This window comes from Mesorhizobium sp. WSM4828 (assembly GCF_055811175.1).
The window spans coordinates 1-57,284 of record NZ_JBVVQK010000027.1 but is presented as its reverse complement, the minus strand read 5'-3'; the positions used below and the strand labels follow the sequence as shown (position 1 = coordinate 57,284).

The following is a 57,284-nucleotide window of genomic DNA, read 5'->3' as shown; positions in this document are numbered from 1 at the left end:
TGGCAAGGCATGCGCCCTCGCCATCGCGCGCGAGGGCGGCAGAGTGGTGGTGGCCGACATTGATGACTCGGCGGCCATCGCCTGCACCGCGCAGATCGCGGCCGAAGCGGGCCACGCGCTGGCCATGGCCATGGACATCGCCGATGCCCAGGCGGTAGCAGCGCTGTTCGAGACGGCGGAGCGGCACTTCGGTGGGGTCGACCTGCTGGTGAACAACGCGAGCGCCATGCATCTGACCCCGCGCGACCGCGCGATCCTCGACCTGGACCTGGCGGTATGGGATCAGACCATGGCGACCAATCTGCGCGGCACGCTGCTCTGCTGCCGGCAGGCCATTCCACGGATGATCGCCCGCGGCGGTGGCGCGATCGTCAACATGTCGTCGTGCCAGGGGCTCAGCGGTGACACCGCGCAGACGTCCTACGCCGCGTCGAAGGCGGCGATGAACATGCTGTCGGCCTCGCTCGCCACCCAGTACGGTCATGCGCAGATCCGCTGCAACGCGGTTGCGCCGGGTCTCATCATGACCGAGCGTCTCCTCGTCAAGCTGGACGAGCGCATGCAACGGCATCTGCGCCGGCACCAGCTCCTGCCGCGCGTCGGCCGCCCCGAGGACGTGGCCGGGCTGGTGGCGTTCCTGCTCTCCGACGATGCTGCGTTCATCACCGGCCAGGTCGTGTGCATCGACGGCGGCATGCTCGCGCATGTGCCGACGTACGCCGACGGTCGCAACAGCCGCGCCGCGCGGCCTGCCGGCGACACCGCCGAAGCGGCCGCGGCGCCGCGCTGCTGATGGACATGTTGCTCAACCCGCTGAACCGTCGGCACCGGCTGCGGTACGACATCCCGGTCCTGCCCGGCGCTTTCCCCCTGGTCGGGCATCTTCCCGCCATCGTCTGCGACCTGCCGCGCCTGCTGCGGCGCGCGGAACGGACCCTGGGCAGCCACTTCTGGCTGGATTTCGGCCCTGCCGGACACCTGATGACTTGCGTGGATCCGGATGCGTTCGCACTGCTCCGGCACAGGGACGTGTCCTCGGCGCTGATCGAAGAGATCGCACCCGAATTGCTTGGCGGAACGTTGGTTGCCCAGGACGGCGGCGCGCACCGGCAGGCGCGCGATGCGATCAAGGCAGCGTTCCTGCCCAAGGGGCTGACCCAGGCCGGCATCGGCGAGCTGTTCGCGCCCGTCATCCTGGCGCGGGTGCAGGCGTGGCGCGACTGCGGCGACGTAATCATCCTGCGCGAAACCGGCGACCTGATGCTCAAGCTCATCTTCAGCCTCATGGGGATCCCCGCGCAGGACCTGCCGGGATGGCGTCGCAAGTACCGGCAACTGCTGCAGTTGATCGTCGCGCCCCCGATCGACCTGCCCGGACTGCCCTTGCGGCGCGGCCGCGCCGCCCGCGACTGGATCGACGCGCAGTTGCGCCAGTTCATCCGCGACGCGCGCGCGCATGCCGCGCGCACCGGGTTGATCAACGACATGGTGAGTGCCTTCGATCGCAGCGACGATGCGCTCTCCGATGACGTCCTGGTCGCCAATATCCGCTTGCTGCTGCTTGGCGGTCACGACACCACCGCCTCGACGATGGCCTGGATGGTGATCGAGCTGGCGCGGCAGCCTATGCTGTGGGGCGCCCTGGTCGAGGAGGCGCAACGCGTGGGCGCGGTGCCGACCCGGCACGCGGACCTGGCGCAGTGTCCGGTCGCCGAGGCGCTGTTCCGCGAGACGCTGCGCGTGCATCCGGCGACCACGCTCCTGCCGCGTCGCGCGCTGCAGGAATTGCAACTCGGCAAACGGCGCATTCCCGCGGGCACCCATCTGTGCATCCCACTGCTGCATTTCTCGACCTCGGCGCTGCTATACGAGGCGCCCGATCAGTTCCGTCTGGCGAGGTGGCTGCAACGCACGGAGCCGATCCGGCCGGTGGACATGCTGCAGTTCGGTACCGGCCCACACGTCTGCATCGGCTACCACCTGGTATGGCTGGAAATGGTGCAATTCTGCATCGCCTTGGCGCTGACCATGCACAAGGCCGGGGTGCGGCCGCGGTTGTTGAGCGGCGTCGAAAAAGGCCGACGCTATTACCCGACCGCACATCCGTCCATGAAAATCCGCATCGGATTCTCATGAGCGGGTATCGCATGCCCCGTGTGGCGAGGCGGCGGCGCGGGCGACGCGCGGCATTGCTGCACTCGGTGCGCGCGCTCGGTGCGACGCCGGCAACACCGCGGCGGCTCGCCGCTCGCCGTGGCCGTCTCCTGTCAGGTACAAGGACATGAACATCATGCAGACCGGTTCCACGCTACACGACGACGGAACTGGCGTTTCCGCGCTCGGCGGGTTGGGCGCGCAGGCGCGCGGCGCATCCGACAGGCTGCTGCCGGAGATCTGGATGCAGGACGGCGCAAAGCGGGTCGAACAGGCGCTGGCGCGTCTTCTCTGCGCCGAAGGCGACGGTGAGACCGAGTTGATGGCGGGGATGCGCTACGCCACCTTGCATGGCGGGAAGCGCACGCGCGCCTTGCTCTGTCTGGCTGCCGGCGCACTGGCCGACACGCCGGCGCACATGCTCGACGACGTCGGCGCCGCCATCGAGATGATGCATGCCTGTACCCTGGTCCACGACGACCTGCCCGCGATGGACGACGACGTGCTTCGCCGCGGCATTCCGACGGTGCACGTCAAGTTCGGCGAAGCCACTGCGATCCTGGTCGGCGATGCGCTGCAGGCGCACGCCTTCCTGACCCTGGCGCGCCTGGATCCGCCGGGCAACAACCGTATCGCGCTCGTGCGCGAACTGGCGCAGGCGGTGTCCGCCGAGGGTGCCGCAGGCGGGCAGGCCATGGATCTGTCGCTGGTCGGGAAGCACGTCGAGCTAGACAGGATCGTAGCGATGCACCGGATGAAGAGCGGAGCGCTAGTGCGCGCGTCCGTTCGTATGGGCGCGCTATGCGCCATCGCGGAGGATGCCGCGCACGCTGCGCTGTACTGTGCGCTCGATCGATACAGCGCCTGTTTCGGCTTGGCGCTGCAGGTGGTCGACGACATTCTCGACGCGACAGCGGATACCGCGACGCTGGGCAAGACCGCCGGCAAGGACGCGGCGGCGCAGAAGCCGACCTGCGCGTCGATCATGGGGCTGCGGGCAGCGCGCCAGTTCGCGCTGGATCTGTTGCGCGACGCCGGGGAGGCCATCGCCCCGCTGGGGCCGCGTGCGGAACGGTTAGCGCAGATGCTGCAGCGGGCCAACGCGTATCTGCTCAAACACGCGCCATGCGGATAAGCGCGCCTGTCCGCCTAGAGTCGCCCTGTGCCGCTGCGATCGCCGGCGGCTGCGGTGCATGCTGCACAGTGTCCGAGTCCGCGGCGCCGATCGCAGCGGTTGCCCAGCACGACCGCGGCGCATACGGCGCACTGCGCGCGAGCCTATGCGGCGGACCGGCGCCTGCATCGGGGCGCGTCGCCGCGCCGGAGAAGGGAGGCCGTCCGGCGCTGCCCATGCGCCGGGCCGCGACGGGCCCGCGGCGGACGTGCGGCGTCTGCCCGATCCTGGTTCTTGTCAATCGTCTGCAGAAGGAACATCCCGTGGATGCGCTGTCCGAACAGATCCTTTCCGAATTGCGCCACCTGCTGAGCGAGATGAGTGACGGCGGCAGCGTCGGTCCGTCCGTCTACGACACGGCGCGAGCTCTGCAGTTCCACGGCAACGTCACCGGTCGGCAGGACGCATACGCGTGGCTTATCGCGCAGCAACATCCCGATGGCGGATGGGGAAGCGCGGACTTCCCGCTGTTCCGCCATGCGCCCACATGGGCGGCGTTGCTGGCATTGCACCGTGCCGATCCTCTTCCCGGCGCTGCCGACGCAGTCCAGGCTGCAACCCGGTTCCTCGAGCGCCAGCCCGATCCCTACGCGCATGCGGTGCCGGAAGACGCGCCGATCGGCGCGGAGCTGATCCTGCCGCAGTTGTGCGGCGAGGCTTCATCCCTGCTCGGCGGCGTGGCGTTTCCGCGCCACCCGTCGCTGTTGCCGTTGCGGCAAGCGTGCCTGGTCAAGCTGGGGGCGGTGGCGACGCTGCCGAGCGGCCATCCGTTGCTGCACTCCTGGGAAGCCTGGGGGTCGTCGCCGACCACCGCATGCCCGGATGACGACGGCAGCATCGGCATCAGTCCGGCGGCCACCGCCGCGTGGCGTGCGCACGCCGTGACACAGGGGAGCACGCCGCAGGTCGGGCGCGCCGACGCGTATCTGCGGGCGGCATCGCGGGCGACGCGCAGCGGCATCGAAGGTGTCGTTCCCAACGTCTGGCCGATCAATGTGTTCGAGCCATGCTGGTCGCTGTACACCCTGCATCTGGCCGGGCTGTTCGCGCATCCCGCGCTCGCCGATGCGGTGCGCGTGATCGTCGCGCAGCTCGACGCCCGCCTGGGCGTGCGCGGTCTGGGCCCGGCCTTGAACTTCGCGGCCGATGCGGACGACACCGCCGTTGCGTTGTGCGTCCTGCGCCTTGCAGGCCGCGACCCGGCGGTCGAGGCGCTGCGCCATTTCGAAATCGGCGAGCTCTTCGTCACCTTCCCCGGCGAGCGCAATGCCTCGGTGTCGACCAACATCCATGCCCTGCATGCGTTGCGACTGTTGGGAAAGCCCGCCGCCGGCACCAGCGCCTACGTCGACGCCAATCGCAACCCGCACGGTGTATGGGACAACGAAAAATGGCACGTTTCCTGGCTGTATCCCACCGCGCATGCGGTCGCTGCGCTGGCGCAAGGCAAGCTCCAGTGGCGCGACGAGCGCGCGCTAGCGGCGCTGCTGCAGGCGCAGCGCGACGGCGGTGGCTGGGGCGCCGGTCGCGCGTCCACATTCGAGGAAACCGCCTATGCGCTGTTCGCGTTGCACGTGATGGACGGGAGCGAAGAGCCGGCAGCGCGCCGGCGCATGGCGCAGGCCGTGGCGCGTGCGCTGGAGTGGATGCTCGCCCGCCATGCGGCGCATGCATTGCCGCAGACGCCGCTGTGGATCGGCAAGGAACTGTATTGCCCCACCCGGGTCGTGCGCGTGGCTGAACTCGCCGGGTTGTGGCTGGCGTTTCGTTGGGGGCGGCGCGTCCTGGCCGAGGAAGCAGGAGCGGCGCCATGATCCAGACCGAACGCGCGCTGCAGCAGGTGCTGGAGTGGGGGCGTTCCCTGACCGGGTTCGCCGACGAGCATGCCCTGGAAGCGGTCAGGGGCGGCCAGTACATCCTGCAGCGCATCTACCCGAGCCTGCGCGACACCAGCGCCCGCACCGGCCGCGATCCGCAGGACGAAACGCTGATCGTGGCGTTCTATCGCGAACTGGCGCTGCTGTTCTGGCTCGACGATTGCAACGACCTTGGCCTGATCGCGCCGGAGCAGCTCGCCGCGGTGGAGCAGGCGCTGGCGCAGGGCGTGCCGTGCGCGCTCCCCGGATTCGAGGGCTGCGCTGTGCTGCGCGCTTCGCTGGCCGCGCTCGCCCACGATCGTCGCGACTATGCTCGGCTTCTCGACGATACCCGGTGCTACTGCGCGGCGCTGCGTGCCGGACACGCGCAGGCGGCAGGGGCGGAACGCTGGTCCTACGCCGAGTACCTGCACAACGGCATCGATTCGATCGCCTACGCGAACGTGTTCTGTTGCCTGTCGTTGCTGTGGGGGCTGGACATGGCGACCTTGCGCGCGCGTCCGGCGTTTCGCCAGGTCCTGCGGCTCATCTCCGCGATAGGGCGCCTGCAGAACGATCTGCATGGACGCGACAAGGACAGGTCGGCCGGCGAGGCCGACAACGCGGCGATCCTGCTGCTGCAGCGCTATCCGGCTCTGCCTGTGGTGGAGTTCCTCAACGACGAGCTGGCCGGCCATACGCGCATGCTGCACCGGGTGATGGCGGAAGAACGCTTTCCCGCGCCGTGGGGACCGTTGATCGACGCCATGGCGGCCATCCGCGCGCAGTACTACAAGACCTCGACCAGCCGCTACCGCAGCGACGCTGCGGGGGAAAGCCAGCGTGCGCCGGCCTGAACGCGCGGGAGGCGGCGGCGTGCGCACGCTGCCGGCGGTCCGATCCGACGCAACGCCGTCGCCCGATGCGACGGATGAAGCGAGCATGAGCGACACCGCCCTGAGCCGGCGCAAGGACGACCATCTGGACATCGTGCTGGATCGGCGAACGGCGCCGGCCACGGGCGCCGCCGGCTGGGAGTACATCCGTTTCGAACACTGCGCATTGCCCGAGTTGGACCTGACGCAGATCGACCTGCGCGCCTCGCTGCTGGGCAAGACCATGCGCGCGCCGCTGCTGATCAGCTCCATGACCGGCGGCATGCCACGCGCCGAGGCCATCAACCGGCATCTGAGCGAGGCAGCGCAAGCCTTGGGGATCGCCCTGGGCGTCGGTTCGCAGCGCGTGAGCCTGCAATCCCGCAACTCCCTGGGGCTGACACGCGCGCTGCGCCGCCTGGCCCCAGACATTCCCTTGCTGGCCAATATCGGAGCCGCGCAACTGCGCGAGGCCGACGGCCTGGACCTGGCGCGCCGGGCGGTGGATGCGCTGGAGGCCGATGCAATCATCATTCATTTCAATCCGCTGCAGGAAGCGGTACAGCCGGAGGGCGACCGCGACTGGCGCGGCGTCCTGGCGCAGATCGCTCGCGCCGCGCGCAGCGTGGGCGTGCCGATCGTGGCCAAGGAAGTGGGGGCGGGCCTGTCCGCCTCAGTGGCCTGTGCGCTCGTCGAGGCGGGCGTAGCGGTGATCGATGTCGCCGGCGCCGGCGGCACCAGTTGGGCCGCGGTGGAGGGCGAGCGCGCCCGCGATGCCGCCGACCGTGCAGTGGCGATGGCGTTCGCCGATTGGGGGATTCCGACCCCGGCCAGCGTGCAGGCGGTACGTCGGGCGCTGCCAACGGTGAAGCTGATCGCGTCGGGCGGGATCCGCGACGGCGTCGACGTGGCCAAGGCCATCCGCCTGGGCGCGGACATCGCCGGGCAGGCGGCCGGCGTGCTGCACGCGGCGACGGTGTCCACCGAGGCGGTTGTCGCGCATTTCGAGATTGTCATCCGCCAGTTGGCCGTCGCCTGCTTCTGCACCGGCTCGGGTGATCTGGCGGCGTTGCGTCAGACGCGTTTGTTGCCCTCGGCGCATTTGCCCGCCGGCTGGAGAGGATGACCACGGGAACATCGAGGCGGTCGTCGCGCCATTTGCGGTTTTGCGGGCTTTGAACGCGCGTTCTGGGGCCGCCGATCAGTTGACGATTGTCGCCTCCGTTGCATTGCGCAGTTCGCTTTCGGTTACGCCATTGGCGACCTCCACAAGCCTCAGGCCTCCTTCAACGATATCTAAAACGCCAAGGTTCGTGATGATTCTGTCGACAACCGATTTGCCGGTTAGCGGCAGAGTGCACGCCTTCATCACTTTGGACACCCCCGCCTTATTTGTGTGGTCCATCACCACGACGACGCGCTTGACGCCGGCGACCAGATCCATTGCTCCACCCATGCCCTTCACGAGCTTTCCGGGGATCATCCAATTCGCCAGGTCCCCGTTCTCGGCTACTTCCATGGCGCCGAGGACCGCCATGGCGATCTTGCCGCCGCGGATCATTGCAAAGCTCTGCGCCGAGTCGAAGAAGGCGGAATCTGGCAGTGCGGTCACCGTTTGCTTGCCGGCATTGATAAGATCGGCGTCGATCTCCTCCTCGGTCGGGAATGGACCAATACCGAGGAGGCCGTTCTCCGACTGCAGCGTTACATGGACGCCGTCCGGAATGTAATTGGCGACCAACGTGGGAATTCCGATGCCGAGATTGACGTAAGTGCCGTCTTCAAGTTCTCGCGCAGCCCGCGCCGCCATTTGGTTTCTGTCCCAGGCCATTTCTCTCCCCTTCCCTCAAGCCGCCGCACGCGTCGTGCGTTGTTCGATCCGTTTCTCATGCTCGCCCTGGACCAGGCGATGCACGTAGATCCCCGGCAGGTGGATCTGATCGGGATCGAGGCCGCCAACAGGAACGATCTCCTCGACCTCCGTGACGCAGATGTTGCCGCAGGTCGCCGCCGGCGGATTGAAGTTGCGAGCTGTCTTGCGGAATACGAGATTGCCGGACGTGTCTGCCTTCCAGGCCTTGACTATAGAGAGATCCGCGACGATGCCGGTCTCGAGCACGTATGTTTCGCCATTGAAGGTCTTATGCTCCTTGCCCTCGGCTACAACCGTGCCGACGCCTGTCTTCGTGTAGAACCCTGCGATACCGGCACCACCGGCACGCATTCGTTCGGCGAGCGTTCCCTGCGGGTTGAACTCAAGCTCCAGTTCGCCGCTCAGATACTGGCGCATGAGCTCGGCGTTCTCGCCGACATAAGACGAGATCATCTTCTTGATTTGCCTCGTCTTCAACAGGACACCAAGCCCGAAGTCGTCGACGCCGCAGTTGTTCGAGGCTATCGTGAGGTCCTTGGTACCAGCTTCCAGAACAGCGCTGATCAAAAGCTCAGGAATACCACAGAGGCCAAAACCGCCAGCCGCTATGCACATTCCATCGAACAAAAGCCCTTCAAGTGCCGAAGCAGGGCTGCTAAATATTTTTTGCACGTCATCACTCCGGTCTAGCTTACGAGGCGGGCTCGTGGTCATCGCAACAGCCGTCGCACGCACACGGAAAGCTTTCCGCAATGGCTTGATGCTGCTTCGTAAGAGCCAACTTGCTTTGTTGCCCGACTTACATTGCTGCTCGTTTTCTGATCACCTCGACTTGGGTTCACGCCGTCTGCGGTTCCGCCAGATAGTCGTGAACAACCGTGCCGAGGCCGAGTGTCAGATCCGCGATGAAATGGGCGGCTGAAACGACCTCCAGAACCGGCAGTTCGGCAATGGGCGCGAGTGCATGCGGCCGTAAGTCCAAGCCTGCGGGAGCACCCCATGCGCCCTTCAATGTCACGTCCTCCATCTTAAGACGTACCAACTCGCAGACGCGCAGGCTGGCATCGACATGCGGGATAATCTTCAGAAGGAATGTCGGCTGACACAGCGAGGCCAGCACCTCGCTGTGGTCGAGCTCCCAATGTTTAAAGCCCATGGTGCCTGTTGCGATCCGGACCGGGCCGTAGTCGAGGGTGCCGACCAGTGTGTCCCCATAGACCTCTAACGCAGGATGCGCATATTTCTTCGGGAATCCCCACAACTCACGGCCACCAAAAATTGGCGGTCCGTCGTCCAAATACATGGCATGCGAATAGCCGCCGATCACGTCGTTAAACCTAACGGGAATGACCTGGCCGGACTCAATATAGCTTCCGAAGCCCGCAGAGTCGGGCATGCGAATGAACTCAAACTTTACCAAGGGATCATCGAATTCGAGCGGCTGGGGGACTACCGCGCGTAGCCGGTCGGGGTCCGTCCGGTAGGTGATGATAAGGTATTCGCGGTCCACGAAGCGATATGGTCCCGTCGGGTAGGCGGGGCTCGTCAGCGGCATAGAATAGGCTTGGGCACGCACGTCTTTGGACTTCAAGGCTTTTACTCCCCGGCTGAGTGCTGCATTCCGGATCGGGACGCTCACACTGCTAAGATCTACATGAACCCGGCAAGGAACATGCCAAGGGGTAATTAGTTGATTTTGCTGACTTTTTTAAGATACCTAGCACGGCCGCTCGGCTGTTGGATCTTGATATGTCCTTTTTTGTAAGCATCCCGCCATTGCGCCATCGGCGACAACAGGTAGCCGCCTAGGGCTTGTGTATAGGCGGAAGTTTACTTAGGCTCCGAAATAAGCACCGACCGGTCGGGCACCTCTGGGCACCGTTCCCATCCCCCTGCAGATTTATCCCGTTCCACGGGGCGCATCCATGCCAGTTGAGCGTATTACATACATTCGAGGCAAATTAAGCATTCGCCGGCGGTGCGGAGTTGCCAACTAGGGAAACAGTGTACCCAGCGTTCCGCCTCATCCAAGGTTTAGCGACCAAGCAAATTCGTGTCCGCGCGTAGGTGCAAATGCTCCACGTGCGTTCTCTCGCCTTCACGCAGCTTCGCGCTTTAATTGAAGACGCTCCTCGTCTGAAGGCCGGTAACCGCGCAGATACAGTGCGCAGGTAGTCCTGAGCATCGACGCGAAGTTCGGAATCCCTCCGTTGATCTCGAGTGCCTCGTCATAGAGCTTGGAGATAAATTTCGGCGTTGACAGATCCTGGCTCTCGGCAATTTCGTCGAGAAGCGTCCAAAAAGCGGCCTCGACCTGGACGATCGTCGAATGGCCGGCAACACGGATCGAACGGTTGATCTGGCGGTATCGCCACTGACGAAGGGAATAGCCATGACCCAGCACGCGATACAGAACCTGACCTTGTTCGACCTGCTGGCGCGAAGCTGGCGTCGTCCCTCGGCGATCGCCGATCTGCGCTTCAGCGTCAATGGCTCGGCTCTCGCCTCACTGTCGCGCTTCTAAATTGCTGCGACCTGCCCTGCGAATTGCCCCTTTGCGACATTTCTACTTTGCCAGCAACGCGACATTCGAACTTGGTTGCAACATCGAAGCACAGATCGTGAACATGGGGGAGACGCGCCGGCATGTCTTTGACATCGATCGTCTTGAGGTCAGTTACGCGCCAAAAAGCGGATACTGAGGCCTAGGCCGGCATAAGAGCGGCTTTCACCTCTCCCCGACCAATCAGCTTGGAAAAACGGCGATAATCCGAATGCTGGAACCGCCACCGGCCGGCGGCAATTGCAGGGTGCACGCCAGCTTTCTGCGCTGCCTCCAGCACCTCCTCTGTGGTGCTGTCCCTGTCGATCAGCTTCCATATGGCAGGAGGGATAAGCGCGTTCTGTGCAAACGAGTCCGCCTCCGCTTCGATAGCTTCCGAACTCGCCACATCCAGATCGTCCAAAATGACTTGTCGATCAGGACTCAAGTGGCAAACCACGTGGGCAAACTCATGCAACAGCGTAAACCAGAAATTGTCCAAACGATCGTGGCGAACGGTCAGTGCTATCACCGGAACACCATCGCGACGGCACATCGCGGCACCGTCAAGAAACGTTCCCGGCAGGTGTTCCAATGTGACCAATATTATTCCCATACGACGTAGTGCGTCTACAATACGATTATTCCAGTCAGGAAATATGCTCATCTTGGCAAGTTGTCGCGCAGCTTTTTTCGGATCGCTAATCCTTGTCCTCTTGATAGTGACCTTTTCCGCACGCGCCAACACGGCAGCACACCATGCTTCGAGCGCCGCCAGATCCGTCTTGGCGTTGGTGCGCTCAGTCCTGGTCTTCCGCAACATGGCGAGGGCGGGAGCGGAGGCTTTCGAGCGCGACAAGAAGCCGGCGAGATTCTCTTTCCCCTTCATCATGCCGAGCTTACGGAGCTTCACCTCTGCCGCAATTGAGGTGCTTGAAGCGCGCGCTGCAGGCTCGTGCTTGAACGACCCGATCAAGGAGGTGACTGGAATGCCCAGGTGCTGGTGTAGTGCTCTGATCTGATCGACCGTGGGCTGTCGTTGACCACTCAGTATCTCGGATACTCGCGACTTACTCCCGAGGTATGGGATCAGATCGCGTTGTGATAGGCCGGTCTGCTCCATGCGGAACTTGATCGCCTGCGCAGGTGTGGCTCCTTCGATAGAATGCGAGGATCGCTCCCATCTCTCGATGAGAGCTTGCAGTACCTCAAGCTCGTCACGGTCCTTCTGGCCCTGGTGCCCGAACAGCGCGGCGGCACGCTTGAGTGCCGATCGGTAGTCATCGTCCGTGCGTATTGGTCGAACCGTCATGTCACCTTGCTCCCTGCTTGCCGGTGGCGCGTGACCCACTAGTCGCGCCCGCATATTCGATGAGAACCATTTGCCCCTCGCAATCCGCAAGGAGGTCGACCCGATAGCCGCCGTTGAGCGGAATCCGGATCTTGATGCCGTCGATCAAGGCTGACGGGTAGAACTCAGCGATTTCAGCCATCGAACGCCATGACCCCGCCTCGAGCTCGGCAACCAGCGCCGGTACGGCTCCGTCAAGGCCATCGCTGGCCCGGCGCGCAAGTTCCTCCAACCTCGATATCCCCATCAGCTTCATGGCAAATCGCGGCTCCACAAAAAATAGTTCCCAAATGTGGAACGAGTCTTGCACTCGACCTCGCGCCGTGCCATATCGGAATCAGCGTTCCCAAAAGTGGGATTAACACGCAAAGACGCCGCGGCCAAGGGTTTTGCTCCGCCCTTCCCGCGCACGGATTCCGGGGCGCTGTGGAGAATTACAATGACTACCAGCAACGAAGGTGGCTCTGACGATCGCCACAAGGTCCGCGTGGAGCTCGAGTTCGAGGACCTGCAGGAGCACTCGCACCTCGAAATCGACGCCGATGATGTGGACCCCATCCTGCGTGCAGCTCGTGGCAAACCGGGCTTCGAGAAGGCCCATGTGTTTGAGCGCGACAACGAGGAAACGCTGGTCGGCGTCGGCAATCGCCGCGCCATCTCGGTCCTGGTGCACCGTTGCCATCGTGTCACGGTTCAGGTCAATTACGACGGTGACACCAAGAGCCGGGACTTCTCGCCGGCCGTCACCATTCTGCGCGTCCTGCAGTGGGCGGTCGGCAGGCGCGGCTTCAACCTCGACGACAATACTGCGGCGAAGGCCAACCTGCTGCTGCCGAGTGCCGATCAGCCTCTGCCCAAGGACGCGATGCTCGGCGTTTACGTCAAGCGTCCCGGCTGTTCGCTGACGCTCGACCTTACCCTCAGGGACTTTACCAATGGCTGAGGCCGAGATGACGCCCGCGCAGAAAACCCTCGTCGACCAGCTGAACTCGGTTCGCTTTCTTGCCAGCATCGACGAAGGTCGTTGGGAAGTGCTTGCGTTGGCTTGGCCTTACCTCTTCGTGCGCATCCGGGTCGTGACCGGTCCGGGTGCGGTCTTCACCCACGATTTCCGCCTCGAGTGCACCGGCTTTCCGGAACCAGGCCCCTATGTAGAGCGCTGGGCCTATGCGGAGGACGCACAGCACGGCACTCGCCCGGCGGCGCCGAATGCCGGCGCTCCGGGCTTCATCGAGGCCCTAAAAGAGTGGGGCGGCGGTTCGGGCAGCGCCGAAAGGGGCATCTATCGAGCCTGGAACCGGGGAGCGGCTCAGCACAATGACTGGTGGCGGAAACGCCCAGACGAAGCCTGGCACCGAAACCGCGAAGTCACCTTCATTATGGAGCAGCTCTATGCACTCGTTTCTGAACAGGCTCTTTGGCTGGCTGCTCGGGCGGCCTGAGCCACGCATTATCTGCGACGAGGCCTTGTGGTTGGCGGGAGCCGCGGAGCTGAAGCGGCGGACGCTCGGCGGGCGGCGGGAAAGCGGCGCCTTCCTTGTCGGCGAGGCCCCTGCCAAGGGACCTAAGGTCATCCATGCGTTTGTCTACTACGATGATCTCGATCCACACTCCCTCGATAGCGGAATCGTCCATTTCAACGGCAACAAGCTGCCGCTTCTGTGGGAAATCTGTCGCGAGCGACAATACCACGTTGTTGCCGATGTGCATGTCCATCCCGGTCACTATGGGCAGAGCGCGTCAGACCAGACGGATCCGGTTATGCCACGCGGCGGCCACTTCGCCTTTATCCTTCCCGATTTTGCCGCCGGCTCTGCGATCCCCGGCGGCATTGGTCAGTACGAGTACCTGGGCAACGGCAGGTGGATCGACCACTCCCATGCTGCCGCGCCTCTGCTCGGGCTCAGGAGTTCGAAATGACCCCCCATCTCCGCCGCTCGCGCATCGCCAAAGTGATAACCGATGCGTCCGGCAGCAAGCAGGACTTCGACCAGGCCGCGGCCGCGCTCGATGCGGTGCACGTCGCCGTGGTCACCAGCGGTGAACAGATTGCCACGGCGGCAACACAGGCAGCAGTGCTCACCTCCCTCAACGCCGCCGTGAAGTGCTTCGGAACGGCCACGCTCGTCTGTCCGTGCGATGTTCCCCTCAAGGCAAAATTGCCCCTGGGAAGCAGCCTATTCACATCTGCGGCTGCGTGCGGCACCAAGGTTTCGGCGTCGTTACCGCCGGGTGTAACCCATGTCATCGCGATGGGGAGCACCCCCGGTGTTGAGGCATTTGTGCGCTGCTGGTGGAGCGGCTGGAGCGCCGGCGTGATTCCAGGCTGGGATGACGAGCGCTGCGGCAGTTCCGGCAACCCGCTCGCCGGGGTGTTTGCCGGAGCGCTCGCCGTGCGACAGGTTTTCGCCAACGCTATCGGGCGGCGTCATTCGATCAACCGCCGCGCTGTGATCTCGCTCTGGCAACCTTGGGGGCATGAGGGCGAAGTTGAACCGGCTCCGCAGGTCCTGACGCTACCGCGCTCGCTTTGGCTGATCGGCCTCGGGCATTTGGGTCAGGGCTTCTTGTGGAACCTTGCTTTGCTTCCCGTCGCTGACATGCACGCGATCCTGCAGGACGATCAGACCGTCGGCGAAGAAAACGTTGGCACGGGTCTGGTGACAGACCTATCCGACTATGAGCTGAAGAGTAAGAAGGCTCGGGTGGCGGCGCGGTGGCTCGAAGGCGCCGGCTGGACGACGTCGCTGCTCGAGCGCCGGAACTACGGCGATATGAAGTTGACGGACCAGGATCCGCCTGTAGTGCTCACCAGCCTCGACGAACCGACGGCGCGGCTGGCGATCGCCGAGGCTGGCCACGACTTCTTGATCGATGCTGGTGTCGGTCACGGCGCCTTCGACTTCGAGATCGGCCAGATTCGCGTTGTGCCGAAGGGTGTCGACCCGAACGGGCTTTGGGCGCAAGCCGCCAAGCCGAAGGACGTCGATGCCATGCTCGAAAAGCCTGCGTATCGCGAGCACGCCAAGAAATTCGACAGCTGCGGCACCTTCTCACTGGCTGAAGCCAGTGCTGCGGTTCCGTTCGTGGGGGCAGCGGTCGGCGCCATGACCATTGCGCAGCTGCTGCGTTTGGCGTCGATGCGCTCCACCCCCAGGATCATGCAGGTCGAGCTCAACGCTCCAGAGACGGCCATCGCCGGTACGATGAACCCTGCTGCCTCCCAAGGGTTTGGCGGGATCGAGTTCGGGTTGGGATAGCCCAAGCCTTCAGTCAAGCAGCCGACCACGCTGTGCGCCGGAAGAGGTTTCGCTCAGGTGTGAACGTCTTCGTAGCATCCGCTTCTAACCCTAGGTTGCCGGCGTTCGATTGTGCTATTTCCGTCGCGGGAGATCATCGGAGGGGTAGATGCCGAAGAAGAGGATGAGCATCCGACGCTATATGTCAATTGCCGCGTTGCTTGACACCCTGCGGCGGCAGGAGCTGGCGATCCTGAACCCCGAAAGCTGGGATGACCGAAACGATCGGCTGTTCATGCGGGTGTACAAGAACCACAAAAACGCGGGCGGCCTTTATGGCATGTGCGCTGCACTCTGCGGTGAGACTTATCACCATTGGAAGATTTTCGCAGGCGGGGCATCCGGCGCCTGTCTGGTGTTGAAGCGGCGGCCGCTCGAAACCTTTCTCGGCAGTCACCAGCCGGGGCCCGGCACCCAGATCAGGTACGACGAGGTCACTTACCTGAAACTGGCTGAGGTGAAGAAACTCTCGAGGGCCGACATCGAGGATCTCCCTTTCCTGAAGCGGTACGGCTTCAAAGATGAAGACGAATATCGGATCGTCATCGAGACCGCCGCCGACCAGCAGCCAGCCCTCTTCGTCGATTGCCCGCACGAGTGGATCGACTCTGTGTACATCAATCCCTGGCTTTATGAGAACCAGGCGCAGAGCCTCATCGAGACGATCAGGGAAATACCGGGATGTGAGAGGCTGAAGGTCAAGCCATCGCACCTGACCGACAGCACGACTTGGCGCGAGGCCGCCGACAGGATAGCCGGGAAGCCGCGCCGTCCCGCACTTACACTGGCGGCCGCGGGCAAGCCAAAAAGCCAAGGGGCACGGAAGAAGGCCTCTAGGATCAATCCCAAGGAATCTGCATCGTCCAGACTAAAGCAAACGAGGCCAAGGTGAATCGGCAGCCATGAATGTCGGATGTCGTTCTTGAGCTGCTGGCCAAAACCCTCCGTGCGTTTCCCAGGACCTCAATGGTACATGGCCGGTTACCGAATCCTGCCGCATCGCAGTCCTTCATCGAAACGAAGATACCGACAAGGATCCGTTCTTTTGACAAGACTAGCAGCAAGCGCCGCTATCCCCTGGAAGGTTCTGTGATGATAGGGGTGCGGCTGTCGCCAGTCCGTCCAGAGATAAAGGTGACTGCCGGACGTTCGAGTGTATGATCTACCCTTATGGAAGGCCCATCAGAAATGCGCCGTCCAGAGCCCCCCTCAGGAGAGACGCGAGACGGGTCTGACCGGATGCGCATGGCATTGTCCTCGTCCTTCGTCCGTCCGTTTCCCTTGCCGCTTACCTCCCAGCGACCGAGAAGCGAGGCAAAGACCAGGTCCGGCGACGGCACGCCTGCTCCACCCCAATCGCCACTCGGACACAATATTGCCTCCAGACCGAACAGGTGCTTGCGGAGATGGCACAGCCGCTTGTGGTGCTTCACTGACTTCGGCGTGGCTTTCGCGGCCTTGAGCTTTGCCGTCAGCTCTTTTGCGATATCGGCAGCAAAGGCCAGGTTCACTCCGCTTACCGCCGGGCCGGCACTCGCGAAGTAGCGGTCATCCGCCGCAGATTGATGATTGTAAAACATGTAGAGCGGCACCCAAGGTGCTGGCGCATCCACAAGGGTTTCAAACTGGAACTTGGTCGTGCGAGGGGGCTTGTGCAGCAACTCATGATAGGAGCGATGCGCAATATTCACTGCCTTCCTGGCGTTGCGAGCGGCACTGAGGCGCTTGGCCTGTATCCTCAATTGGAGTTCGTGCCCCGTAGCTACGTGCCAGAACCGCAGATCAAGGTCACCGCCTGTCACGGCCTCGTCTGGATACTGGATGACAAGTTCGGGTCCGGCGAATGCCGCAAGTGCGCCGGTGAAGATGTCGGTCATCGTCTCCTCGCGGAACCGCCCCCGCTTAAGCTTCGTCTCCCGGTCCAGCAGACCGCCGATCAGTAGCGGCAGTGTCTTTCCTAGATCGCACATCGTTGTACTCATCAAATCCCCTCACACTCTCCCCCTGTCACTGCATATGTGCTCGTGCGGGTCCAGCCGCGAAAAGCCTCGCGGCGATCTAGCGATCATAGAAAGCGCCATTTGAACTATCGCCTCGGCTGGGAGGTTTACGGAAATGCCTCAAGCCGGAGTCGGCTGCCTCACCTCTGCCTTACGTTCAGTCCGCGAGCGCAAGTTCTATAGCGCGCAAGGGTCGTCGCTCCAGGTTGAAGCTGTCGACGAATCGCACTGTCGCCCCTCCGCTTAGCCCGCGGCCGAAATCGCCGTCGGTGCGCCACAGCGGATTGGCTATCAGGAAGGTGTTTCCGCCCGAGTGTCGCTCCCGAAGCGCTGGCAGACCGGAGGGCTGGTGGAGCTCAGCGATAAGCGATCCCGGCCGCATACCCGCCACTGCTTGAGCGAGCGCCAGCGCCCGATCGTGCCAGCCCCTTGTCTCAGGGAGATCCTGGTCCTTCGCATCGAGGCCGGCGGTGTAATCCGCCCTCACCAGCGCACGCAGATATGCGAGGCCAAGCCGCCAGTCGAGTAAGCCGTGGTAGAAGCGGTTCCCGTACCGCTGGATGCATCGATAGCACGATGTCTGGCATCGTGCGGCATGTTCACCCTCTTCGTCTTGCCTAAGGAAGTCCACCAGGGGCCATTTCGCACCATCTGAGAGGATTTCGTGTATCAGGTGGACGATGTGAGGGGTGCCGTCGCTTCGGTCTTCGCCGAGACGGCGACACAAGCCGGAGCCGTTGATCAGCGAGTCCGCCATCTGGAGCATCGGCCTGCCGTCGCGCAGGCGCGGTTCGAGCGCCTCGAACTCGTCGGATGCGACATCGAGCTCGAGCGCTGCCTTCTGGACAAGAATTTGCGTGGCACTGATCGCGGCGGACCGGGTGGGCAAATGGCTGTGGCCGCCCTTCCTTGCGACTCGGCTTAGCGTCAGGCGCTCGTCGAAGGCCAACAGTTCAAGATAGAGCGCGTGCGTCTCCTTTTTGGCGATAAGGCCGAAAGTGCGCTCACTCGCTGGATCTGGCACCCAGCGGCCTAGCGGCGTCAGCTGTCCAACTTCAATCGCTTGAGAGGCACCGAGCGTAGTCGGCGCCATCCTGGGAACACCGACAACGAGATCCTCGGCCTCCTGCACCGTGAAGCGCGTCGGTTGACCCATATCATCGTCGGTGCCATCGTTCAGTTGCATGATGGTCACGCCTGCGCCGCGCCGTAAGCGCAGATGTCCCGCGTCTACGGGCTCGCCGTCGTGCAGCACCGTCGCGACGGTTCGCACCGCCATGCGGCCGACCACGTCAAGGTCGGCGCTTGAAGGATGGAAGTCGGTCCTGAACGCCGCGGGCGTAACGTAGTCGTTGAACTGGTCAGGTTCGATGTTGACACTGCAGTCATCGCACGGCTCTGGGCTCTGGGGTCTCTCCTGACTGTATTTTGCCGACCCGCATGCCGAGCACAGCGCTACCCGATGCTCCGACTCCCTCCAATGGGAGAGGCCCGCTAGCGAAATATCCCTGCCGCGTCGTTCCGGCGGTGCGAGCGTTCCAGAAAAGCCGATGACCTTGTGCCGTTGCTTGTCCTTCGTAAGCACCGACCCGGGAGCGAACTCGAAGACTGCGGTATCCAGATCACGGTCCATGGTGGACCAGTCATAGTCGGTATCCCTTTCGTCGGAGTCAGGACGCAGGCCGAGGTAAAGCTGCCGGACGCGCGTTGGCATCCCATACATCGGCAACAGGCCGCGCTCGGCGAGAAACTGCGCCAAGCCTTGGTGGTTCGCCGGTTTGAACCTTCTCTGGCTTTCGATCTCGTCGATTAGATAGTCGGATGTCACCTTGGCGCGAATGCGCTCGCGTTGGGCCATGTCGATGCAGGCTGCCTCGATGAACGTATCACGTACGCCGATAGTCGCGTTGAGCGCATTGCACAGCCTACCCTTCCAATCGGCGTTTTCAGGATCGTCGTAGTAGTCATCTGTCGGAACGTACTCGCCATGTACGTCGGGCGGCACCAACAAGTCGCCCGGGTATGTTCCTCCGGCATCAACATAATCGTCGCGCACCTTCTGGAAGGCCGAACGCATCCAGACCTTTGTCAGAAGGCGCTCGGGAATCGGATCGTGGCCGGTCGCCAAGAACGGAGGCGGCGGCGGGTCGCCAGTGATCGCCGCCGGGTGAGCGTAGTAGTAGGCATCGTGGCTTCGCCCTCGGCAGAATGTGATGACGAACGAGAATGCTTGGCCACGGCGGCCGGCGCGGCCGACTCGCTGCTGGTAGTTGAACCGCTGCGGCGGCATGTTTGCCTGGTAGACGGTCTGCAGCGAGCCGATGTCGATGCCCACCTCCATGGTGGTGGTGACCGACAACATATCGATTTCGCGGGCAAGCCGCGCCACCTCGCCCAGCTTGTCGACGAAAATGCCCTTGAATTTGCGCAATCGATCCGAAAAGTCGTCCGTCTGTCCCGTCAGTTCCTCGCACCTCAAGCGGAAGCGGGCGACTTCGTCTTGCTTGCCGCGCACAATCCGCCGCCCGAGGAAATTCGTCTCCCAAAGCTCCTCGACGGGCCCAGTCCGCTCCGCCGACAGGTCCTTGTAGCATCGCGTGCACTTACCGACGCCGCGGTGCAGGTGGACGCGTTCGCAGGACGCGCAACGCCAGTACGGATCGCCCGGCTGCGCGATTCTCAGGAAGACACGGCCTACCTGAACGATGCCGTTCACGTGTCCGCATTTTCCGAACTCCGTCAGCACGTCGTCGAGTTCGGGTACCGCATTAGGCCCGTGCAGAGCGTTTGCGAAGCGGCGCACTCGGTTCGTCGGGGGCACCTTCGAGCCCCTATTCCATTCGGTGATCCGGGCGTTGTCGAAGTACTTGTTCTCTCTGACGCGCGTCGCGCTGGCGAACACTCGCAGCCAAGCGTCAAGCTTGTCGATTGTAGGACCAGTATCCCGGCTGATGGATGGGTATGCTAGCCCGGTTTCTTCAAGTGCGAAGAAAGTGTTAGCGAATATGACATCGTCGACGAGCTCCATAAGCTCTCGCTCGATCAAGATGCCGAGCTCTCTTTGCTGGGTGTCATCCAGCCAAGGAGCGTAAGTCACGATATCGTCTGACTTCTCGAACGCCTCGTACCAGGGCCGCCGCTGGTACGGCTTGCGCCCGACTTCGTCGAACGGATGTATGCCGAGGTTGACGTATTCCTCAATGAGGGCGCCTACGCCCTGGGACTCACCCTTATAGCTGAATAGGCGTTCAAGCTGGACCTTGTGGTTGTCGGTCGAGACCTGCGGGTCGTGAGCTTGGCTGCCGAGCTGAGCGAAAATCTTCGCGGCACCGGCGTGATCTCCCGCCTGCATCAGCCTCTTTGCCTCCGCGAGGCCCGCATCGGTGTCAAGCATGCCGGCCGCCACTCGGGCCAGATAGTCGCGCGCCACGGTTACGAGGATCTCTCGCCGCAGGTCGCGCAAATGCAGCCGCTCGATTTCGAGAGATTGGTTTGCGGCATCCTGCCGGCTGTCCGAGAAGACAATGCTCTTGGCCTCGGCACCGACCGCGTAGAGCAGTTCGAAGAGCTCGGTGGCAACGAGTTGCGATGCCTTGCTGACGCCAGTGCGGAACGCCCGTATTGGCGAGCGCGAGCGTGATGTCGTTGGACGGTTAGAGTAATCAGTCCCGCACTTTGGGCAGCAGAACGGTTGCGCGGTGCGCCGGCCATTGGGTGCCGCAGCGGCATTCTGATGATATAGCCGTCCCCCGATGCGGCCAACGGGAATAGTCTCCCCAAGCGCGACGACGCCTGATGCCGGATCGAGGTACGCCGCCTCCCAGCCATCCCAACCCCGACCGTCGACCTGTGGCGCTTCTCGGCTGGGCCAGAACACCGCGAACTGGTCAAACGACATCTTGTCGTAATACTCAGCCGCCGCTCTTTCTGGCAGATTTTCGAGCTCCGCCGTCGACGGCAGCAATTCAGTAGCGCTATGCGTTCCAACCTGACGGCCGCGTTGACCTCCGAGCAGGAGATCGCCACAGGCTTCGCAGTACAACATTTCAAACAATCGTCGCCCGCGGACTTGACCATCCTCTGGCTGGGCATGGGACAGCCCTCGCTCGACGCTCAGGTCCAAGAACCCTACCTTGCCGTCCTTGACCTCGGGCGCGCCGAAGAGTCCCTCCACGTTCCTGACAAAGGAGTGGATCCTGAACGACGGGGTGCCCTGCTTGACGCTGCCCCGCCATTGGCCGCTCTCCGGCAACGCACGAGCAAGCATAAGCCCTCGGACAGCGTTCACTCCGCCTTGGCCGTCGAATAGCCGCGCGCTCAGTTGCTCGATGCTGGTCGCGCGCACGCCCTCGCCTTCCCTGCAGGAACTGGTAATAAGCGCAGCAGCCGCCTCGGCAATGCGCGCCACGCGCTGGTCCCCGGTCTCAGTGACCTCGAGAGCCTGGGCCACCTCGTCGAGCGCGGCATCTAGCTCGCCGGTTTCCGACACCTTGGCAACGAAACCCGTTTCATCGGGCCGCGCCGCCTGAAGGAGCCGGACGAAAGGCTGCGGATCGACAGCGCCGCCGTGCCAACCAGGGACTTCCGGCTCGCCCCTTACAACGCATTCCGTCCAGAAGCTCTCGTCTGTGCTTCCGGGATCGCCAGGGCCAGCGCTGGTGCCGAACGGAGCGAAAAGGTCGCGCAAGTACCGCTTGGATTGCGCTCCTGCCTCGCCATCCATCGGGAGCGATGCCGACGACGCGAGTATCCTCAATTTGTGGCGGTGGTCACGATGGTCGAGGCCAAGCCGCTTGATAAGCGACTTCACAAGGAACGATACCTCGGTTCCAGCCGAGCCACGGATCAGGTGCAGTTCGTCGAAGACCAGGTAAAAGTAAGCATCGTCGCTTCCCTGCAGCCAAGCCCTCGTCTTCTCGAAGATTGGCTCCTCCACCTCGCGGGACAGCATAGCTCCGAGCATCGAGGCGTTCGTTACGAGCAGGTCGGGCGGTGTCACCTGCATGTCCCAACGCGAGAGCACCTCGCCGCCATCGAGCGAAGGGAAGATGAATCGCGTCTTATCGGGTACCCGTCGGCCCTCCGCTTCAGCCTTGGCGCGCTCGACATCGTCGTGGATTCGCGCTGCCGCCTGATCGTCAGCCGCCTTCCGCATGGCGGCGCGCAGCTCCCGACCACGGCGCTGTCGACGCTTCCTCTCGGGTTCATGTGACGATAGGCGCGGATGGGCCTCATAACCCGTAACCGGCGTCGACGACGTGTATTGGCCGAAGAAAATGCGATTGCCTTCAAATCGCTCGTCCATGACCTTCCTGGCCTCATCGGAATCGAGCGTGCGGCGCAGTCGCACCATCTGGTCCTCGACAAGCGCGTTCATCGGATAAAGCACCAAGGCACGCATCGCCGCCGGTCGGTTCTCGCCCTGGCGCTGTGGGCTCCACCGAATCCGGTCCCGCTCCCACCAAGGGGAGGCCAAGTAGGCTGTTGCTGGCCTGGACCAGCCGATCGCCTCGCGCGACATGGCAGCAAGGATCGGCAGCATGAAGCTTTCCGTTTTGCCCGAGCCCGTGCCCGAGGTTACAATTCCAGGCTGCCCGGGCTTAATGCCGCGCTCCAGCATCTCTATCTGATGTTTGTACGGATCATACAGCCCCGTCCGCCGCACTTCGCCGGTCCCGTCCTTGCCGTCGAATAGGCCGGAAAGGGCAAGCTCGGCGAACGCCACCTGCACCGGGCGTGGAAGGGCGGCGAGCGGCCCATCAGCCACGCCGACCATCTTGTCGATGGTGAGTGCATGCGTCCGGTATCGCAACACTGGCTCGATAAACGACGCGGTGGCGAAGACGTTGGTCTTCCTGAGCAGCCGCCTTCGCTCTTCGGCGACGGATCGGTCAGCGATGCGGAAGCTGGTTTCAATATACGAGATAAAGAAGTCCCTGATACGGTCGAACCCGCCGATCGGATCAAGCATGATACCCCCCGTTATAGTGTCTTTAGCCCGCTTGCCCAGAGATCGAGCGAGCAAGCTCGATAGTGATCCGACGCGCGTCGTAGTCGTCAAGCAGCGCCTTAGCCTCAGCGAATATCCGGGCAACCCGCATCGCCTGGCCGATGCTAGGCTTGAAGCCAAGCTTGGGGACGATTTGGGCAGCCTCTGAAAAGTCTTCTGGCGCGGCGGCCGGATCAATCGCCGAGAGGTCGAGCATCATCGGGCTGAGAGCCACAGGCGCAGCAAAGGCGGCGCCGGCGACGAACGTGCCTTCGGTATCGATCCACGGGATATCGTCCGGCAGCGCCGCAACCTCTTCATGGTTGCGGTCGGCGACGGTGCAGCAAACAAGGAGCCCCCGCGGCAGCCCGCCGCCGCGTATCGCGTCGCGCAGCGTGGGTAGCCAGAATCGGGCGCCTGAGCGATCAATGCCCCTAATGACAACCAACACGGCGCCGGACTCCGCAGCTGCTGCCGCAGCCGCGACGAGCGTTGGAGCGCCGCTGCCCGCGCGGGACCAGAGGTCGTCGAGCGAAATGAGCGTTGGATCGGCATCGATCACGGTGAAACGGCCGGGACACAGCGTCGCTTCTGCGACTCGCAGGAAATCCGCTACGTCTGAGCCAAAGAGAATAGGGACCTCCCCCGCTAGGGTCAGCACCGCCAACCGACGGAGTTGATCCTTCCCGTTGTCGGTGAGGAGGAGGTTCTGAGCGATGGCACGGCCTTTTTCATGGGCATGCACGGTGGGCCGCTCGGGGAACCGCGGCCCGATGCCATTCGCGGGACCTGTCTTCTGATAGGGCGTTGCGGTCGCAGCAGGCGCGCTCAGCTTTTCCGAAATCGCAAGCAGACGATCGACCTCGGTGGAAGCTTCGCGCAGACGCGAACGCGCCTCCTCGGTGTCCGCATTAAGCAAATCGAGTTCGCGTGTCGCCGCAACCGCCGCCTTTCCGACCGCCGCCAGCTCTTCCTCCTGCCGGGATATCTCGAGTCCCAGTTCGGATTTGCGTTGGCCGAAACGAGCATCAAGCTCCTTCAGTTTGTTTTCGAGATCTTCCCTAGCCACTCGTTCGTCGGCCGCAAGCGTATGGCGACGCTGCTCGGCAAGCGCCGCGATCTCGACCGTCAGCCGCTCGAGCCCTTCCTTCTTGTTCTGTTCTATCTCTTTGCCCAGCTCTTTCGTCAGGCGGGTTCGCTCGTCGGCAATCTCGCGCTCGAGCTCACTCCGAAGTCGATCCGCTTCGGCTCCGTGGCCCTCTCGCGCCCATTGCGCCACGGAATCGCGCACGTCATCGTCGTCGAGCGCAGCATCCAGATATGCCTTCATGAGCTCGCGATCGGCGCGGAGCCGCTGGGCTAACTCGCCCGACCGAAGCGACGCCTGGGCCGCGTCATGATCCATCGCCCCTGCGAAAACGCGGCCAGTCTGCTCCTCGTGGTGCATCTCGAGCCACGAGATTAGGTCGGCGATATGGGGATCATTCGCGTCCGATAGCGAGCGGATGACTTGCGCTACGTGGTCGGCCTCGTTGGACCAGTCGAAGATGCCCGCAGGTCTCTCAGTAGGCGGAAAGTAGATATTCTCTTCGTCGGTCGGCACACGTGAGACACAGAGCTCATCGTAGTCCCACCACCGCACATCGCGCGCCGATTTGCGCGCGATGCGCAGAGCGCCATCCTTCTTTGCCTCGAGCTCCACGACGAGAACCCGTTCGCCGGAAACGCGCAAGGCCCAGAGTCCGGCCCGCTTGTCGCCTCGCCACCCTTCGCCAGTCAATATTGCGCGATAGACCGCATCTTCGGCATCGGGCAAGACCGCATAGCGCGGAATCCGCCTTAGGTGCGCGGCCTTGTATTCAGGGCAGCGCGGCCGCTGGTTCTTGGTCGCAGAGAATTCGACCCAATCGCCGACAGCAAGGCCCGCGTGGACCACCCCGTGCGTTTCGACAAGCCCGTCACGCGGAAAGAGGCGCTTCGGTTCCTCAATGACATCGATGCCAGCATCTCCCACGCGGCCCACAACGGCCACCGTCCCGTAATTGCCTTGGCGGCGCGTGAACCGACCGATATACAGCTTCGATTCCGAGCCCGAAGAGACTGACTGTGTCGGATGGTTGTCGGCTTTCATGCCCCGATGCTCCCTCCAATCCATAGGGGCCGGCGCGCGCCGCGGCCGCGGCGGGAAGTCCGGGCAAGCTCGGCATCGACCGAGTGACATACCCCTTCAATCAAACCCGGCATCAGTCCGGTCAGCCATCTACTATCATCTAGGGAAACTGCGTATTCCCAACCATGGGCGGAGATCCCTGCATTCACCAGACGCCGCAGCCGCAGCGCCGCTGCGACCTCAAGCGGAAGCGCGCCCTCAGCCGGGATACGCCTGATCCTGTCCTCGTGAAGCCGGAAGAGCGGCCGACTCGCCTGGAGGTGTGCATCGAGGATCGCGGCGTGGCGAGAAGTAAAAGTGCGCTGCCTTACGCCGGTCACGCGGTACAAATCGTGGTCCCGTCGATCTGGATGAACGAGCCGGACTAGCGACACCGCTCCAGCCGAGCTAGCACTCGCGCGAAAACGACCGAACGACCAGTCCCAGACACCGGTGGCCCCATAGTTCCTTCCTGCAACCGTAGTTTCAATGAGCCGCGTGCCGGCGCTCCCATCAGGAGACGCGGTTCCCTTCGCGATCGCCCAGCCCAGCGCGTCGGCAAGGGCGGACGCGTTCACGTGAAGCGCACCGACCAGCGCGGGCGCCTGCGATCTCTCCAGCAATCGGCGGAAGGGAGTTCCTCCCTGCAGGATCACAGTTTCCCGGAAGTCCTGTTCAAGGCGGGCCGGCAACGCGCCGGAGACCACCATCGCGGCACCGACATCGGTCTTGATCTCGGTCAGCGTTGGATGGCCGAGCGTGAAAACGCGTCCGCGCCAGCGTTCGCGTAGTCGGGCGTTGAGAAATGAGGCTTCTTGGAGGGTGCGCAACATGTCCCAAGCGCGCGAGCCGACAGCACGGTCGATGATCGCCACGGCTTCGCCTTCGGGAATACCGCTTCTGCCGGACGCGTAGAGCGCTTCGAGCATATCCTGATGCTCATAAGGTTGGTCGGTCCACTCGGCATCCGCTGGTTGCGCGCGATCAGTTGGCCGAGCAGTCGCCAAACGCCATTCCGCTTGGCACGGCTGCGAATAGGCAACTGCGTCTAAACTAGGATGGACCTCAGCCAGAGGCACAAATCTTACCCGGCGAGTCCAGCGGCCCTCGCTGTCGCCTAAAGCAAAGTCGCCGTCGACCGGGCGTTCTGCCCTAAGAGTGCCATCAACGCAGGCAAGAGCTGACGCGTTGTCGCCCGAAAGCGGCATGACTTCGACATCTTCGCTCGCTCCCTCGACAAGGGGAAGGTACCGAGGGCAGCCGAGCCAATCCTTGCCCACGCGCACGCCCTCAGCCAAGTCGATTATGCGCACAGTTTGCTTTGCGTCACGGATTCCAAGCTTGATTAAAACGTCGGCTATTGCGCCCTGCGCAACAGGCGAGGTCGTGACGTGCCACGTGCCGGAGCGCTCGAAGCGCGTCCCGGTGACCGAGGCGGACCGGGCGTGGCGATCGGCGACCGCGAGATGGAACGGTCCGATGCCCATTGGAGGCTCGCCGACCGCGGACCAACTGGCGAGACCGTTGGAGCGAAAGAACAGAATGCCGCGTCTGATTGATGGCCCCAGGTTCTGGCTGCTTCCGAGAATCGGCGATACCACCGCATCTCCGAGATCCGGTGGAAATGATTGGTTCGACGCGGCGTTGGTCTTGGCTCGGTAGCGACGCTCCCCATCTTCGTTGAACTCCATGAACAACGAAGCCTGCGCCGCTTCATTATGACCCGCGAGCTGGGCAGCGACGGTGAGCAGACGCCAGAACCTGTGGTCTATTGAGGCGGTGCCCGCTCGAAGTGCTCGCCTGAAGTCTTCGAACGCGCTCTTGAAACCGTATGACACGGCCCCGCTGCGAACCAACGGATCAAGGGCACCTACGAGCACCCTCGGATGTTCGGCCATATCGGGGTTTCGTTCGACCTGCCTTCGGAGCAAGGTGACATCGCGCTTGGTCGGGAATGACAGGTATCGCGTGTACCCGATATGAGTCCACGTCTTCGGACTGTCGGGGAGTACGAGCCGGCGGAAAGGCGCGCCTGACTCGACCTTGCCGTCGAGCCATGCGGCGAGATCCACCCACATCGCGGCTATGCCGCGCAGGTTCATAAGAGAACGATGGGTGCCGAGCCATTGCGCAAGCTTGGCCCGATACTGGCCCTGACCCTCATATTCGCCGTCCAGCAGACTGTCGACGAGCAGGCTCAGCGCGAGGATAGCCATGCAGTTGGACACCTCCGAGGTGGTTGGCCAATACCTGCCGTACTGGAGGCACCAGTAAAGACGCGGATCCCGGACGAGGGCGCGTTTGAAGGCGCGCTCGGCTTCCTCCGCCTGGTCAGCCGTGTGTCCGCAATGCTTCGCTAGAGCTTCCGGCGTTATCTCAAAAGATCGGATGGGATCGACGTTGCCGCCGTCTACACGCAGCAGCGCTCTCGTGAGGGTATGTTCCCAGTCACACAGGGTTGCTGGAAAGCCGTCCGATGCCTGCGCGGCCGCATTCATGCGGACGCTTTCTGGTCCGCCGACTGGCTGACAAACGCTTTCGCGTGATTAGCCAGCGGCTCGAGCAGAGTGTCGGCCAAGAACCGAACCACCGCAGGGACGACGCCGTCGCCAATTAAACGGAAGCATTCGTTATAAGTCTTGGGTAGTATGAAGTCGCGGCCCAGGCCCATCAGCGAAGCAGCCTCGCGTTCGGACAGCAGCCGCGTTCGCACTCTCTCGCCGTCGGCCACGACGATCCGCGGTCTGGAGGCGCCGCCCTTGGGGGTTCTCAGACACCCGAGTGTCTCGCCGAATGCGATCTCCGCGCGCTGGATGTTCCCTGCCTTACCGTTTGGGCGCATCCTGAGGTAGAGGCTGCCGATGACAGGTTTGCCCATGGCTTTCGCCTCCGCGAGTCGGATCAACTGGGGCTTGGACATCATCCCCAGTAACCGATTTGTTGCATCATCGGAGTTCCACTCGGCATCGTCGCTAAGGTCGATTACGTCGGTGAGCCGCACGTGCGTCGTCGCGGGCGGATCGCTGGGGGTCCACCACACCCAGTTCACCGCATCAGCGGCTCCAAGGCCTGCGCGGGCTCGCAAAAGAATCTTCGTATGCCAAGCGTTTGTAGGAAGCTCGGCATGAATTCCGGTTGGCAACGGAACGTCCCGACGCAACGCGATGATGAATACGCGCGGGCGAGACTGCGGCACGAAATGCGAGGCATCCGCCATCAATGCCCCGAAGCGGTAGCCGATTTCGCTTAGTGCCGTGCAGATGGCCCTGAAATCCGCGCCGCCGTTCGCGTAGAGAAGTCCAGCGACGTTCTCAAGCGCGAGCAAGACGGGATGTCGCCGTTCGTCCGCCAGGCATCGCATGAGTCTAAGGAACGGCCAAACGGCGCCCGAGCGGGTTGCCGCGTCTCCGCAAGCTTCGCCAATGCCGAGCTTTGCGCCGGCCTGCGACAAGTCTTGGCAAGGGAAGGATGCCCATGCCAAATCAACCAGGCCGCTAAGATCATTGGGTTCGACTAGTGCAATGTCGCGCCCGTCCAAATGATCGTCGCCCCAGTTCTCCGCGTAGGATGTCCGCTTCAGTTCGTCGTAGTCATTTGCGAATACGCAGTTCCAGCCATCCCCAAGTCCGGCACGTGCCATACCCGCGCCGGCGAAAAACTCGTAGTACTTGTATGTCGCCCCCAAGAACGCCCCCTCGCCATTGGGAATTACCACTCTCCTCGACACTGGCGGAGCCATTTCGGCTGCTGTTCGCGAACTTGCTCACCTAATGTGATTTGCCGATTCTCCTTTTAGGAGCGACGAACGGCATCTGCAAGCTTGTTTGGGAGCCAAACGATAAGGCCACAGAATATGTGAATTGCCTGGTTCTCTATCTGACAGCAAATTCCCCGACAAATGTTGTGCATTAATTGGGCGAAACCAATTCATTCGACATGGCCGACAATATCTCCTCCGAAAAGCGAAGCGCGGTCATGCGCGCCGTTCGGGCGAAGAACACCACCCCCGAGCGTATTGTGCGTTCGATTCTGCACCGCGCCGGGTATCGCTTCAGATTGCACCGTTCCGATCTTCCGGGAAAACCGGACATCGTCCTACCTTCGCGTCAGGCGGTAATCATGGTGCATGGTTGTTTCTGGCACGCTCATTCAGACCCGGCGTGCAGCCGCGCCCGACAGCCTAAATCGAGGGTCGAGTACTGGAAGCCGAAACTTGCCAGGAACGCGGCGAGGGACCAAATCGCTCTGGATGAGCTTGAGGCACAAGGCTGGAGAACGCTTGTCGTTTGGGAGTGCGAATTGGGCAACCTTGATGTCGTGAAGCGACGGCTCGCTGAATTCCTGAGGGCATCACCCTCCAGGTCGGGAAGGTAGCCCTAACTGGCTCGACCGACGCGCGAAACTCAGTCATGAAGGCGAAGGTCAAGCCAACATCGACACAAGCCTTTGCCGTGACAAACTGCCAAGTTTGGGATGTATAGGCTGCCTGAGCTTCAATAGCCGGTGATTTTGAGCGAGCACAATGCCGGTTGGAACAACACGACCAAAATACGATGACTAGTCGCTCCATTTACGTCGTCGATGGCATGTTGGCGCTTCGCAGCGCCCGCGTCGCTGCGGCGCGGAGCGGAGCGATCGGTCGCGAGATCGTAACTCTGCCTCTGCTTGCAGCGCGGCTGGTTGGTGGTTTTGCCACACCTGCCGGCACCGATGTTCTCTATCCGGCAATCCAGGCCGCGCTGGCTTCCGAAAGCTTTGGCGATATCAGAATGGTGGCGGCGTTGCCGGCGTTGCCGCGCGCAGTTCTGCACGCGCTCGACTGCGCCTGGCGAGCGGATCTCGATCTGTCGTCATTGGCAGGCGAGGCGCCGAGATTTGACGATCTTCATCGCATCGAGGCCTACGTTCGCGATCACATCCCAGCCGCGCATATGCTGCCGCGCGATCTTCGTGATGCAGCCAACAGGCGGATCGATCTCGCCCGTAGCCTGCTGGGTCCGGTTACGCTTTCGGGAGTGGTGGACGTCGATCCGCTTTGGCTGCCTCTTCTCAAAGAGCTCGCTCGCGTCAACGACCTCACTTGGGAACTGCCGGCGCCTGTCGAACACGCATGGTTTAGAGGGTCGATCCAAAGAAGGACTGCGACTACTCCGATCCGTAAATCCGCCGAGGCGAGCGCGGACCCGAAGTCGGAGGTTATCGAGGCGCTGCGCTGGACCGGCAGCTGCTGGCGACCGGACAGGTGCAAGCGCAGGACATCGCGATCGCTGCGACTTCGACACAGGATTGGGACGATCATTTTCTGGCCTATGCGAGAAGCGCCGGGGTTGCCGTTGCATTTCTCCACGGCGTGCCCGCTTGGAGCACGCCGGAGGGCCAAGCTTGTGCAGCGCTGGCCGATATCCTTGGAAACGGTCTCAATCAAGAGCGCATCTGGCGCTTGATCCGGCGCCTGCCGGCGCGCCCATTCGCCGGGTTGCTTCCGCCGGACTGGTTCGCGGCAATTCCGCGAAGCGCAGGCTTGCGCAGCCTCGACAAGTGGCGAGCAGTGCTGGCGGCGGCCCGGCCGCGGCGCGCCGACGACGAGCTGGCGGAGTGGATCTTGCTTCCCATCAGCTTCTCGCGCGCGGAGCAGAGGTGGCGGGAGAGGCCGGCACGCTGTTGCTGAGCGGCGGAAGCCTGGCGATGTGGGAGGAGGCGTTGCGAAGCGCGCCGGCGCAAGCCATCGGCCTGTCGTTGCAAGCTTTGCGTGTGTCCGACCAGCTTGACCCAGCCAACAGCGTCGTCTGGTGCCCCGCATGGCAATTGGCCGCCCGTCCGCGGCCGTTCACCCGCCTGCTTGGCGTAACCAGCCGATCCTGGCCGCGTTCGGAAAACGACGATCCGCTCCTGCCTCACCATTTGCTCGATCGCAGCAAGCTTCATCCTTTGGGTGCCGCCGAGCGCGATCGGCGCCACTTCGAAATTATTCAGGCGCATACCAGGGAGCAACTCGTTCTGTCGCGCTCGCTGCGCAACGCCAAGGGCGGCGTTTTGTCGCCTAGCAGGCTGTTGAAGAAGGATCACGTTTGGCCTTGAGCATGGCCTCGTCGCCGTTGTGATAGTCGAATGTGATCTCGATCGAGCCGTCGTCGAGCAATTCGGCGGAGCCGTTGCCGGTGACTTCGTCCATCTCGTCGAAGCCGGCCCATGTGAAGGATATCGTTGAGGGGCTGTAGCTGAGGTCGAGGCCGGCTTGCAGGGCGCCAAAGGCGATCTCGCCATGGTTGTCGGCTCCGATGGTGATCGTGGCGGGTCCACTGAGGTCAAGATAGCCGCGATCCCACAGATCGGCCTCGACGATCCGCCAGCGGCCAATCAGTTGGCAGCCTGCCGGCGCGGTCATGCCGGCACCGCCAGCAGCTTCGGCAATCGCACCAGATTGTAGGCGGCGGCAGTGAAGGTGAAGGCCCACCCGACGCGGTCGCGGCCGCGGAACTTGGTCTTCTCCTGCCCGGCGACCGTCTTGATCCAGCCGAACGCTTCCTCGATGCGCTTGCGGATGCGCTGACTGACGGCATAGCCGCCGTGCCGGGTCGTGCGCCCGTCGATCGCCGAACGGCGGCCGCTCGTGTTCTGCGCCACGTGCGGCGTCACGTTCATCGAGCGCAGCTCATTGACGAAGTCCTCCGCATCATAGGCCTTGTCGGCGCCGAGGGTGATCGCCTGTGGACAGTCGGCGCGAGGCTCGATCATATGCAGCGCGGCCACCCGCTCGGCATGCCCGTCGGCCAGCGTCAGGCAGGCGTCGACCAGAAGGCCGTGGCGGTTCTCCATCAGCCCATGCCCCATAAAACAGAGCTTGGCTTCCTTGCCTTGCCCCTTGCGATAGAGCCTGGCTTCGGGATCGGTGGTCGAGGCATGCGTCTCGTTCGACCGTTTCTGGCCATGGAAGTCCGCCTCGGCGTTGCGCTCGCCGTTTGCCGGCGGCTCACCCGAGCCGTTCTCCGGGTCTTCGCCCGCGGACGGGCTCTTCGGCTTGACGCTCTTCATCGACGCCCAGGCTTCGATCAGCGTGCCGTCGACCGAGAAGTGATCCGTGGATAGAAGCTTCTTCACCTTGGGCTGTGCCAGCACCGCAGCCAGGAACTTCGCTGCGATGTCGCCCTCCAGCAGCCGGTCGCGGTTCTTCGAGAATATCGAATGATCCCAGGCCGCATCGTCGACACCGATCCCGACGAACCACCGGAACAAAAGGTCGTATTCCAGCCGTTCCATCAGAAGCCGCTCCGAGCGGATCGAATAGAACGCCTGCAACAGCATCGCCCGAAGCAGCTTCTCCGGCGGGATCGATGGCCGCCCGATCAGCGAATACAGCGCCGCAAAATCCCGCTCAAGCGCCGAAAGCGCCTCGTTCACGATCGCCCGGATCGCGCGCAGCGGATGATTGCGCCGCACTCGCGCCTCAAGGTCCACGTAGCTGAACAGTTCGCCAGTTCGATCGTCGCCGCCCCGCATGCATCGGTCTCCGAATCCCTTCGAAGCCAATGAATCACGGTCAAAGCTCCGCGACGAGCGCCTTTTTCAACAGCCTGCTAGCTCCCTCTGGCCTTCCGGCGAGATCGTGCACAAGCGGGATCGGATCCCGGAGAATGCTTTCAGCGAAGCGGACAGGCTGTTGGCAAGACCCCGCGATGCCGGCTAACTGGCCCATGTTCGCCAGAGCCAGCTTTGCTGGCGCAACTGGCAACGGTCTTCGGAGTTGCCGCCGCATGACGGCCTCTCAGGCGCCCACCATCCGGCGATTGAGAAAGCCTTGTCGAGGGTCCAGCCAACGACGTCGCTGCAGCGGTTGCTGCGCGATCCACTCGGATTCGTCTGGCGCTACGCTTTGGGATGGCGCTCGGTTCGATTCCAGTCCGACCCGCTGCAGCTCGATGCAGCCTCATTTGGCGAGCTGGTGCATGTGTTGATCAGTGGCGCGATCGCGGTGCTCGAGCCGACGCCGGGGTTTACGCGTCCCAGCGCCGGCGAAATCGAAGCGGCGATCCGTCACGCATCGTCAGCGATCCTGAACGCCTGGCCATTGCAGCGGTCAGTTCCGCCTCCGATCCTGTGGCGCCATACGGTGAATGAGGCTGCACGTCGCACGGCCAAAGGCCTCGCAGCCGACGATCAGGTCAGATCCGACACGCTTAATTAAGTCGGTTGGATCGGGCGGGCGCACTCAGAAGCCGAGCTTGAGGTCGTCGTTCCAGCGGTGTAACAAACTGTGTAACCATGCGCGCGAAAACCTCAAGAATTTCAGCTGTTTAGGCATTATTTCGAAAGACGCTCAGTGCGTAGGGTTCTTCCCTGCCCTTGTTCCTCCTCCAAACTGCCGAGGCGCGACCATCGTCAGGCCATCCTAAGTGCCTTCAAGGTCAGCGCGCATTGCCGGCGTGATAACCGCCCCGCGCGCCTGCGGCAAGATAGGGTGCGTCCCGTGTTCCTGGCTGTGCACCCGTCGTCGCGTTGTGCATCGGGCCGAGCCAAGCGTCTGGTTACTTTTGATGTGCGACTTGCGACGAATCTGCGAATGATTTAGCGATCCAGTGGAGCCGACCTTATGCAGCCGCAGTATCGCTATCTCGCCAAACAACGACTTGCAAAAGCAACAGACCTTCTGAGTTCAGACGACCATGACAATCTAATATACGCCTGCCTTGAGCTTCGGAAATGTATCGAGGCGCTCTCGTACGAGCTCATTGTTGGCTATTTGAGTGAAGTCCCGCTCAAAGCACTCGAAACGTGGCAGCCGGATAAGGTCATGAAGGAGTTGCTGCGCACCGATCCGAGCGCGGATCAAACGTCCCGGATTCGGATGTGTAAAGAGGGGCCCGATGGAACGCCTGACGGACAGTGGATGGAAGTCGGCGAAGATCGACGCATGAAAGCACCGTGGGCCGCCAAGGCCTATCACCAGCTTGGCAGCTTTCTACACATCCCGACCATCAAGCAGTCGCGCGAACGCGGGTGTGTTGATCCAGAACTCATTCGGCAGCGTGTTGAACCGATACGAGGGCAGTTGGCGCACGTTCTGGAAGCGACCATTTGGAACGCCAATTTCTCAGTCTCCGTCACGATCTCCTGTTCTGAGTGCGGAGCCCCTATCAAGCGTCGGTGTTCCGTTCTTGACAATGCCGAGCCGACTGAATGCGGCAACTGTGGACAGCTTTTCGATGCGGAGCGACAGCCCGACGACAGTTACCTCTTTGTGCCTCATTCCTACAGTTGGAACTGCAAGGCCTGCAACGAGCCGCGCACGATCGCGCAAAGCAAGGCGAAAGCGGGCGCGGATGTCAGTTGCCCCAAGTGCGGAGATCGAGCCATGCTGCGTGTGGAACAGAGATTGGAGCTCGTGCGCGCGACCGAGAACAACCAGAACAGCGGCTAACGTGCGCGGTCACGGAGCCTTGCTTCGGCCCCCCGCGTTCACAGCGTCAAAAGCCTATTTCGGCATGCTCCTAGTACTACTGCGTCATAAATCGCGAGCCTGACGCGGACTGTCCATGGCCCTTGTGCAGCACGGACATCGTTGCAGACGGTGGCCAGGGCCACGGTCAGGCGTCGCCTGATGGTCGGGATCGAGGTCGGGACGTGCCGCTCTGGTCGGATCGGAGGATCCGCGGGGTCGATAACCGCCGGGAAGACCAGGTGTTTGGCGGCCCTGGGCGCCGCTGCCCGATCTCGTCGTGAAGATTGTCGGACGCAGCGAGCCGTGCCGCTGCTTCATGACTATCGCAGCGACGGTCCGGTGACGGTTTTCTCGTTCATGACGGCGATCGACGATCCGCCGAGCTTCCGCCGCTCGCGTGACGTCGCGGCTTACCTCGCGGCCCGGGCAGTCGGGCTCTTCAAACTTCTGGGCCGCATCTCGAAGGTCCGCGATGCGGACGTGTAGCGCGCGCGCCGTACGCGGCGGCCGTCAGGCCAGGAGATCGCCAAGCGCTCCTGGGCGGTCCGACGGTGTGCGAGTTAGGGTCCGACCGCTCAGCCCGCCCGGCGCCTGGCTGCACCATCTGACCTTCGCGGTGTGGGATGTAGGTGGGCTGGTCGGAGCCACCCGTGACCGATGGGACAAACCGCGCGGCTACGCCGGCTTCCTCAGCTCTACCTGAACGCCCAGCCGGAACGCCTGACCGTCTGCAAACGAGCGCGCGTAGCTCTCAGCTGTGAAAGGCACCGTGGTAGTCGTACCATTGACCGTCACGCAAACCGACCACTCTCTGGCCCTCACGATTTCAACGGCATGTTGCTCATGCGCAGCCATGCATTCCTCCCAGAATCTTCGTTGAGGATGGGAGGATAGCGTCGCAAAACTCGTTTGCATGCAAATATTCCGACACCCCAAGGTCGAAATGTCAAAACAGCGCACAGCCGCGGCACCCGCAGCGCTTGGGGAACCGGGCCGTCCCGATCACGTTGTGTCGAGCAACCTGGGCTACTCATGCAACAACTTCTCCAAGAATTCGGCCATCCGACATACGTCCCGTTTCCAGTCATTGCGGCGAGGCTTCTACTGGCGTCGATCTTCGGTGCTGCGATCGGTTTCGAACGCGAATGGCGAAATCGGCCTGCAGGGCTTCGCACGCATATTTTGGTGTGCGTGGCAGCCGCTACGTACTGCTGTCTGGCATCGATCCCCGCACAGGATCGCAGTTTGCGCAAGACCGGTTCGGTAAAGGACACCTTTCGTTCAATCGCGAACGAATATGTTGACAAGCTTAAGAAGGGGGGACGTGCCGACCGGACCATCACCAAGGTCAAATGGTTGCTCGACTTTGCCTATCCAACCTTTAGCGACAAACGCGTTCGGGAGATCGATTCGGCCACAATTCTTGCCGCTCTCCGCGGCGTGGAGGTTCGCGGTCGATACGAGCAGGCCAGGCGACTGCGCTCCACCATCGGCAGCGTGTTTCGATACGCAATCGCGACCGCACGCGCCGAGGCAGACCCGACTATCGCCCTGAGGGGCGCACTCGTCAGCCCGACGGTCACGTCGCGCGCAGCAATTACCGATCCAAAGGCCTTGGGTGGCTTGCTGAGGGCGATCGATGCATTTGACGGACAGCCTACAACCGGAGCCGCCTTGAAGCTGATGCCGCTGCTGTTTCCCCGCCCCGGCGAGCTGTGCGCCGCCGAGTGGGACGAGGTCAATTTCGAAAGCTCGGTGTGGACCATCCCTGAAGCACGCATGAAAATGAGGCGGCCGCGCCGCGTACCCCTTTCGAGGCAGGCCGTCAGCGTCCTGACGTCACTCAGAGAAGTCTCCGGTGGTGGATCGCTGCTGTTTCCTAGTGTTCGATCGGATTCGCGTCCGATTTCCGACAATACGCTCAACGCCGCCCTGCGAAGTATGGGGTACGGCAAGGAAGAAGCTACCGCGCACGGTTTTCGGGCAACGGCATCCACTCTGCTAACGAATGCGGAAAGTGGCATCCGGACGCCAAAGAGCGGCAATTGGCCCACATTGAAAACAACGACGTTCGTCGCGCCTATGCCCGCGCAGAGCACTGGGAAGAACGCTTCAAGATGATGCAATGGTGGGCCGACTATCTGGATGAACTCGAGAGCAAAAACGCGCAGGCAATCTCGATCGGGCGAAGCGGCAAGCCTGCCAACCTTGCCGGAAATCGCATTATATACGCTTTCTGGCAGCTCATGTTGCAAGCGAGAGTTACATCTGTAAGCATTATTTGATACTTATTCGATATATATCCGCTATAGTGCCGTCGCAGTTCATCTGCTGCAAGGAATTCCAACATGTTGATGAGATTGTTTCAAACTTAATTGTAAATTTTGATAGGTTTACCTCAATTTATACGGCATATTGTGCTTTCTTAAAATACTTGAATACGATTCCTTTCAGCATTATTGTATAATGACAGGGAATCATGCGGTTAAAATGACCATATTATCCGATGAGCACATTAGGGAACTTGCGCATCTATATCGCACCCCCCTCTACGTGTTCGAGGAAGCTTCCATTCGATCAAGATGCCGCGAGCTGAGGGCAGCCATCACGTATAAAAACGTCAAGATCAGGTATGCGTGCAAGGCCTTGACCTTACAGGCGATACTCAAGATCATGCTTGATGAAGGCATGTGGATTGATGCGTCGTCCATTAATGAAGTTCATCGCGCGCTTCGCGCCGGGTTCAGCCCGGAGAAAATTTCCTACACGGGCGAGGGTGCGACGGCTGAGATATTCCGGTTTTTGAGTGGCGAGGGGGTGCTGATCAACTGCACGTCACTCGACCAACTGCACCTCCTGGGATCGCTTGAAAAAGGTCATCATTGCTCGATCCGCATCAATCCCGGGCTCGGGCATGGGGAGAGCAACAAAACCAATACCGGTGGCCCAAGCAGCAATGGTCGGTGCAGATCACACCGCTCGCGACGCCATTGGGCTGCTGAAGGGGGCCGGCATTCTGGAGCTCGTGTCGCCGACGGACGTGCTCGGAAGGTACGCTGCCCCACTCACCGAAGCGGTACGCCGCGACATGGCGGATCCCGAGTTTCTCGAGCTGTGCGATGCGCAGACCCACGCCACTGGGAAGGAGCGATGGACCCTCGCGCTCGCCAAGGTGCCCAAGGAACTGCAGACCGACCAGCAGATGCGTCATTTGCTCGGAGACTTCGCTCGCGAGATAGCGGAGAAATCGGGCCAATTCAGAGAGCGGGCGGGCGCAAATCCGACCGAATACTACGAGTATGCGGAGCACGGGAGGGCGTACGACGAGTATCGCGAAGGGTACGGCACCGACGTCGAATACCGCTACGCCGACTTCCCGCTCGCACTCGGTGAATCGATCATGATGAACCACGCCCTGTTCACGGGCCTGCTGCACTCGGGTGCTACGCCGGTTACTGACGACCCGTTTCACAGCCAGGTCCTCGCTCACAAACTGCAGCGCGTCGCGAAGGAACCGGCGATCCGCCAAGCAATATCTGATCGCGCGGAACAGCGGAGCCTCAAGGCCGGAGCCCTTGCTGCAGCGGCGCTCACCGACGCGCAGATAAAGTTGCCGATCCTACATCCCGCGCTGTCGCTGGCCATGGTCCTCGAATACAGACAGAAAAACCCAGACGCTCTAGCGAGGGTTCGCGACACGCTTGGGCAAATGGCAAGGCGCATCGAGGTTGAGCCCTGGAGCGCTGACTTCGCCAATGTGATCGAAACCAAAACTATACCGGATCTCAAAAGTCAGCTTGCCGATGCCGCAAAGGCCCGCGATGCTTGGTTCCGTACAGCGATCGCCAAGAACCTGCTGAAGGGAACTGGTATCGCGGTAGGTGTGGCCTCAGCTGTGCTCGCTGTCGTGGCTGCGCCCGTGACGCCGATCGCGTTAGCCATCGCAGGATTCGGGATCGTCTCCGGCAGCGCGATTCCCGGAGCGGAGTGGCTGCTCGATTGGCGCGACGGCAAGAAAACAATCCAGGAAAACGGGCTACACTATCTGCTGCAAGTCTGAGCGGCCCTGAACCCTACAGGACGGGTCATGACCCATCCAGACAACTTGTTGCCTGACCGACCTGGTGGTCCGCCGGGAGAGACGCCACGCGTCGGCGATCTCCCCAAGCGGCAATCGCTCAGCGGCACATCGATAGACACCGGCTGCTCTTTGCATGGCGTCAGCACGCTCTCGTGCACGCGGGTAGGCTATGTGGTTTGTCAGCGACGGCGGTGAAGGAGTGCGCGCACATACCCAATTCTTATCGCTTGGGAGGCCCAAAGCGCATGACGCCTAACAGGAATGTCGTTAATGGTTGAAACGAGTTGGATCTAAACACGCCACGCCGCCCGCCCTCCTCCGACTTGAACCCCACAGTCGAACGCGTCAATTAAGATTGTCCGATGGGAATTCTGAGAACCCAGCCTCCTTCGCGAGCGCCCGGCCGGAACTACCAGGAGACGATGTCGTCGACTTTCTGTTGCAAGGGAGTCTTCGAAGGGAATAGATTCACTCTAGCCATGCCCGACAAACATACCGGCCTCTCCTCCTACACCGATCGCCACGGCAAACTTCGCTGGCGCTATCGGCACTCAACGCGAGCCCGCGAGGCTTTTGGCGTCGCAGCGACCACGCAAGCGGTCATCGAAGCGGTGCGCTGGCGTCTGATCCATCCCTGAACGCGTCAACTGTCCGATCGGACAGGTGACGCATATTAGCGCGGCTGCGACTATCCATCCAAGAATGGTCCGGGGATCGCGCCATGATAACGGCTCACGTAGTCAATGCACATAACAAGCATCTCTACGAAAACGAATTCGACGAGTTTTTGCGCCGGCGGCACGATTTCTTCGTGCACCAGAAACATTGGCGCCCTCCAAGTCCGGATGGTCGCGAACTGGACCAATTCGATACCGACGCGGCGACTTACCTGCTTGGTATCGAAGACGGTCGCGTAGTGACTTCGGCTCGGTTGATCCCAACGAGTGAGCCGCACATGGTCTCGGAAGTCTTTCCGCATATGTGCGAAAAATCGGGTGTCCCGAGGCGCCCGGACTGGGCCGAATGGACGCGCACATTCGTCGTTCCCGACAAGCGCTCAACCGGGTTGCGCGGCACCCTGACCCAACTGTGCTGCGCGGTAATGGAATATGCCCTCGACGAGGACCTCAGTGCGGTGGGCGGCATCCAGGAAACTTATTTCATGCCCCACCATGGTGCGCTCAAATGGCGGGCCGAACCGATGGGAATGGCGAGGGAAGAAAATGGCGAATGGTACATCGTTGCTTACATCGAGGTGAATGAGGCGGCGCTGGCGAGCGTCCGCAAGATCCTTGGCATTAATCATTCATTGATTGTTCGACACGGCATTCAACGGGCCTTCTGCGAAAGCAGTAAGAACCTGCAGCACGTGTCTGCATAACAACAGTGGAAACTAGGAGGAAAATATGAAAATGGCGGTCATCATCACTGCAACAATCCTCGTTGGGCTTGCAGCTGGTGCTCAGGCCCAGCAGGTCACAGCCTCCGGGTGCGCGGAAGCGGGTGTTGAACCGGGCTGCGTTATGATGAAAGCCGGCGATAAACTCTATAACATTACGCACGCCAGCCCGAAGCCCGCGGTAGGAACTTACGGCACCGTGACTGGAACGGTGTCCGGCGATCAAGATACTTGTCAGCAGGGAGATCTTCTCAAGGCCGCCGAATGGAAGCCTGAAGCTGAAAAAAACTGCGACAGTCAGAAATAGATAGAAAATAGGAAGTCGCTGGGCATCAAATATCAGCTGGCGGAGGGATGTCGACGGGTTTACCTGGACGGTAGCGTCACCGCGACACGTTTTCTACCCTTCCCCAAGTAGGAACGAGTTTAGGAGAATGTCATGTCGGTAAAAGTCGCCGGAGTCTGGAGCTATCGCAGCCTGGTCAACAACCCCGACCTTTCAGTCGCGTTCGACAGTTTGAGGTTCGGAGCGGGCACGCTGCACTTCGAAGTGTCGGAGGCCGGCAAGGTTGGCGGCACTTTGGGCGGACCGGGATGGTCCCTGTCTTTGGATGGTGCCTTTATCGATGACACTCCAGCGACCCTGCAATGGCAAGGGAAAGGCGAGATCGACGGCGAAGAATGGGTCTACAATTATCTTGGGTACGTTGTTCCGATGTGGCCGGATGGCGTGAACCAGATCGAAACAATCGTCGGCACCATCATTCGCTCGGTGCCTCATTCTAACGGCGAGGCCAAAGCGGGCGTGACAGCCACATTCTATGCAGTGCGAGCCCAAGAAGCCCGTCGACCTGAATAACCGGGCTCGCTCGGTTCGGGACATTGCTTTTCCAGAGGGAGCAGAGACATGAGTGGTCTTCGTAAGCGTCAGAACGTTTTCGAACTGGGGGGGGATTGGGCAGACCCGGTTCTCTGGTACGCCCGCGGCGTAAAGGCGATGAAGGCGCGCAAACTCGAAGATCCGACGAGTTGGACTTTCTATGCGGCGATTCATGGCATGTTTCGTGCGCTTTGGAATGTTTACCAAGCAACCGACCCTTCAGATGCAAATCCCAGCGCCGCTGACACCGCGACGTACCTGGATCAGTGTCAGCACCAGAGCTGGTATTTTCTGCCCTGGCATCGAGGATATCTCCTGGCGGTGGAGAACATGATCCGACATGAAATCGAGGCACTAAACGGACCGCACGAGACCTGGGCGTTGCCCTACTGGAACTATTTCGCGAAGGACCAGAACGTCGTGCCGCCGGCATTCCTTACCAAAAGCTGGCCGGACGGTTCAAGCGACAACCCTCTCTACGTGGAGCAGCGGTACGGTGAGATCATCACAAGCGCCCCGTTCGACATTTTGTCCGTAACCAATCTTGATTCAATGTCTAACGCCGACTTCTTTGGTCCTGGGGGCGGCATCAGTGCAGGCTTCGGCGGCCCGGTAACAGGCTTCAACTGGAATAGCGGCACCAATGGCGCAGTTGAATCAGATCCCCACAATCAGATTCACGGTCTGGTGGGTGGTGGACATCCAACACTGACCTTCAGCGACGGCACTCCTTTGCCCGGATTAATGAGCGACCCAAGGGCTGCAGCACTTGATCCAATTTTCTATCTGCATCACTGCAACCTCGATAGGCTCTGGGAGTCCTGGAACAAGTTTCCGGTCGGGAAGCCGTCTCAAAAGCCTACGGACTGGAAGAACCCAACGACCCCACTGTGGCTGCAAGGGCCGCCAAACGTTGGGCAGCGCGAATTCGCGATGCCCAACCCGGACAAGAGCAAATTTGCCTATACCCCTGCAAAGATGCAGGACATAGCCGAACTGGGCTATGAGTATGATGGCCTCGAGCCAGGTGCCGTCGTCCTGCCCGACATATTGGCTAGCCGTATGGAAACGCTTGGGATACCATCTAAGACTGCGGCCCAAGCCGGAGTCCAGAGCATGGCGCAAGGCAACGCGGAGATGATTGGAGCCAGTGAAGTCGGTATATCGCTGGAAGGAAGTGCAGCCATGCGGACTTCCGTCAGGACGGTGCCAGGTCTCCGGGCGAAGGTAGCGGAAAGCCTCAGCGGCGCTGCCCAGTCAGTTCCCGATCGCGTGTTCCTCAACCTCGAAAACGTGACGGGATTAAGTGACGCAGTAATCGTCCGGGTCTATGTGGGGCTACCAGCGGGAACCGATCCGGCTTCCAACAAAGGCTACTTTGCCGGTAGTATCGCCTTGTTTGGCGTGTCGCAGGCTAGTGACCCGAACGGACCGCATGCTGGCAACGGTATCACCTACACCCTCGAGATCAGCACCATCGTCGACAAACTGCACTTGTCCGGCGACTTCGACGTAGATGATCTGTCAGTGGATCTTGTCCCGCTGCGAGACATTCCCGCAGCAGCGAAAATCAAAGTCGGAAGGATCAGCCTCTACCGGCAGTTCCAGTGAATGGGGCTACTGGTAGTCGATGGCGTTTGACCGCCATCGAAGCACTGCGCCAGGTAGGACAAGCCGCTAAGAAAAGCTCAGTGGTTTGCCGGTGATCTCCAACAAGTCGATCAGTTCGGACATCTCGGTGCCACGAGGCGAAGGCGTCGCCACCGTCTGCCTAGTCCCATGCAAGTCGACGCCCAGCTCCTGCTGAAAGACGGCCTCATCTCCTTCGATGTTGATCCCGGCTCTACCGATCCTGAGCACATCGAAGCCACTTTGTCGCAAGAGTGTCGCCGCACGTTCCATGTCAGAGCGATCAGGAAGTGTCTGCTCGTCTGGTTTCCGGACCCGTACGGTAGCCTTGAAGTTCACTGGTGCCTCATTGCGATGCAATTCATCATGATTTATTGGCACCAACAAGGCAATGACGTTCCTATATTCGCCCCAATGCGGCGGTGGCGTCTACCAGCCCATAGCCGACTGCAACGTTGGGCTGACCGATTGCAGGAAATCCCATGGCATTGCGGCCGGTGGTTACTGGAACGCAGCTGGCGGTAAGAATATCCTTGGCGAGCTGAGGCGAAAGCGCTGCCCCTTTGCTCCGGGCCTTGTGCAGCATCAACGCTACCACTCCCGCGACCTGAGGGGTTGCGCTGCTTGTCCCGGAAAGGCCTGCCCAGCCATCGTCCCGCGCCGTATCGTCCCCATTCGGGAAGGCCACTCCGCCAAGGTCGCGGTCCCACTTGCTGCCCGGCTGTGTTGGCATCATGATGTAAACTGCTCTGGGTGCTTGCCCGCAGAGGCCAGAAACATCTGGAACATTTCGATTTGGAAACATGCCGCTCATATAACCGCTGGCGAAGTTGCTGGCCTCGAGTTGTTTCGCCTGGTTCCAATAGACACCACCCACCGACAACACATCCGGCTCACTGCCAGGCCACGCATAATGTCCGTTGCCGGCCGCAAAGAGCACGATTTTACCGTCACGAATGACGCTGAGCAGAGAAGCCTGGAGTATCGGAAATATCTGCTCGCGATCGTAACCCCAAGAGCAAGTGATGATGTCTGCCCCATTGTCGGCTGCATCTTCGATCGCATCTTGCGGCGGGTTGCTCTGCTGGAAGCCAAGGACTTCGACGTCGGGAGCGACGGCAAAGACATTGTAAGCGATAGCCGTGCCGTGGCCGTCGTCGTCGACAGCCGGCTTTGGAGCCGACGCAGTCGGGACGGCAGTCAGTCTCAATCCCAGCTTGGTATAGTAGGGATGGGGATGAAAACCAGTATCGACGACGGCAATGCGGATGCCGGCAGCGGTGGCACCGGCAGGAACATTGAGGATACTGCGGATACTCGCTTCGTCTATCTTGTGAAATGCAGCCATGGGGGCTGTGGGGGACGGTCCGAAATAGAGCGGCGGTGGGATGAAGACCAGGTGGTCGACCTCCTCCATGTTGCCGCGCACCGCGAGGGAAGTTGCGGGGGCAACGAAGAGGTCTTGTTCTGCCGGTGGTTCGAAGTCTGCTGCGAACATATGGGTGGACCGTAGATGCGGTCGCCGAGCCATCGCTTGCATTACCAGGCGCTGACCGATCAGTTGTCCCACGAGCTCAGCCGGACCAGTCATTGAGACCGAGAACCGTCCTTTGCGAACCAGGGTGCAACCTTCGGATTGCAGCTTCTCGATCGCGCGTTCCTGTGCGTCAGGGCGCGGCTGAAAGGAATCGAGGTTTGCGTTGTTGAGCAAACCCAACTGTTCTTGGATAGGCTCGCCTCCAATCGTCTTGGTGGCTACGGTGAAAGCAACGTTTCGGGCGATATCGGCTGCCCGGTCCGCCAGGGCCTTGGATGTCTTCACGATCCGCTCCAGGCCGGCACCGAACGAAAACGCTGATGGCACGGACCAGGTCCTCGTTCGATGAACGACGATCCGGGCCTTTTTTGCTTTGGGCGTTGCGCGTTTGGTTCGATTGGAACGGGGCATGGCCTCACACATCATTTTTAGAGGTTGCGGTGCAGGGCTGGATGGCCCACGAAAACGTGCAACGCGGGGGTGCTTGCAGATCCTCCGCGAAGGGCGGTTCGGGATAGTACTGGATCGTCTTCTGGATCCGGCGGGCGGTGTCGTCACCCTTGAGCACGCGCACCAGGTGCAAGGCCTCGTCGAGCCCTGACGAGATTCCGCCGCCTGTTAAGCGGTTTCGATCAAGTTCGAAGCGTGGAAAGCCGTCGGCGACAGCGATTTTGTCGAACTGCTTCAGGCACGGAACAAACGCCCAATGCGTCGTCGCCTTGTAACCGTCCAGCAAGCCCGCCGCCGCAAGCAACAGGGCACCTTCGCACACCGAACAGACCCAACCGACAGACGGTCCGATCCCTTTCAGGAAGTCGAGATAGTCTCGGGGCTCGGATCCGCTCATGATTTGCGCCAAGGCGGATGGATCGCCGCCCGGCACCCAGAGCACATCCAAGCTCGCTATCTCGGAGAAGCGATGCGTTGGGAGGAAACGAAAGCCGTCGCGGGTCGCGATGGGATCGTTTATGGAGCCCGCGATCAGCCTGACCTCAACGCTGGAATCAATCCACTTGAACACCTCGTGAGGCGCGGCGACGTCGAGCAGATCAACTTGATTGTAGACCGGTATCCCGATGATCATGTCACTACTCCGTTCATCTCGTCACCAGTGCCCGCTCGATGACGCCGCGTAGCGCCCACCGGGCAGGCTGTGGTGTACGCAACCGATCGATCATCGATACAAACATGACTGCGGCCATAACGGGCCAATGGATGAGGCCAACCGCAACGAGAGGCAGCAACATTAGCGCCCAGCACACTCCGACGCACGATAAACCGTGCTTGAGCCCATAGCGTAGGACATCGGTATCAGCACGCAGTCCAAAGGCCGCGAGTGACGGCTGAACGTGGCAGCGTTTCATGCTGTTTTGCTTGAGGGAGGTAGTTTGCCAGAGCAGGGCGAGCATTATAGCCATTGCCAGCGCAGGCACCCCGGCGACCAGACTAATGCTGCCAAGCAGGACTGCGAGGCCAGCCAAGACGACGCCTGCGCCGATCCAGGGAATGGCGTAGCCAAGGACAAACAAGCTGACAGCCCGCAATCGCCGCGGGGTCAGGCTCCGGCGCCAAATGTGCAACAAAGGCACAGCTAGCAGCGGCGGCATCATCGCCAGCAGCATGGTCAACCAGGACAACAGGAGTATGGAGGGCTCGGCGACGGTAAGCGCGGCTTCGAACCGTGCGGCGACGACCAGATCAATTCGGGACACAGAAAGGCACAACGTCGCGAGAGGAGAAACAAAGCTGTATCCGGCAAGAAGAGTCCATCCCGCCGCGCTCGCCGTCAGAAGAGGCATCGGCAGATGTCGAATGGCCGACCGGCCAAGTGCCATCGAGCACATGCGATGCTCTCCTTCCAACTACTCGGCATCCGTTGCCGTATCATGCCTAGGTCTCGCGGCTCTCGAGTTGCAAACGTCGATAAGCGACGCACTGTGCCTTTCGGGCTCCGCCATCGTTTCCGTATTCACCGGCCCGGGACCGCGGTCGCTTCCGGCCCTCGCTTACTTCAGGTTGATGGGAATGTCGCCGGCCGCATCCTGAATGAACCAGGCAAATCCCTTGGTGATCAGCACCACATTGCGCACCGGAGCACCCGACACCCCGCCAACCAAGGTGAACATCTTGGTGTCCATGGAATTGTGTGCGCCGCAGGAGAAGTCGAAGCTGGCTTCGGTCCCGAGCGCGGCAAGGTCGAGATCTTGCCGGACCTTCGCGGTAAATTTCGGTTGATCCTCGGTATCGCAGACAGTCTCGGTGGCCGCGCAGGGAAAATCCTTGTCGAACTCGAGCAGCTTGAGCACCTGCGCAAACTTCACGTTGCCTGGGTTGTCCGGGTTTGCCGGGCTTTCGCCGCCGTCACCGAACATGGCGCGATGGATTCCGGACGGTTGCCAGGACAGGGTGTCGCCCGGATGCAGGACCAGAGGGTCGTCCTGGGCAAGCGCCGCGGCACTGAATAATGTCGCGGCAGGGAATGCCAAGCAGAATAAGGCGGCAGCCGGGGTCGAAAAATAGCGCATCGTCGTTGTCTCCTTTTGCAAGATTGGCTTGCGTTCAATGGTGGCGCGCCGGCGACTTTCTGGGAATCACCCGCACCAGCTGCATCATGCCCCGGTCCTCGTGCTCGAGAATGTGGCAGTGCAGCACGAACGATCCGGTGAAATCGTCGAACCTGTGCCGGATCTTCACGTAGCCCGGCGCTGCGACGCCGTTCTTCTTCCGCGGAATTGCGACGGTATCCTGCCATGGCCGCGGCGTGGGCGGGATGTAGAGCCGCTTGTCGTCCGGTTGTCGTGGATCAAATACCTCGATGACCTGGAATGGATTGACGTGGATATGGAATGGATGCGCTGCCGAGGTCGTTGCGTTGACCAGTTTCCAATCCTCCTGCTCCCCGAGCACCATTGTCTGATCGTATTCACCGTCGGCGAACTCGCTGTCATTGATCTTCGGACCGTCCGACGTTTCCGAAAAGGTGATCGTGCGTGCGATCCGCGGCTCGACGGTAAGATCGGCCAGGAAGCTAGGCCGCGGCGGAAACGCGGCTTGAGTGGGGAGCATCATCGCCATTGGCTCGCCGGTCACCACCAACATCAGCAATGACTTCGGGGACAACAGGCCTTCAATTTCCACCTCCAGCTCGAAGGTTGCGCTCTGTGCACCTACTAGGTCGGGAGCCTGCACCAGCAGATCGACCCGGTTGCCTGGGGCAAAGTTGCGCAGCGGGTTGTCGGGATTTCGGAACGGCTTGGCCTCATAGGTCGCCGGGTCGAATTGCACGCCGTCTTGCGCCGTCTGCTTCCACTCGGGCAGCGCGGCCGCCGGGGTATCGCCATGGGGCCGGAAATCGGCCAGCTTGCAGATGGTATCCACGCTGCCATTGACCAGCCGCCACAGTTGCACCTCGCCCGGGCGCATAGTGATCGTCGGCTGCGCCTGTCCGTTCACCATCAGGGATGGGCGTGCGCCGGAACCCACGATCGTAGGTGGAAACTCGGCAAACTGCTGCACGATCATGACCTGCTCGACCAAGCCCGGCAGTAACTCGCGCAGCTTGTCGTCGTAGCTTTCGCCCTCGACCACGAACACCCCGGCCATACCGTGGTACATGTTGATCGCCGTCGATCCATGCACATGCGTGTGGTACCAGTGCGTTCCGGGTGCCTGTCCGGCCTCAACCGGTGACGGCGTGGCCGCTCCGTGGTGGTGTGTCATGCCCGCGCCCGGTTGGACAAACGGTGTGATCTGGAACGAAAAGGGATGTGCACCAATCTCGAACTGCGGCCACAGCCCGACGGCAACCTGTTCCTTCAGCAGCGGCAGCAGCCGGTTGGCTGTGGGCAGCGCACCCGGCTCACCCATCCAAGTCGCACTGTCGTCATAGGCAGCCAGCATCTCTTCCTGCAGCGCCGTTAGCCCGGGCGGCAGGTCCGGCCAGTTCCGCGGTGGGTCGTCGCGCCGGGTGCGCTCGAAGATCGCATCGAAATAGCCGCTGACCTCTTCCTCCTTGAGCCGCGGATTGGGCCGGAGCTTGAGCAACACGTTGTCGCCCAGCCCGTCAGGGGAGACGTGGAAGCCGTGGAAGTGGATGTTCGTCGTGCTCGATCCGTGGAAGCAGTTCGGGAACGAATCGTTGAAGGCCTCCGGGTAAAGTTTGAAGCCATCGAGCGCCCTGAACACCTCGCAGCCGTTCGTGGCACCGGTCTCGCCATGGTCGATGCCGTCGTCGCCGAACGCGGACACGTCAATCGCGTTGAAGAACTTGATCTCGACGAAATCGCCGACCCGGGCGCGCAACGTAGGGCCGGGATTCATTGCTTCGCGCTCGTCGGCAGGCGGCCACACGGCGCCGGTCAGGACGTCGCGCCCCCAGAAGTGCCGCAGGGTCTTGGTTTCGGACGCGCCGGGAAGGCGCCGCGTGATGTTGCCGCTGCCCAGTACCGCCTGCAGGCGGCCGCCGGCACTGCGGATCTCGCCGATCCTCCTCAAGGGCGGCCCCGACGCGGGCTCCTGCGCGGCCGCAGTTGCACCTCGCCGAAAGCTGAGCGCTACGAACGCCAAGGCACCCGCCGCGGCGCCCATCAGGAAATGGCGGCGGCTCGGCCATGCCACCGACGCCTCGCCTCCGCCGCCGCCCGGCTGTGCGGCCTTTAGATCCGCCCGGGCTGTCATGGCATGTTGATCTCAATTGCGCCAAGCTCTGGCGGATTGCGGTGGGAATGCATCGAGCAGGTGTATTCGACTCTTCTCGAGCCATCATTGCTGGTGATCGCCAGATGGCTGCTGACCTGTGGAACTGCGGGATTGGTGCACCGCGCCATACCTTCCGGGAACCATTGATCCGGCGCCCCCCCCACCGGCATGATCCAGTGCCCGGCCTTCCGGTCGAAGTTGCGAAACACCACCACTTCGGCCTCGTCGTCGGCCAGTGTTAGCGTCAGCACCGGTGGATGAAACGAGATGAGACCTGCCGTACGGCGAATATCTATGGTCTTCAACTGTCAACCTCGAGCATCTTTCAGAAAAACCCGAAACTGTTTTGTGCCTGACATGTTTCAACATCGATGTGAGCTATAACGCCGATCATTGATCACATCGACCACGGATACTACTTCCGTGGGCGCACTCCGACACGCGCTCGCATAATTCGAGCTCGGTGAGACATGAAGGTAGTCAGACTATGACTAAGCTTCCGACAGGTGTTTGGGCTGGCCACCGTTTTTTCTAGAGATCATAGGGGCGCTTATTCAGCGTATTGACGACATAAGTCCCCTATCGTCGCGCAATCCCCAACCGTTCTTCGCGGAGATAGTCGCAGTCGCGCCAATATATGTCACCTGTCCGATCGAACAGTTGACGCAAGCCTACTCTTACTGAGTCAGAAAGTCGCGGCTGCGGGGGATTCGCGCTGGTCACGGATTTGTTAGGGTGCTGCTTCGTGATCAGGGAAGCGCCTCGCCATGCCCGACTGGACAGCCGAGAGTGAAGCAGCATTCGACACCTATGTCGATGCCTTGATCGGGGTGATCGGCCACGCCGACCGAGCTGAGCCGCTGAAGGATTACTGCCTCGGACTTCTGATGCCGCTGGAGCGCAAGAGCGTGGAGCCGTTGGCGGCCGTCACGGCGCCTTCGCGGGTGGCGGCCAAGCATCAGTCTCTGCTGCATTTCGTGGGACAGGCGCCGTGGTCGGACGCGGCCTTGCTAGCGCGGGTTCGCGACTGGGTCCTTCCACGGATCGAGCAGCATGGACCGTCGACGACACGGGCTTTCCCAAGAAGGGCAAGCACTCGGTGGGCGTAGCGCGTCAGTATTGCGGCCAGTTGGGCAAGCAGGACAACTGTCAGATTGCGGTTAGCCTATCGATCGCCAATGACGCAGCCTCGCTTCCGATCGCCTACCCACGCCAGCCTCTGTATCGCCGCCTATGGCTTCCTGATCTCTCTGCGGGAGACGATTCCCCCCTCAACTCCAACTCGCGCCCGGGGCCGCCAAACACCTGGTCTTTCCGGCGGTTATCGACCCCGCGGATCCTCCGATCCGACCAGAGCGGCACGTCCCGACCTCGATCCCGACCATCAGGCGACGCCTGACTGTGGCCCTGGCCAATCGCCTCCAACGATGTCCGTGCTGCACAAGGGCCATGGACAGTCCGCGTCAGGCTCCCAATTTATGACGCAGTAGTACTAGGGGTGGATCAAACGCCTGCGCACCGCTTCAACAACCGCTTGCGTTGTTGTTGCCACGCCAAACGCCTCCCGTGCTTTCGTTGAGTGCCATTTGACGGTGCGTTCAGTCAGGCCAAGGATTTGTGATGTTTCTGACGAAGCCTTGCCGGCTGCAGCCCACAAGAGCACCTCTCTCTCCCGTTCCGTCAGCGGAGTATCGTCTTGGTCAACAGTCGACAATGCCTGGATTGACATCCCGGCATACACCGCCATCGTAACCAACCGCACTTGTTGGCGGGGCGACAGACTGCAGCACTTGGCGGAAGAGGCGAAGGACAAGACAGATTGCCAGTGGTGAACACTTAGCATCGGCACGGCGAAGCCGCTCGAGATGCCAAACTCCGTTGCTTCGCCGGCAACTCGTCTTGAACCTTCGGTATCAGACCATTTAGCTGAGACGTCGGACCAAAGAAATGGCGTCAGAGTCTTAGTGGAATAGATGCAAACGGCGTCAACAGCCGCATGTTCTTTGGAAACTGCGAAGAAGTCAAGTCCACTTTCGATCTGGATGCCGATGGTCGTCCTGAGACGGCCTCTTTCGGAAGGTAACAGGTATGGTGGCTACATCCAATTCGAACGCGACGGACATGTAGCAACTTATTACTCGCGGCTAGGGTGCAGCTTCTCAGAAATAACGGCCTACGATATGGACCATAACGGCGTCGCCGACCTGATCATAGAATTCGCCTGCGGCGAAGATCAGCGATGCCTTGTAATATTGAGTGGCGAGAGGCTCGTCGCGAACGTAGACGGAGACTTCGAAGGCGGAAACGACTCTCACCTAGAGAAGTACCTGGAAAAATCGGAATATCTCGGCATATTGTATGGCTTGTTGCCAGTGACCCTGTTCTACGACCAGAAGCTCAAATATATCAAACAGCTATCGCCTGCAGGCCTCTCTTATACATGTTACGGCGGTTCATGGGACGGTCGCACAGGCCGAAGGTGGCATGCCGGACAAACAGGTATTGATAAACAGAGACGGCTCCCTCGTCCTCGTCAGCAATGGGCATCGCCTGGCGATATCAAAGCTGCAGGACCCCAACCTTAACGTAACTCCGATTAAATGAGCCTGCTCTATTGTCACACGCCATCCAGAGCAAATGGCAGGACTGGTGTAGCGAGCCAACACTCAGGTTTTGGGTTGCGCTAAGCGGATGGCAGCCTTCGGCATCCGACCGCAGCCGTTGTGACCTCAACCTTGTCGCATCGGTGCAACGCAGCAATTTCGGCGTATAAACCTGCAAGCCGATGGTCCATCAGTTGTCAAACCCGATCGCTACGCGCAAGTTGCGGTCTTTTAGGAAAAGCGAATGAGAAAATTGTCTTTAGCCGGTTCGTTCTTGTTGCTTTTAGTGTTCGCCGGGGTGACCACGAGCTCAGCCGAGGAAGCGCAACAACCCAACATGGACTTTCAGAAGTCGCCCTGCGCCGAAAAAGGGAAGCATGGAACAAAAGGCGTAGCTGCTAGGGTGTTTCCCAAATTGGGAGATAACAGTCAATTGCAACTTGTCGATGGGCGTACTTCCTGGGAGCAAAACTTCCCCACTCTCAGCACCGACAAATCGATCGAGTTCCTCATGGCAGGGGTCTACGATGCCTGGGCGATCTATTACACTCTGGAGGACAAAAAGGGCCTGATCCGAGGTTTTACAGTCCAGTACGCCTTCGGCGATCTCGCCTCTAAATTTGCCCCAAGATGTCTTGTTTTCCCCGATGCACCTGCGAGAACAAATGTCGATAATATGGCACCGATTGCTGTGCAGCTTTATCTCTCGGGGTTGAAGAAAAAAGACAGCGGAACCGTGGAAGAAATAAGGGCTCGCCTTAAGAAACTCGTCAAGGAGAGGTAACCTCGTCCGTCACTTTGCTCTGAGCGATTGCCTCTAGGCCCCTGCCAAAATCGGCGAGGTTCAAATCTTCCCTGTTTTTACTAAACCATCCACCATACAGCCTCTGAAATTGGTCGGCCTCGGCAGAAAAATATGTCTGTGCGGAATTCTTGTCGCATGCTCGGCTCTCGATGCAAATATTAAGCTGATTAAAAAAGTCGTTCATCACAAGCAATGACTTGCGGAGATTATTTTCCCCGGTCTCTTTAACGGAATGATCGACCATCAATGTCACGAGATGATCTAACTCTTTCGAAGATATTCCACCAACATTTATGAGCCTAACTTGCTCGGCGTAAGGGAACCACGACGACACCAGTTGCTCACGAGAAGCGGCCACCCTGTCGGCCTGATACAGCCGTATATATTCCAGGGTATTCTCCACTCGTTTTGCGGCGGCTTGATGCGCTTGCTGCCAAAAGAAAAATGGCACTCCGCCTGCGACCACAAGATAGGATACAGTCTCTAGAAAGTCTTTGATACCGGCCAGTTTCGATCTGATAGTTCGCTCCTGCCCTTCCAAATATTTTTTGTCACGCGAATGTCGATTCAACATTCCGGGATTGGAAGCCGAACCATGGCCTCTCCCCCTGCGCCCTTCTCTGTCGTGGGCTGAATTGTCCCGTTGTCGATGCTTCTCACAAGGCAAGACAGTTCACGCTTGCTAAGCGCGATGATGCTGTCCGGAGATGATGGCCCTGCCACCTTCTTCTTTATGCTTGGGACCGAGTTTGTGGCCGATCCAAGGAGTTCCTCCGCGGTGGGGACAACTCGAGGGCATGCATCAAGGAAGATGATGAGCGGATCTTCGCTCGCCTGCAAATATTTTTCATAGTTCGCGACAAGGCATTTCAGCCTATCCGGGAGTACGAGAATATCCTTCTGAGCCGCGTTGGCACCGCCTGACGTCAAGGGAGTCGCGAGAGCGGCGATCAAGGTAAAGCGAAGGGGCAAGTTCATTCTCAATGGCTCGCGACCGATATTCATCAGCATGGACTCGACAAAGCGAGATTGCGGATTTCGAACCCTTATGCAAACAGAATTAGCGAGGAATTTGCTCAGTCCTTCAAATACCCTGGAGCATTTATCGAATGAGCGTGACAGGCTTGCGTTTCGTGGCGTTTTTAATGGCCATTTGCGTCGTGAATGTGCCTGTCTCGTCCGCAAACGCAATGGACTTTACACTGACGAGAGAATTAGGGGCCGAGGCGGAAGGCCATGTGTTTCCCGACATTGTCGCAATTGCTGCCAGTGGAGTGATCGAAGACGGGGACTCGGCAAAGCTGGCGGAGGTTCTGCCATTGGCGGAGCGGGATCAGTTTGGAAATATACGGGTTTATCTGGACAGTCGGGGCGGGAGCGTCAACGAAGCGCTGAAGATCGTCGCGCTCATGGACAAATACGAAGTGACCGCCGTCGTCGGCGATCGAGGGCAATGCTTATCGGCCTGCGCGTCCGTAATTTTCCTATCAGCAAGAATTCATCTAATGATCGGCAACGCCAACCTCGGGTTCCACACCTGCCGCATAGGGCCTGGACTGGTTAGTCCGGAATGCGACAACCTCCTCAGTGCCGGCACATTGAACCGGGGCACAGATTTTGGCGCGACCGAAAGTTTTCTGAAAGCCGGCGCCGGCAATGCCGAAGAAATGATTTACCTGGATTGGCGAGCAGCGGTCCTGTGGGGCTTGCTTGGGCCACCTACGTACGATCCTACGCTCGCCATCCCCACTTTCGATTGCGATCATCCTCAGTCGGACTTACAGCGGGTTACGTGTTCAGATTTGAGGTTGTCTCGCTATGAAGCGTCCTATGCGAAGAGCTTGCGCGCGTTGGCCAAACTAAACGGCCAAGGACGATCTCAAGCTGGCAGTAGGCTAGGGGTAAGCTTGAAGCAAATTGCCGCGCATTGCGGGAAGTCATCGGACTGTTTCTTGTCCGAGTTCGGCAAGGCGCGGAAGGCGGCCCGGCTGGAACTTGTTCAGCGCTCGTTGGACACTCTTGTGCATAAGATCGAAAGCCCAGAGCAGAGGGAGTACATCCGGTCGATAGTGGTAAAATGTAGTGTCGCGTCAACCTGCGGCCGCGTCGACCTCTTGGATGCTCCTTTTGAATTTGCGCAGGCAAACTTCGCAAACCTGTTTGCAATGCTATTCTTGGCGCAGGCTAAGGGCGAAACTCCGTCTCAAGGCTTCTCGAATGCCAAGGTTGGGACATCAGATTGCGTTTTCTCTGATCTTTGCGATCCGCGGATCAGGACAATGAATTGGGTGTGGTTGTCCGATGCGGTAGCCAGAAAAATTCCTCGTGCGCAAATTCACCAATTCATTGAGGACCGACGAGCAGCGATGCCACTCCAGGAGCTTCAATGACGTTTCGGCATAAGCTCGAAACCTGCTGATCATTCGATGAGATCAAGGGCAGGGCTGAACGCCTCTATTTGAGGCAATGGCCAGTTCGGAACCCGCCTAATTGCACGTCTTCACACGCCGCACTCGAGTCAGTTGTTGAGCATCGCCTGATTCACATTCTCAGCAGCCAAGTCCAAGTATCTGACTAGATTGACCAATTCAGACCCCGGATACTCAACTTCAGCGCAGTGTAGCAGACGTCGTGCGATCAATCAGTGCTTGGTCAGAACTAGGGGTTCGAGTCCATGTCGTGGGCCCCATCTGAAAAACCCATAAAAATCAGGCACTTAAGGAGTCATTTTGGTTGGCCCGAAGGCGTATTAGAATCGTTGATTTTGTTGGCTTTTTCGTGGGCCAAAATCTGAAATCTTCCCGTATCGTTCCGCATGGTCCCGTGACGCCATACAGTCGAGTTTAGCTAACCTCGTTTGCGAACGTTCAGAGCCATGCTCCAGAATGACCGCATTTGGGCCGGGGATCGGGATAGGGGGACGCCTCGCGGCGCCGCCCCTCCCACACCACCGGGCATACGGATCACGTACCACGGCGGTTCGGCCGGATTAGGCTTAGACAGAGACATAGAGACGGGGGAGACCGAGCGACTCGAAGTGGTGGTTGCGCAGGGCCTGTTGGACCGCCGGGTGTCCTGACATGCGCCAGAATCCCGTCGGTGAACCGGCAGCAATCGCGGCCCGGAGCTTAGGCACGCCATGACGGCGCAACTCCTTGTAGCGGTTGTGCCCGTTCCCCCATTGCCGCCAAAGATACATGCGTAATCTTCGGCGGGTCCACGCTTCCAAGTTCGTAAGCACCCGCGGGGTCTGGCAGAAGCCGAAGTAGCCGCGCCATCCGATGAGGTATGGCTTCAGCTCCTTGACCAGCTGCGGCAGACTTATGCCCCGGGTCCGGCGTGTCATATCCCGGATCAGCGCCTTGAATTTGGCGAGGGCCTTCGGCGCGATGCGCCGCTCGCTCCCGTCATTCGCAATGCTGAACCCCAGGAACTTCCGCTCCTCCGGCCGCGCCACCGCGCTCTTCGCCGCGTTGACCTTCAGCCGCAGCTTCTTGGTCAGGAACCGGCTTACCGAAGCCATGACCCGTTCGCCGGCGCGGCGGCTGCGAACATAGATGTTGCAGTCGTCGGCGTAACGGCAGAAGCGGAGACCGCGTCGGGCCAGTTCCCTGTCGAGGTCGTCGAGCAGGAGGTTACTCAGGAGGGGCGAGAGCGGACCGCCTTGCGGGGTCCCCTCGTCCACCGGACGGACCAAGCCGTCCTCCATCACCCCGGCATTGAGGAATGCCCGGATGAGTTTGAGCACACGCTTGTCCGCCACCCTCGCAGCGACGCGCGCCATCAGGCTGTCGTGATTGACTCGATCGAAAAATCTTTCGAGATCAAGATCGACCACGTAGCTGTAGCCCTCGGCGATGTAGCATTGCGCTTGGGCTACCGCCTGATGAGCGGAGCGTCCGGACGGAAGCCGTAGCTGTGCTCGGAGAATGTCGGGTCCCACTGCTCCTGGAGAACCTGCAGCAGGGCTTGCTGGATCAGCCTGTCGACGACGCAAGGCACGCCGAGCTTTCTGACCCCGCCCTCCGGCTTGGGGATTTCGACCCGCTTGACCGGCTGCGGCTGGTAGGTTCCCTTGAGCAATCGATCCCGAATGCTTGGCCAGTGCTCACGCAGGTAGCCCTGGGCGTCATCGATGGTCATCCCATCCACGCCTGGCCCGCCCTTGTTGCTTCGAACGCGTTTCCACGCTGTTTCCAGATTCTCTCGGCTACATACCGTCTCCATCAGTTGTTCTGTCCAAGCCGGGCTTTCGTGTGCAGACTTCGCCACGAGCGGTTCGGCCCCTTGGTAACCGCTGGCAGGGGCTTCACCCCGATCCCTCGGTTTTAGGGCCAGTGAATACTGGGTCTTCTGCCGCTTTCCACTCATGAGTTGCCAGTCCTACTTGCCACTTCCAATCGTTCGGGCCTTCGGTCATCGTTTCCGGCTCGGCCTATCCGTTTGCTCCGCCTTTCGGCCTTGGAGTGCCTCACTAGCCTTGCCGACAGCATCACCTACTACGCCCTCTGCTGACTCCTGCATCACGGTCAGGTCACCTTGCGGTTCCCTCAGTTCCGAAGTCGGAACATGACGCAGGCCTCCCCAGGTAAGTTCAATCGCCTTCCCCGCGCACCTGCCGGATCTACAGCCCTGCCCCTTGATGGATATGGACTTCGCGGCTCGTTGCCCGCTCGTCCGACCAGGGATGCCTCATATCCGGTTTCTGTTCGTCAGGTCGCGGTTTTGCTCCACGCTTCCTTCAGACACCACCTCGCGATGATGCCCTTGCGCTTTGCTAAGCCTTCACCTCCATCAGGTTGGCTAGGGGACTTTCACCCCCAAGCGGTTGAACATGCTGGGCACACAACGAACCCGCTGCGCGGGATTGGCGCGTTGGGTGAGGTAAAGATCACGAACCGGACGTCGCGCTCGCATTGAGGGCGGTTCGGCAGCGGCAGAGCATCACGGGCTT

General features: G+C 61.0%; 52 protein-coding genes and 5 pseudogenes (1 of these 57 running past the window's edge). 30 read left to right on the top strand and 27 right to left on the bottom strand.

What is annotated here, in order from left to right:
- The 6 genes from AC0L2X_RS25575 to fni form a co-directional block, all read left to right on the top strand.
- Positions 1-793, top strand: partial view of an SDR family oxidoreductase gene (locus AC0L2X_RS25575; RefSeq protein WP_473600561.1) — the 3' portion only. Its footprint begins 53 nt before the window's first position; the window shows 793 of its 846 coding nt (coding positions 54-846); its start codon lies off the left edge, out of view; its stop codon occupies positions 791-793.
- The gene (locus AC0L2X_RS25570) at positions 793-2,136 is read left to right on the top strand and encodes a cytochrome P450 (protein ID WP_473600540.1); all 1,344 of its coding nucleotides are present in this window, start codon (positions 793-795) and stop codon (positions 2,134-2,136) included. Before AC0L2X_RS25575 ends, AC0L2X_RS25570 begins: the two co-directional genes overlap by 1 nt.
- A gap of 154 nt (positions 2,137-2,290) precedes the next feature.
- Positions 2,291-3,289: a polyprenyl synthetase family protein gene (locus tag AC0L2X_RS25565; RefSeq protein ID WP_473600560.1), complete on the top strand. Its 999-nt coding sequence runs from the start codon at positions 2,291-2,293 to the stop codon at positions 3,287-3,289.
- 302 nt (positions 3,290-3,591) lie between these two features.
- Positions 3,592-5,142, top strand: a complete 1,551-nt coding sequence (locus AC0L2X_RS25560) for a hypothetical protein (protein WP_473600539.1) — start codon at positions 3,592-3,594, stop codon at positions 5,140-5,142.
- Positions 5,139-6,041 (top strand): terpene synthase family protein, encoded by a 903-nt coding sequence (locus tag AC0L2X_RS25555; protein WP_473600538.1) that lies wholly within the window; start codon positions 5,139-5,141, stop codon positions 6,039-6,041. The genes AC0L2X_RS25560 and AC0L2X_RS25555 overlap by 4 nt, the downstream gene beginning before the upstream one ends.
- Positions 6,042-6,126: 85 nt before the next feature.
- On the top strand, positions 6,127-7,185 hold the full coding sequence (fni, locus tag AC0L2X_RS25550; RefSeq protein WP_473600559.1) for a type 2 isopentenyl-diphosphate Delta-isomerase: 1,059 nt from the start codon (positions 6,127-6,129) through the stop codon (positions 7,183-7,185).
- A 75-nt stretch (positions 7,186-7,260) separates the two neighbouring features.
- Here fni and AC0L2X_RS25545 read toward each other — a convergent pair whose 3' ends face one another.
- The 4 genes from AC0L2X_RS25545 to AC0L2X_RS25530 all read right to left on the bottom strand — a co-directional run bounded on the left by AC0L2X_RS25545 (position 7,261) and on the right by AC0L2X_RS25530 (position 10,336).
- Positions 7,261-7,890, bottom strand: coding sequence for a 3-oxoacid CoA-transferase subunit B (locus AC0L2X_RS25545; protein WP_473600537.1), 630 nt, complete (start codon positions 7,888-7,890; stop codon positions 7,261-7,263).
- 15 nt (positions 7,891-7,905) lie between these two features.
- Positions 7,906-8,646 (bottom strand): CoA transferase subunit A, encoded by a 741-nt coding sequence (locus tag AC0L2X_RS25540; RefSeq protein WP_473600536.1) that lies wholly within the window; start codon positions 8,644-8,646, stop codon positions 7,906-7,908.
- A gap of 124 nt (positions 8,647-8,770) precedes the next feature.
- A complete protein-coding gene (locus tag AC0L2X_RS25535; protein ID WP_473600535.1) occupies positions 8,771-9,523 on the bottom strand; it encodes an acetoacetate decarboxylase in 753 nt (250 codons plus the stop codon).
- A gap of 507 nt (positions 9,524-10,030) precedes the next feature.
- Positions 10,031-10,336, bottom strand: a complete 306-nt coding sequence (locus tag AC0L2X_RS25530) for a ribbon-helix-helix domain-containing protein (protein WP_473600534.1) — start codon at positions 10,334-10,336, stop codon at positions 10,031-10,033.
- Between AC0L2X_RS25530 and AC0L2X_RS25525 the strand changes: the two genes are divergently transcribed.
- Positions 10,325-10,456, top strand: a complete 132-nt coding sequence (locus AC0L2X_RS25525; RefSeq protein ID WP_473600533.1) for a hypothetical protein — start codon at positions 10,325-10,327, stop codon at positions 10,454-10,456. The genes AC0L2X_RS25530 and AC0L2X_RS25525 overlap by 12 nt on opposite strands.
- Positions 10,457-10,637: 181 nt before the next feature.
- Here the strand turns inward: AC0L2X_RS25525 and AC0L2X_RS25520 are convergent, their stop codons facing one another.
- On the bottom strand, positions 10,638-11,786 hold the full coding sequence (locus AC0L2X_RS25520; RefSeq protein WP_473600532.1) for an ImmA/IrrE family metallo-endopeptidase: 1,149 nt from the start codon (positions 11,784-11,786) through the stop codon (positions 10,638-10,640).
- Between the two features lies 1 nt (position 11,787).
- Positions 11,788-12,099, bottom strand: a complete 312-nt coding sequence (locus AC0L2X_RS25515) for a hypothetical protein (RefSeq protein WP_473600531.1) — start codon at positions 12,097-12,099, stop codon at positions 11,788-11,790.
- A 165-nt stretch (positions 12,100-12,264) separates the two neighbouring features.
- On the opposite strand from AC0L2X_RS25515, the gene AC0L2X_RS25510 reads away from it, so the two are divergent.
- The 5 genes from AC0L2X_RS25510 (at position 12,265) to AC0L2X_RS25490 (ending at position 16,016) form a co-directional block, all read left to right on the top strand.
- Positions 12,265-12,768, top strand: a complete 504-nt coding sequence (locus tag AC0L2X_RS25510) for a hypothetical protein (RefSeq protein WP_473600530.1) — start codon at positions 12,265-12,267, stop codon at positions 12,766-12,768.
- Positions 12,761-13,267 carry a DUF7665 family protein gene (locus tag AC0L2X_RS25505; protein ID WP_473600529.1) on the top strand — a complete coding sequence of 169 codons (507 nt, stop codon included), beginning with the start codon at positions 12,761-12,763 and terminating at the stop codon, positions 13,265-13,267. The genes AC0L2X_RS25510 and AC0L2X_RS25505 overlap by 8 nt, the downstream gene beginning before the upstream one ends.
- A gap of 31 nt (positions 13,268-13,298) precedes the next feature.
- Positions 13,299-13,745 (top strand): hypothetical protein, encoded by a 447-nt coding sequence (locus tag AC0L2X_RS25500; protein ID WP_473600528.1) that lies wholly within the window; start codon positions 13,299-13,301, stop codon positions 13,743-13,745.
- On the top strand, positions 13,742-15,085 hold the full coding sequence (locus tag AC0L2X_RS25495) for a ubiquitin-activating E1 family protein (protein ID WP_473600527.1): 1,344 nt from the start codon (positions 13,742-13,744) through the stop codon (positions 15,083-15,085). Before AC0L2X_RS25500 ends, AC0L2X_RS25495 begins: the two co-directional genes overlap by 4 nt.
- 148 nt (positions 15,086-15,233) lie before the next feature.
- Positions 15,234-16,016 carry a DUF2971 domain-containing protein gene (locus tag AC0L2X_RS25490; protein WP_473600526.1) on the top strand — a complete coding sequence of 261 codons (783 nt, stop codon included), beginning with the start codon at positions 15,234-15,236 and terminating at the stop codon, positions 16,014-16,016.
- A 178-nt stretch (positions 16,017-16,194) separates the two neighbouring features.
- On the opposite strand, the gene AC0L2X_RS25485 is transcribed toward AC0L2X_RS25490, so the two are convergent.
- From AC0L2X_RS25485 to AC0L2X_RS25465, 5 genes are all read right to left on the bottom strand, one after another.
- Positions 16,195-17,094, bottom strand: coding sequence for a DUF6615 family protein (locus AC0L2X_RS25485; RefSeq protein ID WP_473600558.1), 900 nt, complete (start codon positions 17,092-17,094; stop codon positions 16,195-16,197).
- Between the two features lie 187 nt (positions 17,095-17,281).
- The gene (locus tag AC0L2X_RS25480) at positions 17,282-23,095 is read right to left on the bottom strand and encodes a DEAD/DEAH box helicase (RefSeq protein ID WP_473600525.1); all 5,814 of its coding nucleotides are present in this window, start codon (positions 23,093-23,095) and stop codon (positions 17,282-17,284) included.
- Between the two features lie 22 nt (positions 23,096-23,117).
- Positions 23,118-25,244, bottom strand: a complete 2,127-nt coding sequence (locus tag AC0L2X_RS25475) for a hypothetical protein (RefSeq protein WP_473600524.1) — start codon at positions 25,242-25,244, stop codon at positions 23,118-23,120.
- Positions 25,241-27,760, bottom strand: coding sequence for a hypothetical protein (locus tag AC0L2X_RS25470; RefSeq protein WP_473600523.1), 2,520 nt, complete (start codon positions 27,758-27,760; stop codon positions 25,241-25,243). The genes AC0L2X_RS25475 and AC0L2X_RS25470 overlap by 4 nt, the downstream gene beginning before the upstream one ends.
- Positions 27,757-28,977: a DNA cytosine methyltransferase gene (locus AC0L2X_RS25465; protein ID WP_473600522.1), complete on the bottom strand. Its 1,221-nt coding sequence runs from the start codon at positions 28,975-28,977 to the stop codon at positions 27,757-27,759. The genes AC0L2X_RS25470 and AC0L2X_RS25465 overlap by 4 nt, the downstream gene beginning before the upstream one ends.
- A gap of 221 nt (positions 28,978-29,198) precedes the next feature.
- On the opposite strand from AC0L2X_RS25465, the gene AC0L2X_RS25460 reads away from it, so the two are divergent.
- The 3 genes from AC0L2X_RS25460 to AC0L2X_RS25450 all read left to right on the top strand — a co-directional run bounded on the left by AC0L2X_RS25460 (position 29,199) and on the right by AC0L2X_RS25450 (position 31,340).
- Positions 29,199-29,636: a very short patch repair endonuclease gene (locus tag AC0L2X_RS25460; RefSeq protein WP_473600557.1), complete on the top strand. Its 438-nt coding sequence runs from the start codon at positions 29,199-29,201 to the stop codon at positions 29,634-29,636.
- Positions 29,637-29,791: 155 nt separating this feature from the next.
- Positions 29,792-30,706, top strand: a complete 915-nt coding sequence (locus tag AC0L2X_RS25455; RefSeq protein ID WP_473600521.1) for a hypothetical protein — start codon at positions 29,792-29,794, stop codon at positions 30,704-30,706.
- Positions 30,707-30,857: 151 nt separating this feature from the next.
- Positions 30,858-31,340: a hypothetical protein gene (locus tag AC0L2X_RS25450; protein ID WP_473600520.1), complete on the top strand. Its 483-nt coding sequence runs from the start codon at positions 30,858-30,860 to the stop codon at positions 31,338-31,340.
- On the opposite strand, the gene AC0L2X_RS25445 is transcribed toward AC0L2X_RS25450, so the two are convergent.
- Both AC0L2X_RS25445 and AC0L2X_RS25440 read right to left on the bottom strand, forming a co-directional pair.
- On the bottom strand, positions 31,303-31,647 hold the full coding sequence (locus tag AC0L2X_RS25445; protein ID WP_473600519.1) for a hypothetical protein: 345 nt from the start codon (positions 31,645-31,647) through the stop codon (positions 31,303-31,305). The genes AC0L2X_RS25450 and AC0L2X_RS25445 overlap by 38 nt on opposite strands.
- The gene (locus AC0L2X_RS25440) at positions 31,644-32,759 is read right to left on the bottom strand and encodes an IS5 family transposase (protein WP_473600518.1); all 1,116 of its coding nucleotides are present in this window, start codon (positions 32,757-32,759) and stop codon (positions 31,644-31,646) included. The genes AC0L2X_RS25445 and AC0L2X_RS25440 overlap by 4 nt, the downstream gene beginning before the upstream one ends.
- Positions 32,760-33,057: 298 nt before the next feature.
- Between AC0L2X_RS25440 and AC0L2X_RS25435 the strand changes: the two genes are divergently transcribed.
- The 12 genes and pseudogenes from AC0L2X_RS25435 to AC0L2X_RS25380 all read left to right on the top strand — a co-directional run bounded on the left by AC0L2X_RS25435 (position 33,058) and on the right by AC0L2X_RS25380 (position 42,669).
- Positions 33,058-33,444, top strand: a complete 387-nt coding sequence (locus AC0L2X_RS25435; protein ID WP_473600517.1) for a PD-(D/E)XK nuclease family protein — start codon at positions 33,058-33,060, stop codon at positions 33,442-33,444.
- Between the two features lie 405 nt (positions 33,445-33,849).
- The gene (locus AC0L2X_RS25430) at positions 33,850-34,677 is read left to right on the top strand and encodes a hypothetical protein (RefSeq protein WP_473600516.1); all 828 of its coding nucleotides are present in this window, start codon (positions 33,850-33,852) and stop codon (positions 34,675-34,677) included.
- A gap of 283 nt (positions 34,678-34,960) precedes the next feature.
- Positions 34,961-35,140 (top strand): annotated as a pseudogene (locus AC0L2X_RS25425) (IS110 family transposase); the annotation flags it as partial.
- Between the two features lie 590 nt (positions 35,141-35,730).
- Positions 35,731-35,865 (top strand): annotated as a pseudogene (locus AC0L2X_RS25420) (MgtC/SapB family protein); the annotation flags it as partial.
- Positions 35,866-35,906: 41 nt separating this feature from the next.
- Positions 35,907-36,983: pseudogene (locus AC0L2X_RS25415) on the top strand (tyrosine-type recombinase/integrase); the annotation flags it as partial.
- A 181-nt stretch (positions 36,984-37,164) separates the two neighbouring features.
- Complete coding sequence (locus AC0L2X_RS25410; protein ID WP_473600515.1) at positions 37,165-38,091, top strand: type III PLP-dependent enzyme domain-containing protein; 927 nt, start codon at positions 37,165-37,167, stop codon at positions 38,089-38,091.
- A 7-nt stretch (positions 38,092-38,098) separates the two neighbouring features.
- Positions 38,099-38,758 (top strand): hypothetical protein, encoded by a 660-nt coding sequence (locus tag AC0L2X_RS25405; protein WP_473600514.1) that lies wholly within the window; start codon positions 38,099-38,101, stop codon positions 38,756-38,758.
- A gap of 500 nt (positions 38,759-39,258) precedes the next feature.
- Positions 39,259-39,417: a hypothetical protein gene (locus AC0L2X_RS25400; RefSeq protein ID WP_473600513.1), complete on the top strand. Its 159-nt coding sequence runs from the start codon at positions 39,259-39,261 to the stop codon at positions 39,415-39,417.
- 83 nt (positions 39,418-39,500) lie between these two features.
- Positions 39,501-40,160, top strand: coding sequence for an acyl-homoserine-lactone synthase (locus tag AC0L2X_RS25395; RefSeq protein ID WP_473600512.1), 660 nt, complete (start codon positions 39,501-39,503; stop codon positions 40,158-40,160).
- 31 nt (positions 40,161-40,191) lie between these two features.
- Positions 40,192-40,485, top strand: coding sequence for a hypothetical protein (locus tag AC0L2X_RS25390; protein WP_473600511.1), 294 nt, complete (start codon positions 40,192-40,194; stop codon positions 40,483-40,485).
- Between the two features lie 132 nt (positions 40,486-40,617).
- Positions 40,618-41,037 carry a hypothetical protein gene (locus AC0L2X_RS25385; RefSeq protein ID WP_473600510.1) on the top strand — a complete coding sequence of 140 codons (420 nt, stop codon included), beginning with the start codon at positions 40,618-40,620 and terminating at the stop codon, positions 41,035-41,037.
- Between the two features lie 48 nt (positions 41,038-41,085).
- Positions 41,086-42,669 (top strand): tyrosinase family protein, encoded by a 1,584-nt coding sequence (locus AC0L2X_RS25380; RefSeq protein WP_473600509.1) that lies wholly within the window; start codon positions 41,086-41,088, stop codon positions 42,667-42,669.
- A gap of 66 nt (positions 42,670-42,735) precedes the next feature.
- Here the strand turns inward: AC0L2X_RS25380 and AC0L2X_RS25375 are convergent, their stop codons facing one another.
- The 7 genes from AC0L2X_RS25375 to AC0L2X_RS25345 form a co-directional block, all read right to left on the bottom strand.
- Positions 42,736-43,026: a hypothetical protein gene (locus tag AC0L2X_RS25375; protein ID WP_473600508.1), complete on the bottom strand. Its 291-nt coding sequence runs from the start codon at positions 43,024-43,026 to the stop codon at positions 42,736-42,738.
- 61 nt (positions 43,027-43,087) lie between these two features.
- On the bottom strand, positions 43,088-44,509 hold the full coding sequence (locus AC0L2X_RS25370) for a S8 family serine peptidase (RefSeq protein WP_473600507.1): 1,422 nt from the start codon (positions 44,507-44,509) through the stop codon (positions 43,088-43,090).
- Positions 44,510-44,639: 130 nt separating this feature from the next.
- Positions 44,640-45,308 (bottom strand): DJ-1/PfpI family protein, encoded by a 669-nt coding sequence (locus AC0L2X_RS25365; RefSeq protein ID WP_473600506.1) that lies wholly within the window; start codon positions 45,306-45,308, stop codon positions 44,640-44,642.
- 13 nt (positions 45,309-45,321) lie between these two features.
- Positions 45,322-46,068, bottom strand: a complete 747-nt coding sequence (locus AC0L2X_RS25360; RefSeq protein ID WP_473600505.1) for a copper chaperone — start codon at positions 46,066-46,068, stop codon at positions 45,322-45,324.
- 162 nt (positions 46,069-46,230) lie between these two features.
- The gene (locus tag AC0L2X_RS25355; RefSeq protein WP_473600504.1) at positions 46,231-46,749 is read right to left on the bottom strand and encodes a hypothetical protein; all 519 of its coding nucleotides are present in this window, start codon (positions 46,747-46,749) and stop codon (positions 46,231-46,233) included.
- 34 nt (positions 46,750-46,783) lie between these two features.
- Entirely contained in the window at positions 46,784-48,901 is a 2,118-nt protein-coding gene (locus AC0L2X_RS25350; RefSeq protein WP_473600503.1) for a multicopper oxidase domain-containing protein, read from the bottom strand.
- Positions 48,898-49,227 carry a hypothetical protein gene (locus AC0L2X_RS25345; protein ID WP_473600502.1) on the bottom strand — a complete coding sequence of 110 codons (330 nt, stop codon included), beginning with the start codon at positions 49,225-49,227 and terminating at the stop codon, positions 48,898-48,900. The genes AC0L2X_RS25350 and AC0L2X_RS25345 overlap by 4 nt, the downstream gene beginning before the upstream one ends.
- A gap of 462 nt (positions 49,228-49,689) precedes the next feature.
- On the opposite strand from AC0L2X_RS25345, the pseudogene AC0L2X_RS25340 reads away from it, so the two are divergent.
- A pseudogene (locus AC0L2X_RS25340) lies at positions 49,690-50,183 on the top strand (IS701 family transposase); the annotation flags it as partial.
- Between the two features lie 231 nt (positions 50,184-50,414).
- On the opposite strand, the gene AC0L2X_RS25335 reads toward AC0L2X_RS25340, so the two are convergent.
- The 3 genes and pseudogenes from AC0L2X_RS25335 to AC0L2X_RS25325 form a co-directional block, all read right to left on the bottom strand.
- Positions 50,415-50,669 carry a helix-turn-helix domain-containing protein gene (locus tag AC0L2X_RS25335; protein ID WP_473600501.1) on the bottom strand — a complete coding sequence of 85 codons (255 nt, stop codon included), beginning with the start codon at positions 50,667-50,669 and terminating at the stop codon, positions 50,415-50,417.
- 48 nt (positions 50,670-50,717) lie between these two features.
- Positions 50,718-50,960 (bottom strand): annotated as a pseudogene (locus AC0L2X_RS25330) (autoinducer binding domain-containing protein); the annotation flags it as partial.
- A gap of 121 nt (positions 50,961-51,081) precedes the next feature.
- A complete protein-coding gene (locus AC0L2X_RS25325; protein ID WP_473600500.1) occupies positions 51,082-51,237 on the bottom strand; it encodes a hypothetical protein in 156 nt (51 codons plus the stop codon).
- A gap of 532 nt (positions 51,238-51,769) precedes the next feature.
- Here AC0L2X_RS25325 and AC0L2X_RS25320 point away from each other — a divergent pair.
- Positions 51,770-52,309, top strand: coding sequence for a hypothetical protein (locus AC0L2X_RS25320; protein WP_473600499.1), 540 nt, complete (start codon positions 51,770-51,772; stop codon positions 52,307-52,309).
- Here AC0L2X_RS25320 and AC0L2X_RS25315 read toward each other — a convergent pair.
- Both AC0L2X_RS25315 and AC0L2X_RS25310 read right to left on the bottom strand, forming a co-directional pair.
- Entirely contained in the window at positions 52,296-52,904 is a 609-nt protein-coding gene (locus AC0L2X_RS25315) for a hypothetical protein (RefSeq protein ID WP_473600498.1), read from the bottom strand. The two genes, AC0L2X_RS25320 and AC0L2X_RS25315, sit on opposite strands and share 14 nt — an antisense overlap.
- Positions 52,898-53,335 carry a hypothetical protein gene (locus tag AC0L2X_RS25310; protein ID WP_473600497.1) on the bottom strand — a complete coding sequence of 146 codons (438 nt, stop codon included), beginning with the start codon at positions 53,333-53,335 and terminating at the stop codon, positions 52,898-52,900. Before AC0L2X_RS25310 ends, AC0L2X_RS25315 begins: the two co-directional genes overlap by 7 nt.
- 104 nt (positions 53,336-53,439) lie before the next feature.
- Between AC0L2X_RS25310 and AC0L2X_RS25305 the strand changes: the two genes are divergently transcribed.
- Complete coding sequence (locus AC0L2X_RS25305; protein ID WP_473600496.1) at positions 53,440-54,720, top strand: ATP-dependent Clp protease proteolytic subunit; 1,281 nt, start codon at positions 53,440-53,442, stop codon at positions 54,718-54,720.
- A gap of 605 nt (positions 54,721-55,325) precedes the next feature.
- Here the strand turns inward: AC0L2X_RS25305 and AC0L2X_RS25300 are convergent.
- Together AC0L2X_RS25300 and AC0L2X_RS25295 are read right to left on the bottom strand one after the other, a co-directional pair.
- A complete protein-coding gene (locus tag AC0L2X_RS25300; RefSeq protein WP_473600495.1) occupies positions 55,326-56,273 on the bottom strand; it encodes a reverse transcriptase domain-containing protein in 948 nt (315 codons plus the stop codon).
- On the bottom strand, positions 56,207-56,473 hold the full coding sequence (locus tag AC0L2X_RS25295) for a hypothetical protein (protein WP_473600494.1): 267 nt from the start codon (positions 56,471-56,473) through the stop codon (positions 56,207-56,209). Before AC0L2X_RS25295 ends, AC0L2X_RS25300 begins: the two co-directional genes overlap by 67 nt.
- Positions 56,474-57,284: the final 811 nt, after the last annotated feature.

Coding starts and splice junctions, on each gene's coding strand:
- AC0L2X_RS25570 (WP_473600540.1), top strand. CDS start 793: ATGGACATGTTGCTCAACCCGCTGAACCGTCGGCACCGGCTGCGGTAC.
- AC0L2X_RS25565 (WP_473600560.1), top strand. CDS start 2,291: ATGCAGACCGGTTCCACGCTACACGACGACGGAACTGGCGTTTCCGCG.
- AC0L2X_RS25555 (WP_473600538.1), top strand. CDS start 5,139: ATGATCCAGACCGAACGCGCGCTGCAGCAGGTGCTGGAGTGGGGGCGT.
- fni (WP_473600559.1), top strand. CDS start 6,127: ATGAGCGACACCGCCCTGAGCCGGCGCAAGGACGACCATCTGGACATC.
- AC0L2X_RS25545 (WP_473600537.1), bottom strand. CDS start 7,890: ATGGCCTGGGACAGAAACCAAATGGCGGCGCGGGCTGCGCGAGAACTT.
- AC0L2X_RS25540 (WP_473600536.1), bottom strand. CDS start 8,646: ATGACCACGAGCCCGCCTCGTAAGCTAGACCGGAGTGATGACGTGCAA.
- AC0L2X_RS25525 (WP_473600533.1), top strand. CDS start 10,325: ATGACCCAGCACGCGATACAGAACCTGACCTTGTTCGACCTGCTGGCG.
- AC0L2X_RS25520 (WP_473600532.1), bottom strand. CDS start 11,786: ATGACGGTTCGACCAATACGCACGGACGATGACTACCGATCGGCACTC.
- AC0L2X_RS25510 (WP_473600530.1), top strand. CDS start 12,265: ATGACTACCAGCAACGAAGGTGGCTCTGACGATCGCCACAAGGTCCGC.
- AC0L2X_RS25505 (WP_473600529.1), top strand. CDS start 12,761: ATGGCTGAGGCCGAGATGACGCCCGCGCAGAAAACCCTCGTCGACCAG.
- AC0L2X_RS25495 (WP_473600527.1), top strand. CDS start 13,742: ATGACCCCCCATCTCCGCCGCTCGCGCATCGCCAAAGTGATAACCGAT.
- AC0L2X_RS25490 (WP_473600526.1), top strand. CDS start 15,234: ATGCCGAAGAAGAGGATGAGCATCCGACGCTATATGTCAATTGCCGCG.
- AC0L2X_RS25485 (WP_473600558.1), bottom strand. CDS start 17,094: ATGTGCGATCTAGGAAAGACACTGCCGCTACTGATCGGCGGTCTGCTG.
- AC0L2X_RS25480 (WP_473600525.1), bottom strand. CDS start 23,095: ATGCTTGATCCGATCGGCGGGTTCGACCGTATCAGGGACTTCTTTATC.
- AC0L2X_RS25475 (WP_473600524.1), bottom strand. CDS start 25,244: ATGAAAGCCGACAACCATCCGACACAGTCAGTCTCTTCGGGCTCGGAA.
- AC0L2X_RS25470 (WP_473600523.1), bottom strand. CDS start 27,760: ATGAATGCGGCCGCGCAGGCATCGGACGGCTTTCCAGCAACCCTGTGT.
- AC0L2X_RS25460 (WP_473600557.1), top strand. CDS start 29,199: ATGGCCGACAATATCTCCTCCGAAAAGCGAAGCGCGGTCATGCGCGCC.
- AC0L2X_RS25445 (WP_473600519.1), bottom strand. CDS start 31,647: ATGACCGCGCCGGCAGGCTGCCAACTGATTGGCCGCTGGCGGATCGTC.
- AC0L2X_RS25440 (WP_473600518.1), bottom strand. CDS start 32,759: ATGCGGGGCGGCGACGATCGAACTGGCGAACTGTTCAGCTACGTGGAC.
- AC0L2X_RS25430 (WP_473600516.1), top strand. CDS start 33,850: ATGCAGCCGCAGTATCGCTATCTCGCCAAACAACGACTTGCAAAAGCA.
- AC0L2X_RS25410 (WP_473600515.1), top strand. CDS start 37,165: ATGACAGGGAATCATGCGGTTAAAATGACCATATTATCCGATGAGCAC.
- AC0L2X_RS25405 (WP_473600514.1), top strand. CDS start 38,099: ATGATGAACCACGCCCTGTTCACGGGCCTGCTGCACTCGGGTGCTACG.
- AC0L2X_RS25400 (WP_473600513.1), top strand. CDS start 39,259: ATGCCCGACAAACATACCGGCCTCTCCTCCTACACCGATCGCCACGGC.
- AC0L2X_RS25395 (WP_473600512.1), top strand. CDS start 39,501: ATGATAACGGCTCACGTAGTCAATGCACATAACAAGCATCTCTACGAA.
- AC0L2X_RS25390 (WP_473600511.1), top strand. CDS start 40,192: ATGGCGGTCATCATCACTGCAACAATCCTCGTTGGGCTTGCAGCTGGT.
- AC0L2X_RS25385 (WP_473600510.1), top strand. CDS start 40,618: ATGTCGGTAAAAGTCGCCGGAGTCTGGAGCTATCGCAGCCTGGTCAAC.
- AC0L2X_RS25380 (WP_473600509.1), top strand. CDS start 41,086: ATGAGTGGTCTTCGTAAGCGTCAGAACGTTTTCGAACTGGGGGGGGAT.
- AC0L2X_RS25365 (WP_473600506.1), bottom strand. CDS start 45,308: ATGATCATCGGGATACCGGTCTACAATCAAGTTGATCTGCTCGACGTC.
- AC0L2X_RS25360 (WP_473600505.1), bottom strand. CDS start 46,068: ATGTGCTCGATGGCACTTGGCCGGTCGGCCATTCGACATCTGCCGATG.
- AC0L2X_RS25355 (WP_473600504.1), bottom strand. CDS start 46,749: ATGCGCTATTTTTCGACCCCGGCTGCCGCCTTATTCTGCTTGGCATTC.
- AC0L2X_RS25350 (WP_473600503.1), bottom strand. CDS start 48,901: ATGACAGCCCGGGCGGATCTAAAGGCCGCACAGCCGGGCGGCGGCGGA.
- AC0L2X_RS25335 (WP_473600501.1), bottom strand. CDS start 50,669: ATGGCGGTGTATGCCGGGATGTCAATCCAGGCATTGTCGACTGTTGAC.
- AC0L2X_RS25320 (WP_473600499.1), top strand. CDS start 51,770: ATGAGAAAATTGTCTTTAGCCGGTTCGTTCTTGTTGCTTTTAGTGTTC.
- AC0L2X_RS25315 (WP_473600498.1), bottom strand. CDS start 52,904: ATGTTGAATCGACATTCGCGTGACAAAAAATATTTGGAAGGGCAGGAG.
- AC0L2X_RS25310 (WP_473600497.1), bottom strand. CDS start 53,335: ATGAATATCGGTCGCGAGCCATTGAGAATGAACTTGCCCCTTCGCTTT.
- AC0L2X_RS25305 (WP_473600496.1), top strand. CDS start 53,440: ATGAGCGTGACAGGCTTGCGTTTCGTGGCGTTTTTAATGGCCATTTGC.
- AC0L2X_RS25295 (WP_473600494.1), bottom strand. CDS start 56,473: ATGACCATCGATGACGCCCAGGGCTACCTGCGTGAGCACTGGCCAAGC.